Below are 57671 nucleotides of genomic sequence, written 5' to 3'. Positions count from 1 at the left end.
ACAACGCGCAGGTGATCCAGCTTCCGGGGGTCGAAGGTGAGCCGCCGATTGCTGCGGCCCCGCCGGACGAACACGCTGTCGCAACCGCAGAAAGCGCGTTGCAGGCAATCCTCAAGGGATTGCGGGTCCATACCGGACACGACTTCCGTCACTACAAGCGCGCAACGGTACTGCGGCGCATCGAACGCCGCCTGCAGGTCAATGCACTCCCTGATCTGCCTTCGTACCTGCTGTTTCTGGAGCGTCATCCCGACGAACACACCGCATTGCTTCGGGACATGCTGATTGGCGTTACGAATTTCTTCCGCGATCGCGAAGCATTCGAAGCGCTGGAGCGCGAAGTCATACCCGCGATTCTGGAAGGCAAAGATGACGAAGAGCAGGTTCGTGCGTGGGTTGCAGGCTGCTCAACGGGTGAAGAGGCCTATTCGTTGGCCATGCTGCTGTGCGAACGGCTAACAGAACAGAACCGCCAACCCGGCATTCAGGTATTTGCCACCGACATTGATGAACGCGCCATTGAAGCGGCGCGATCCGGCCGGTACCTCGAGTCCATCCTGACCGATGTTCCGCCGACGCGGCTGCGGCAGTTCTTCACCCACGCGCGGGGTTTTTACTTTGTCAGCAAGGCGCTCAGGGAAAAGGTCCTGTTTGCCGCGCACAACATCCTGCGCGACCCGCCCTTTTCCCAGCTCGACCTCGTGACATGCCGCAATCTGCTCATCTATCTCGACCGCGATGTCCAGCGGCAGGTTCTGCAGACATTCCATTTCGCGCTGCGGCCAGGGGGATACCTTTTCCTCGGGAGCTCCGAATCAGCCGAAATAGCTCAGGATCTGTTTGCTCCCGTCGACAAGAAGAGCCGTATTTATCGCGCCAAACCTGCCAGCAACAGAGCGCGAATAACACCCCCGCTGGCCGCGACCGCGAAGACACCGAACACATCCCACACTGACGCCCCGCGGCCTCTGCCAAGGCCTGCAAGCTTCTCGTTTGCGCCGTTGCATCAGCGCGTGATCGAACACTTTTCGCCGCCGAGCATCCTGATTGACCGGCACGCGGAAATCCTGCACATGTCCGAACACGTCGGACGCTTCCTGCGTTACGTTGGCGGCGAGCCCTCGCACAATCTGCTCACCGTCGTAAATCCGGACCTGCGGGTCGAACTGAGGACGGCGCTCTATCAGGCACTGCAGCATGGCAGGGGCGTCGAGGTCAAACGGGTTCGATTCTCGCGGGGAGACGCATTTTCCTATGTCAATCTCTCCGTGCATCCGTTTAACGACGAAGCAGCCGGCGGCGACGTCGTCGCCATCTTCTTTGATGAATTCGAGGAGACAGAAGCAAGCGCTTCCCCCGCTCCTGCGCACGCACTGGGTCAGGACCGGATCGTCACTCACCTTGAAAGTGAGTTGATCCGGACGAAAGAACTTCTGGAGTCCAACGTCGAACAGTCGAACCTGTCGACCCAGGAACTGAAAGCGTCAAACGAGGAGTTGCAGGCAATCAACGAAGAATTGCGCTCAGCGACTGAAGAGCTGGAGACCAGCAAGGAGGAACTCCAGTCGGTCAATGAGGAACTGGTCACCGTGAATGCCGAGCTTCAGATGAAAGTGGAAGACGAAGCCAAGGCAAACGACGACCTTCAGAACCTCATCGCCTCCAGCGGTATTGCAACGATCTTTATCGATCGTGCGATGCGCATCAAGCGCTTTACCGCGCCTGCGGTGAATATCTTCAAGCTGATCGAGACGGATATTGGGCGGCCCCTATTGGATCTCCGACATCGTCTGAACTATCCGGAACTGGCTCAGGACGCCACCGCTGCATTCGAAGCACTCAAAGTCACCGAGCGGGAAGTCAGCACGGACGAGGGAGACTGGTTTATTGCGCGGTTGCTGCCATACCGGACACTCGACGACCGCATCGACGGTGCTGTGCTGACCCTGATCGATATTACCGCGCGACGACGTGCCGAAGACTCAGCGCTTGCCAGCGAAGAGCGACTGAAGTTCGCCGCACTCACCACAAACGATTACGCGATTATCGTGCAGGACCTCGACGGCGTCATAGTCAGCTGGAACCGGGGCGCGCAGAGCGTATTCGGTTACGAGGAAGCGGAAGCGATCGGCAAACCCATCGATCTGATCTTTTCCACGGAAGACCTTGAACAGGGCGTGCCGCTGCATGAGCGACAGAAGGCCAGCAGTTCAGGCCGTATCAATGATGAACGTTGGCATGTCCGCAAGGATGGCCGGCAAATCTACTGCAGCGGTGTCACCACTGCGATCGATACAGATGGCTTCCGCGGCTATGCGAAGATCTCGCGGGATCTCACGGACAGGAAAAGCGCCGAAAGCCGCCAGGCTAACCAGCTCGCGCTCGAACGGCGGGTTCGAACCCGCGCCGTCTCGGCGAACCGGCAAAAAGATGAATTCTTTGCGGTGCTTTCGCATGAACTCAAAAATCCTCTGAACCTGATACACGTCAAGGCGGAGATGCTGACGCGCGCACCGGAGCTGCGCGACGTCCCGCTGGTTAGGGATGCGGCCAGCGTGATTCTTCGCACAGTAGTGGGCCAGGCAAAGATCATCGATGACCTGCTGGATCTGTCACGGGCGCGCACCGGCAAACTTGCGCTGCAGCTATCCCAAGTGGACATTTCGGCGATCCTGCGCACAGTGGTCGACGCGAGCGCCTCAAGTGCGGCGGAGAACGGCATTACCCTATCGGCTTCGGGCGTAGACCAATCGGTTCAGCTGAAGGCCGATCCAGTCCGTCTGGAACAGGTGTTCTGGAACATCATTCGCAACGCGCTGAAGTTCACGCCGTCCGGCGGCCGGGTGGACGTGAGCCTCTTCTTCGAAAACGGGTTCGTGTGCGTGAAGGTTGAAGATACAGGGGAAGGAATTGAGCCTGATTTTCTGCCTCGCGTCTTTGATATGTTTAGCCAGAGCCAGACCGGGGTCGCCCGGCAACACAGTGGCCTCGGCATTGGGCTCTCGCTTGCGAAGCAACTGGTGGAAATGCACGGCGGAAAAATCCACTCGGCTTCGGATGGCGTCGGGCAAGGTGCGACGTTCTCCGTCACACTGCCTGCCGTCGCAACCTTGTTGCCTGCGGATTATGTCCACCTTCACGTTGATGGCAGCATCCTGAAGGATTTGCGCGTATTGCTAGTCGACGATTCCGCCGACGCGCTGGACGCCTTCCGGGCGCTACTGGAAATGGAAGGCGCGAAAGTCCGTACCGAACCTGGCGGCAAGGCGGCACTCAATGCAGTTGCTGAAGCCGAATTTGATCTGATCCTTTCGGATATAGGCATGCCGGGAATGAGTGGTTACGAACTGATTGCGGAACTCAGGAAGTTACCTCAGACCGCAACCGTACCGGCAATCGCTTTAACAGGATTCGGACGCGATAAGGATGTGATGGACACCCTGCAGGCCGGCTTCGATGCACATGTCGGCAAACCTGTGTCGCTGGCTGCGTTACTTGCTGCAATCGGCCAGGTACATCTTGATCGCCGTGCGAAATAGCGGCTCGGGTCAAGCTATTGCAACGGATTCGAACCATGGCGGGCGGCCGACATGTTCTGGTAAAGAGGAAGCAACGGAAATTGCCTGTGCGAGTTGCGAATTGGAGAAATCGACACTCACTCTGCATCAGCAGTTGTGGGGCAAGCGTTGGCGCGCTGCTTTGAGACACTGGAAGTAGCGGTTGATTTGTTATTCGGTGATGTGATGGCCGCAGCGAGCGCTGCGGCCATTTTTTTTGCTTTCTGTTTGCTGTTGTCCGTGGCTTGTCGCCTGTTGTGTCGTGCCTGATTGGATCGCTCAGTGCGGCGCAGTGGATAGTTGCTGCACGGGGGTGGAGGGCAGCTTCACCGCACGTTTCGGCGATGGCCTTTTGCGGGGCGAAGCGTTTGCCTCTTCGAGGGGCGCTTTGGCCATCTTCGATGCATCGGCCAGCAATTTCGTCGCTTGCTGCGCCGTGAGACGACTGCGCGGGATGCCCTTCGCGTCGAGTGCAATCACCTGGAACAACTCGCGGTCGCATTCGAGATCCTGCTGATACTGCTCGGCCGTGTCCACCAGCAATTCGAGCAACGTCTGACGACGCTTTCTCTCGTCGTGTGTGAAAACAGGATTTCTAACTATTGATGTCGCAAGTGTGATCAACGTGTCCAGTTGACTCAATTGCCGGTCGCATAAATCGAATGCGGACAGGGCAAGCTTTTCGTACTGGATTGCGCCGACTGATGGGCGTGAAGCGGTTGATTTTTGACGGACCTAGGCAGGGTGCGATCTCCCTGTTGCTTCGAAGGGTCGCCCGGACACTGGCCTTGCTTTGGGGAAGGGCTGAGCGGGCACGAAGTAGGGTTAATGGAATGGACGCCCCCGCCCCTGCAGTACAGATGTGCCAAAGTAAGGATCTCAAGCGTTAGCTCGAAGGAGAGCAGACCGGCGTTGAAACCAAAACTGGCGAGCCTTGCGGCTCCCCCACCACAGCCCGCCCATAGAAATATAGACGTGCAGAGGCAGACGCACACCTGCCTGGGCAGGCGTGCGGGTTTCAACTTCAGGCTGCTAAACCTGGTCGCAGGGCGTTTCCCGACGACTTCGTAATTAGAAGGGAGGGAAGCTATCTCGGATTGAGTCTCGGGGCTAGATGTTGGGCTAGACCGAATGGATAAGGTCGAGTGAGGCGGTAGGCTCGCGAAGCAGATCAATGGAAGCGAAATCGACAGTGCCCGCGCAAACCGCAGCGACGCGCAATCTACACGCCAGCCAGCGCTGGCAACTCCAATTCATACGATGCACGCTCGCGCCAGCGGTTCACTTGCGCTAAAGGCATCGCGTGAGTCGGACTCGGCGCACTATCGACGCGCCCCTGGAAGCGCGATGGATAGCGGGATTTTTTCTTGTCGAGAATTGCCAGACTCAAAAACTCAGCGCTATACGCCTTCAGCAAGTGCGCATGATGCGCCTCGATGTAAGCGGCAATCTGCTCATGTTCGTCGTGAATCGTGGCCAGCGACGTCAGCGTGCGCTCATCCCAACGGAAGCGCAGGCCGAGTTCTTCGAAAGCGGCGTTGTAGGCACAAAGTTGCGCCTCGACTTCCGCATCATGAGCGCTGTCGCGCGTATGAAATTGAGGGATGTTCATCGTCGTCTCCTTCCGGCAAATGGCACGACCAAGCATAGAAGGGCGATTGGATAAACAATAATTAAAGTTTTTTCAAAAACGATAAGGCTTTATTTATATGTGCAATTTTCTGCGTCGCGATTTCGACTCGAAAACTCTCGCTTTCGCGGTGCGCTACCACCAGCTGAGTACCAGGGAAAGTCCCGCTACGTCCCAGGGATTCGACAACACGGGCGCAGAGGCGCGTCGCCGGAAGCGTTGCCTGTCGTATTACCGATACCTAATGCAAACCATAAAATATTTTAACTTTCGTTTATCGTCTTTCTCGCGCAGCATCCCCTCACACCCGCTGCACGTCCAATAGCTTTCACCCCGCTTGTTGTGCGTTCAACGAGTAAGAGCTTTCGTTAGTGAGCTTTTCTCTGGCCGACCATTGGCGCTTCTTTGCTCGCAGACAATCGAGCGACGAAGCGATTCGATCACGTAAGTCCAACGCGCCGCTCGAGCGCGACGGAAAGTACAGGAGACGGAGACATGGGACATTCCAACGTAGCGGAGACCGGCCGACCAGCGTTCTGGCATCAACGGTGGGTGCAACTCGCGATCGGCGTGATGTGCATGGGACTGGTCGCGAACCTGCAATACGCGTGGACGTTGTTCGTCGTACCAATAGACAACGCTCACCACTGGGGACAAGCGGCGATCCAGACCGCATTCACCATCTTCGTCGTCACCGAAACCTGGCTAGTTCCCATCGAAGGCTGGCTCGTCGACAGATTCGGACCGCGCCCGGTGGTGATCGGCGGCGCGCTCTGCGCAGCTATAGGCTGGATGATCAACGCTCATGCAGGCAGTCTCACCGAACTCTATATCGCGGCAGTCATCGCCGGTATCGGCGCGGGCTGCGTGTACGGCACCTGCGTCGGGATGGCACTCAAATGGTTCCCGGACAAACGCGGTCTCGCAGCCGGGTTGACAGCGGCGGGCTTCGGCGCCGGCGCGGCGATCACGGTGATTCCAATTGCCAACATGATTGCGCGTTCGGGCTACGAGCACACGTTCATGTTCTTCGGCATTTTCCAGGGCGTCTGCATCCTGCTGCTCGCCACCTTGCTGGTACGGCCTAAACCGCCTGCCTACGCGATCGCGCCTAAACGCATAGTTGCAAGCAAGATCGACTACACGTCCCGCGAGATGATCCGTTCGCCGCTGTTCTGGGTGCTCTATCTGATGTTCGTATTCGTCGCGGCCGGCGGCATCATTGCAACCGCTCAGCTAGGACCGATCGCGAAGGAATACGGCTTCGCCAGAATGCCGGTCAACCTGCTGGGCATCACGCTACCGCTCCTCACGATGACGCTGTCCATCGACAATCTGTGCAACGGCTTCACTCGCCCTCTGTGCGGCTTTCTATCGGACCGCATTGGCCGTGAAAACACCATGTTCATGATCTTTCTCGGCGAAGGCGTCGCGCTGCTCGGACTGATGCAGTTCGGCCATAACCCGTACGCGTTCATGTTCTTCGCCGCCGCCATCTTCCTTTGTTGGGGCGAAATCTTCTCGATCTTCCCGGCGACCTGTGCGGACACGTTCGGCAGCAAATACGCCGCGGCGAATGCGGGGACGCTCTACACCGCGAAAGGGACTGCCGCGATGCTGGTGCCGGTTGCATCGGTGCTGTCCGCGAATGGTGGCTGGAGCACCGTGTTTATCTCAGCGGCCGTCATATCGATCGCGGCCGCCGTATCCGCGAAATTCATTCTCGCCCCTATGAGAAAGCGCTGGATCGAAAACTCAGGCGCGCCAGCCGGCGTGGCCATCGCCGAGGCACGGTTGCAACCGTCGTCGTCCGGCGGCTCGTCTGAATGAATGACCCCGTGAGCTCGCCGCTCACGATCCCACTCATCACGCCCCGCTACCCAGGAGAGATGTCATGGCAGAAGCCGACCAGCCCACAACAGACACTACGTCACAACAACAGGCGAGCGAAACGACCGATGGATTCCATCTCGTCATCGACGCGCTGAAACTGAACGACATCAATACCATCTTCGGATTGGTCGGCATCCCGATCACCGACCTCGCGCGGCTTGCACAAGCGGAAGGGATGCGCTTCATCGGCTTCCGTCATGAACAGCACGCAGGCAACGCGGCGGCGATTTCCGGCTACATCACGCAGAAGCCGGGCATCTGCCTGACCGTGTCGGCACCGGGCTTTCTCAACGGCTTGACAGCCCTCGCCAACGCGACCACGAACTGTTTCCCGATGATCCTGATCAGCGGGTCGAGCGAACGCGAAATCGTCGATCTGCAGCAGGGAGATTACGAAGAAATGGATCAATTGAACGCGGCGAGGCCTTACGCCAAGGCAGCGTACCGCGTGCTCCATGCGGAGGATATCGGCATCGGCGTGGCGCGTGCGATCCGTGCTGCGGTGTCTGGCCGCCCGGGTGGCGTCTATCTGGACTTGCCCGCCAAGCTGCTCGCTCAAACGCTAGATACCGTCAAGGCGCAGCAGTCGCTGGTGAAAGTGGTCGACGCCGCGCCGCGTCAGTTGCCGGCGCCGGAATCGGTCAAGCGTGCGCTTGACGTGCTGAAAAGCGCAAAACGTCCGCTGATCCTGCTAGGCAAGGGGGCGGCGTATGCCCAGGCTGACGCGGAAATCCGCGCTTTCGTCGAGCAAAGCGGTATTCCGTATCTGCCGATGTCGATGGCCAAGGGCTTGTTGCCCGACACCCACGAGCAATCCGCGTCGGCGGCGCGTTCGTTCGTGCTGCAGGAAGCCGACGTTGTCGTGCTGATTGGCGCGCGTCTGAACTGGCTGCTGTCGCATGGCAAGGGCAACACGTGGGGCGCGGCGCCGAAAAAGTTCGTGCAGGTCGATATTTCGCCGACTGAAATCGACAGCAATGTCGCGATCGCCGCGCCGGTGATCGGCGATATCGGCTCGTGCGTGGCGGCGCTTCGCGCCGGCCTCGATGAGAACTTCGCCAGGCCGGCGGTCGAATGGACCGGTGCAATCGCCGAGCGCAAGAGCCGGAATCTCGCAAAGATGGCCGCGATGCTCGACAAGAACCCGTCGCCAATGAATTTCCACAGTGCTTTGCGTGCGATCCGTGACGTGCTGAAGACGCGCCCGGACATCAACGTCGTCAACGAAGGCGCGAACACGCTCGACTACGCGCGCAGCATTATCGACATGGCCGAGCCGCGCAAGCGCTTTGATTCCGGCACGTGGGGAATCATGGGTATCGGGATGGGCTTCGCCATCGGTGCGGCGGTCACGACCGGCAAACCGGTGGTCGCGATCGAAGGCGACAGCGCGTTCGGATTCAGCGGCATGGAACTCGAAACCATCTGCCGCTACGAGTTGCCGGTTTGCACGGTCGTATTCAACAACAACGGTGTGTATCGCGGCACCGACGTGAACCCGACGGGCGGCAAGGACGTTGCGCCGACTGTGTTCGTGAAGGGTGCGCGCTACGACAGGATGATCGAGGCATTCGGCGGGATCGGCTACCACGCGAGCACGCCGGAAGAACTGACGAAGGCACTCGTTGAGGCAATTGCATCCGGCAAGCCTAGCTTGATCAATGCCGTTATCGACGAAGCCGCCGGCACCGAAAGCGGCCGCCTGACGAATCTGAATCCGCAAAGCGCGGCAATGAAAAAGTAACCGGATCAACCACGGAGATACCAACATGACCAAACCTCTCGAAGGCATCAAGATCATCGACTTCACGCATGTTCAGGCCGGTCCCGCGTGCACCCAGTTGCTCGCCTGGTTCGGTGCCGACGTGATCAAGGTCGAAAGGCCGGGTTCGGGCGACGTCACGCGCAACCAGTTGCGCGACATCCCGGATGCCGACGCGCTGTACTTCACGATGCTCAACAGCAACAAAAAGTCGCTGACACTCGACACGAAGAAGCCGGAAGGCAAGGAAGTGCTCGAAAAACTGATCCGCGAATCCGATGTTCTGGTCGAGAACTTCGGGCCGGGCGCGTTGGACCGGATGGGCTTTTCGTGGGAACGTCTGAACGAACTCAACCCCAAGATGATCGTCGCCTCGGTGAAGGGCTTCAGCGATGGCCACCACTACGACGACCTGAAGGTCTACGAAAACGTTGCGCAATGCGCGGGCGGAGCGGCCTCCACCACCGGCTTCTGGGACGGTCCGCCGACCATCAGCGCAGCAGCGCTCGGCGACAGCAACACGGGCATGCATCTCGCGATCGGCATTCTGACTGCACTGCTCGGGCGCGACAAAACCGGCAAGGGCCAGAAGGTCGCTGTGTCGATGCAGGACAGCGTGCTGAACCTGTGCCGCGTGAAGCTTCGCGATCAGCAGCGACTGGAGCGAGTGGGATATCTCGAAGAATATCCGCAGTATCCGCACGGCGAATTCGGCGATGTGGTGCCGCGCGGCGGTAATGCGGGAGGCGGCGGGCAGCCTGGCTGGGTGCTCAAATGCAAGGGCTGGGAAACGGATTCGAATGCCTATATCTACTTCACGATCCAGGGCCATGCATGGGAGCCGATCTGCAAAGCACTCGGCAAGCCCGAGTGGATCGATGACCCAGCCTATAAAACCGCCGAAGCGCGTCAACCGCATATCTTTGAAATCTTCAAAACGATCGAAGCCTGGCTCGCCGACAAGACCAAGTTCGAAGCGGTCGACATCTTGCGTAAGTTCGACATTCCGTGTGCGCCAGTGCTGACGATGAAGGAACTGGCCAATGATCCTTCATTGCGGGCGAGCGGGACGATCGTCGAAGTACCGCACAAGAAACGCGGCTCGTATCTGACCGTCGGCAGCCCGATCAAATTCTCGGACATGAAGCCGGAGGTCACTGCCTCACCGCTGCTCGGAGAGCATACGGACGAAGTGCTGGCGAGCCTTGGCTACAGCAAGCAGGAGATTTTCAATCTACGCGAAGTCAAAGCGGTTTGACGGCGTCACGCAGGCCGGGGGAATCCGGCTCTGATGTGCAGATAAGGCGCCTCTGACGGCGCCGAATTCGATTCAAATCCGCTTTTTCCCCTGGAGGAGCGCCGTGCAAACTGCCATCGATTTCCAGCAACTTGCCAATGCCATCGGCGACGCGATCATCATCTCCGATGCCGGCGGCGGCATCACCTTCTGGAACCCCGCAGCCGAACGCATGTTCGGCTTTACGCAAAGCGAGGCGCTCGGCAATTCGCTGGACCTGATCATTCCGGAACGCTTGCGCGGTCGACACTGGGACGGCTATCACAAGACCATGGCAACGGGCGAAACCCGTTACGGCAATGATGTGCTGCGTGTCCCCGCCGTGCATAAGGACGGACGGTCAATGTCGATCGCCTTTACAGTTGCATTGCTGTATTCGCCGCAAAATGAACTCAACGGCATCGTCGCAGTGATTCGCGACGAATCCGCCCGTTTCAAGGAGGATCGCTTGCTGCGCCAGCGTCTTGCGGAGCTGGAAGCGTCCGCGCGCGTGTGAGCGGCGGGATGAAAGCGCAGTCCTCGTTCCGCCGTCTGCGGCCAGGGCGCCAGAATTGGGCTATGTTCCTGCATTTTTGCGGATCGTCGACGATCGTGGTGAGGTCGTCGAAGGTCCGTTCATGGCCGGCACCGGTCCAATGCGAAACGAGTTGTCACACCGTGCACATCGCCCGGCGTTAAGCTGCGCGCGAGCCACTTAACTCCGTCGGCCCATTGTACTGGTGCGTGCATAGGCATGGCCAGTATGGCCCCACCCCATGCGACGCTCCCAATTGCCAAGTGACGCCCGGAGTAACAGCTCCACCCGCCGAGGGCTCGACCGAGCACACGCATCCTGAGGCTGAATCGCGCGCACCGCCGACCACCGCGGCAAATTCCGCCGGCGCGTATCTTTCTTCGCTACCAGTTGGTTCCCAGCCGCATCGGCAATGCTTGAGGGTTAGTGGTAACCGGATTGCACCGGTGATCCTAATGGCCGAATCACTGCGGCTGCTCGCGCCTCGTTTCTCTGCGCGTACGAAGTGGTTCCAAGTGGATTGCTTGCGCGATCGTACCCGTTCAGTTCTTCATCAATGACAAAATCGGCGACTCTCATCGCGTTCAACCCATTGCCGTCCACGTCGCTCCACTCACGAATCGCACGATTGACTTTGGTTAGTGCGGTCACAGCCAGTAGTACAGCGTCCGTCTCTGTGATCTTGCCTTCAAGTTCATCTGCCAGATAGTCCGCGACCCGTAAAGCCGCCGCGATCAAATTGGTGTCATCAAGCAAATTCGTCAATACTGCCTGAACCACTGCGAGGCAGGCACCTTTTCGTGCAAGTGCAATATCTGTCATCAGGTTCTCCAGATTCGAGGCGACTGGATAGCAAACTTTTGCGGCCACGACGCATTGATGGCCATTAGAACGACGACGACTGAACCGCTGATTCAGCCACAATCACAATTTACTCCGGTTCTCGCGCACGTTTTATCGAAGTGCACCGTCGCAAGACGTCGGGCAGCATTCAGGGCGGCAGCCAAAGTAGATATTCTCCTATGCACCTTCCTTTCATGAATTGCATCAGAGGACGTCATAGCGTGTCGCTACACTGCCTAGACAAGACGATTCTGCCTCTGACATCAAGGGGGAGACATGTATGCGTAGCAACGAGCACCAAGTAGCCACGCAGGCGACGATGCCAGGCCTGATGCAACGCTTTCGTGTGGCACTTTTTCTCACAGTGCTGATGCTCCCCCGGGTAGTTCAAGGGATGGATTTCAACATCTACTACCAACCCCAGCTTGCGCTGAAATTGGTTGTCGGCAAAGGAAGCATTCGGGACGGTGACGCCGACAGGTTCCTGGCGTCCGCCAAAATGGCCGATCGTGATAGAGAAGGACTCGTTGTCCTTGTATTAAACAGTCCCGGAGGAAATGTCGAGGCGGCCTTTCGTGTCGTCGATGCAATGGACAAGGTGCGCGTCTATACCACCGTTCCAAATGATGCGAAGTGCGCGTCCGCTTGCGCTTCCATTCTGTTCGCTTCGGGCCAGCGCCGAAGCGTTCTCGGTACCGGGCTGCTTGGCTTTCATAGCTGCTACCGGCGCGATGAGCGAACCTACGTCCAGGATTCTTTGTGCAACGAAATAATCGCGGCAAATGCAATGCAAAGAGGAGTCAGTCACGCCGGCATTAATCGCTTCGTCAAACAATATGGTGCACGAGACATGGCATGGGTTGGCCGCGAGGTTGCCTGCCAATCGTTGGAAGGGCTATGCAAGCCCGGATTGCTGGAAACCCAACGTGGATCGAAGGCAGCGCTGATGCAGAGCTTTGATTGCGGGAAACTCATATCGGTTCAAGCTCAGCTCATATGCGGGGATGCGGACCTCGCCCGGCTCGATGAAACGTTGTCAAACGTCTACGATCAAGCGATGAAAGTGTCTGCCAACAAAAAGCGACTCAAGGCGGATCAACGCACATGGCTTCTCACTTCTCGCAACGCGTGTGGCGACAAAGCGTGTCTACTCCAAAGCTTCCGTCTCCGCATCGATCAACTAAAGCGGCAGCGCTCGGGGTGAGGTTCCGGCTAACGTTGTCCGTATTCGATGATCCCCGTCAGGCGGCCCCGATGTTCAAGTCGTAGTCGAAAATGCCCTACGCCGTCTGAGCACGGTTTCTGCGGGCATTCCAGACCATCAACTTTTTTGCCTCTCGACAGCCACGAGACAACAGCGTCGCACAGGTGATTGTGCTGCCCGAAATAGGCCCAAGGGGCAATTGCGCGCGCCTCGATCGTCGGCTACGGTTACCACGCCACCATCACAGGAGTGATTCCGATGAACAAACATGAACTCGTAGAAGCAGTCGTGGCCACGACCGGCGCAAGCAAGACGGCCACGGGAGGAACGATCGACGCGTTCATCTCCACAATCACGGATGCAGTCACTAAGGGCGACGCCGTCCACTTGATGGGCTTCGGATCTTTTTCAATAGGTGCCCGTGCCGCGCGAGCCGGTCGTATTCCCTCGACTGGCGTCGAGATTCAGATCGCCGCTGCGAAGACCGTGAAGTTCACGGCCGGCAAGGCATTCAAGGAGGCTGTGAACGCCTGAAACATAAAAGTCGGCGTATGGAAACGTGCCGGACTCACCGCCGCTGGCCGCCAGGATACTTCGCCTGAGATCTGCGTGATGCAGCGATCCAGCAAAGTATTTTTCTGCTACTGGCACGATGAGTGGGCGGATGTCACGGCAGTGCTTGAACTCGATCAATCCATGGAGAACCTATCATGCTCAAACGTCTGATATTGATGCTCGCAGTCCTGTTGATGTTGCCCATTGGTGCTGCTCGGGCCGACGAATATACGGACACCCTCAACCTGTTCAGGAACGCGGGAGAAAGCGGCAGTCTTCTGCATAGTGCTTATGGTTACGCCGTGTTTCCGAAGATTGGCAAAGGGGGAGTTGGTATAGGCGGTGCCCATGGGAAGGGTCGCGTCTATGCGCAAGGGAAACATATCGGCGATACATCGATGACTCAGATCACCGTGGGCTTGCAGCTTGGGGGGCAAGTGTACAGTGAGCTCATCTTGTTCAAGGATGAACGAGCCCTCAAAGAATTCACCCATGGTAACTTTGAATTTGGCGCAGATGCCAACGCGATCGCGATCACCGCGGCGGCTGGCGCACAGGCAGGCACGACGGGCGGCACCTCTACTAACGTAAGTGGCGGCAAGAAAGATGCCAAAACGACCGGCGCCTTTCGAAAAGGCATGGCTGTCTTTACCGTGGCCAAGGGCGGGCTGATGTACGAGGCAAGCGTTGGCGGCCAGAAGTTCTCTTACACCCCTCGTTGATTTTCGCGGAGTCTTAACGAGCCGGCGTTTAAACGTCTGCGTCGGCCTGAATCAACAGCGGGCATTGGTGGATCTGAGCCCGACAGCGGCCGGCGTGGGTCTACCCGAGCGTTCGGGCTTCATTGCGCAGTGTCTGGTCACTAGAGTTACAGTTCGTCCCAGTAAGGGAGGCGCCCTGGTCCGGCTGGGGCACTTCACTAATCAGAAATTTTCCTGCGGCGCCATGCGCTTTGCCGCCGCATCGCGCAGTTTCACGTTGAATTCAGCGGACATGCAGATACAGTCGACTACTTCAGCAACGACAGCAGGACTTGGAACAAGCGACACGATCTCGTCTATGTCGGCGAGCACGACCATGTCGAGTTCGAATACCAGCAAGACCGCATCGACGACCAACGCCGCGCCTGGCGGCAAGGCTACGGTTTGGTCGCAAATCGACACTAGACCGAGATCGCTTTCAGTTCATCGGCAAGATACGCAACGATGGCTCGGGCGGCCGCTCGGGCGGCCCGGGCAGCGGGATAAACGGCATTGACCTCAAGTGGCTCGACCGCCCAATCGGGCAACAAAGGGATGAGCCGGCCATCGGACAGCTCGGCGCGGCACCCCCATGACCCTGTGGCCAGAATCCCAAGGCCCGCAACGGCCGCAGCTGTGGTTCCTTCGTTCAGGGAGATAGTCAGACGTCCCTCTCCCCGGACCATGAGCCGGCGTCCACCCTTTTCAAAGGTCCAGCCGCGCACTCCGGCACCCGATGGGCCCTTGACGAAGGTATGTCTGGCCAGGTCGCCCGGCTCGAGCGGCATTCCCGCGCTGGCCAGATAGTCCGGAGAGGCGACCAGCATCCGGGGGCACCGCCCAAGCATCGTTGAAGTGGCATTTGAGTCCTTCAGCTGTCCAAAGCGGAACGCCACATCCACACCTTCAGCGATCAGATCCTGCCGGTCGTCTGCCATTCGCAGTTCAACGTGCAACGCCGGGTGCGCGCTCATGAACCGTCCTATCCGCGGGATAACCTCGCGCACCCCGAAACTGGTCGACAAAGCGACGCGTAGATGGCCCCGCAGCTCCGCCGTTCCTCGCGCAGCGTGGTCTGCTTCATTTAGTGCGGAGAGAATCGCTTCAACGCGGGCGAGGTAATCGGTACCCGCCTCCGTCAACGTGACGGCTCGCGTGCTTCTTATGAATAGCGCAGCGCCGACTTCTTCCTCGAGCTCCGAGATGCGCCGCGATGCCGACGGTTGGCTTAAGCCCAATTCCCGGCCGGCTTTGGTGAAACTCGATGTGTGGGCAACCCGTACAAATAGCTGAAGGGTCGACAGCTTGTCATTCATTTGCAGGGAGAATAACTGAAAGTCATGTCGGCATTCTACCGCTGTCAGCGTAAATGAATCACCATTCGAATCAAGCAAGCATGAATGTCACTACGCAGAGCGGTGTGGCAACTCTCTCCGTCGATTTTCCATTCGTTGCCGCTACGCAAGACTGTTTGTCCGGCGCGTGTACTCGAAAGCCAGCGCAATGCCTCCGCATTGACGTTGATCAGCTCATTCGTCGTCACGCCACACAACTACGTTTTCTGGAGTAAAGCATGAGCACGCATCAAAAGGTTGTCGTCGTTACCGGTGCATCGCAAGGCATTGGTGCCGACGTCGTCAAGGCATTTCGCAAGCTCGACTACCGCGTCGTTGCGACGGCACGTTCGATCAAGCCGTCGGACGATCCGAATGTTCTGGCCGTCGCCGGTGATATCGGCAATCCAGAAACCGCGCAACGTGTGATTTCCGAAGCCGTCGCAAAGTTTGGCCGGATAGACACTCTGGTAAACAACGCCGGTATCTACATTGGCAAGCCTTTCACGGAAAACACGAGGGAAGACTACGCCGCTGTAATGAACGTGAATATGGCGGGCTTCTATCACATCACGCAACTTGCCATCGCCGAAATGGAAAAGCAGGCGGGCGGCCACGTCGTCAGTGTGACCGCCAGCGTCGTGGACCAGGCGATCAGCGGCATCTATTCGGTACTGGCAGCGCTGACAAAGGGCGGTCTGAACGCCGCAACGAAGTCATTGGCGATTGAGTACGCCAGAAAAGGCATTCGTGTGAATGCTGTTGCACCGGGAATCATTAAGACTCCCATGCACCCGGCGCAATATCACGACATGCTCGACGCGCTCCATCCGCTCGGCCGCATGGGCGAGACCAGCGATATCACCAACGCTATTCTGTTCCTCGAGTCGGCACCCTTCATTACGGGAGAAATCCTGCACGTGGATGGCGGCCAAAGCGCTGGGCGGTAAGTACCAGGACTATCGGCGACCACCGCAATATCTTCGTTGCTCCGTGGCCGGTCGCAGCTCGAACCAATACAGATAAGACAAGTTCAGCCTGCAATTCGTCGGCAGCGCGCTTGAGGACATCCATGTGGTCGTGGCAGCGATCGAGCGCTATACAACCGACGTCCCCGCTGGGGTCGAAGGCCTGGCGCATCCGTACACGGCAAACCGCTTTGCGCGCAGACCTGGCTCGCCGGCCTCGGCGATTGCCAGACTGGCGTACGTGAGCTGCTTGCCGCACGGCAATTCAATAACCTTTATAAAGGTGACTAAAATGACATCTAGTGATATTCAGGAAATCAAGGCATTAAACGCAAAATACAACTTCTCGCTCGACGAGGGCAATGCTGATGCATGGGCAACGTGTTTCACAGCCGACGGAGTCTTCAATGCGGCATTGGGCGGATCGAAACTAAAAGGTACCGAGCAGTTGAAGGCTTTCGTTCCTACGTGCAGCGCGACGTTTGGGACTATGTATCACCTCACAACCAACGAAATTATTTCGGTCGACGGTGAAAATGCTCGTCAAAAGTGCTATCTGCAATTCTTCGCAAAAAAGGACGGTGCTCTGGACGGCTACATTTGTGTCTATGACGATTGGCTTAAGCGGGAGAACGGCGCCTGGAAATACAGCCGTCGAGACGTAGCAACAAAAGACAAATTCACTCATTTGAAAGATTGATACACCACTGAACAAGCCAAGCGAGCATTGACCAACGTGTCCCGCCAGATTCCTGGCGTGTCGCAGTCTCATGGAATCGGGCCGGCCGTTTACTGGTGCCGAGCAGTCGCTTCATCGTCCTATAGCGGAGCCTGCTAAACGGCGCTTGTTGGCCGAACTGAGCCACGATGGCGAGCCTCCCCGTGCGACCCGCACCGGCCAATCAATACGTCAGAGCCAGACTGACTGTCCATCCTTTGACGTGGGGCCCAAATAGATAGGCTGCTCCCGCCCGCACGCGTTTCGACTGTGGGTTGTCTTTTGAAAGGGGAAGTTCGAATCCGGCCCCGACGTTCGCCAACGTTGAAAATCCAAGAGCGTCGTGATTGGGCCCGAAGAATCCGCCGTAGCCCGCGTCGATAACGTAGTTCAACGGGCGCGCAAAGAGCTGAGCACCGGTAGGCGCCGAGTAAGTCGACTGGACCGACCATGAACCGGCCGTTTGTCTGAACCGCAGTAACGGATCAGACTCGTCGAAGCTTGAGATCCACGACCACGCAACATGTCCACGAACAGTCAGCTGCTGCCCCGGCGCCAGGCTCGTCGACCATTCGAGCGCGGCATTCGGTGTAATCAGCCATGCGTTTTCGTGCCAGTTGAATAGCGGTCCATCAAGCACAGGTTTCAAGCCGGTGGCCGCGCCTGCATACGAGGCGTCATTGAGCAACCTCGCTACGCTAAAATCCACACCCGGCTCGAATGTGAACCCATAGCCGAGCCTGCTTTTCAGGAACAGGCCGCCTGTCGCGCTAAAGGCCGACCATTTGCTTGCGATGCTGCCTGCCGCGCCGTTCGGCGCGTCGACCGCGAATTCGTCCTTTTCGCGAAAATAACCGCCGGAAACGCGCCAGCCAACGCTATTTCGATCCGAAAACGTGACCAGACTGCCCTCGTAGGGAATCCGGGTGATGGTCAGTGAGTGCGGGACGGCATCATCTGAGATGTCGAGATGTGAAGAGCTGATGTCCGGCGTCGCGGTCAAGTTGAGAATGTGCGCATAGCCTGAACCAAGACGCGCAGCGCCGATGATGTCCCTGCTGGACTGCGCCATAAGAGATGCAGAGCTTGTAACTGCGAGACAAGCGACAAGAAACCGGGCCGATAGGACCCGCGCAACACTGCGGAAGCTTCCAGTGGAAAATCGCATGCGAGTTTCACTCCGTTTGGCGGCCGGACACGCGCTGGGGAGCACTATACCGTGTGCAGTTGGAGTTGATTTTTTTGAACTCTCTCCTCTCGATTGGGAGCCATCTGCTCAACGCCGAGTTTACATTGGCCGCGCCAACCTAGCCGTCGATGTATTTTCAACGCAAGCGTGTCGAAACCCGGTGAGCCTGGTCCCACGCTCGCGCGCGAAGTAGCTTTCGTCGACGAACAGATCCAAGCCCTTCGACATACGTTCTTGATATCTCGAACCGCTATGAGGACATGCCGCGCGAAGGCCTGGCAAACGCGTGAACCACCGCTGCGGCCCGGAAACGAGAACCGCCTCCGTCATAACTACGGAGTTTGCTTCGCGGTGGAAATAAAACATCCGGTCCGCACACATCAAGCGCGTGGGCGACGGAATCTGGGAGCACTGCTTCAGTGCAGAAAAAGGTCGCAACCGCTTCACCTCAGGCGAACGGTTGCGACCTGGCGAGACAACCCTATTTCATGGATCGCGAGACAGGGCTAGTGTCCATTTCTCGGCAGCCCAACGACCGAATTCGCCGCCGTCACACCCATCGCCTGATAACCCGCGCGATTAGGGTGCAGATAATCCCCTGCACTTCCCTCACTATTCGGAACGAACTGCGGATACAAGGTCCCCGTGCTCGGATCGGTCGTTACGGCTGCGAAGTCGGCGGTTGCGTCAAACAGTCTGCTCGTCAGAATGAAGTTATCGAGCGTCTTGCGGTAACCATCCACCTGAGCGCTGCCGTAAGAGGCCGCGAACGCTGCGCCCGCCGCTGCGGCCAGCGGGCTATTGGCGGGCACCTGTCCGTTCGGAACAAAGCTCGGCGTGAGCGTCGCGCCGATCACCGCGATGTTCGCCTTGCGCAGCGCCGCGACCACTTGCCGGTAGCCCGCGATGATCGGCGGCGGCGTCAACTGTGCGTTGCCGAGATCGTTGATGCCTTCCATCCACACCACGAGGTTCACGCCCGACAGCGAAATGACATCGCGATTCACACGCTGCGTGGCGGGTTGTCCGGCGAGTTGCGCGACCACACCGTTGCCGCCAATCCCTTCATCGACCACGCTGACGTGATCGCCCAGCCGGTTGTGAAGTTGCCGCGACATCACATTGGCCCAGCGGTCGCTGCCATTGAGCGTGGAGAACGTACCGTCGGTGATCGAGTCGCCGAACGCGACCACCACCAGCGTATCGCGCGGCGCAAGCACGTCGAGTTCGCTGACGAAGAAATACGATGTGGTGGAATACGGATAGGCCGTGTCGTCCTCGGCCAGAACCTGATCACCCGAATTGGGCGCGCTGATGTAGGAAGTCGTGAACGCTGTCGCGTGATAGCTCGCCGGACCCGACGCGCCATCTACGGCGAAACTCACCGCGAGGTTGCGTCCCGCCAACGCGTGAGGATCGCCTTGCGACACGAACGGCAACTCGACAGGATCGCTGAATATCTGTTGCCCGGCTGGAATCGTCACGCTTTGATTGCCGTTGAAACTCAGCGACACACTGGTGCCGGGCACGAGGTTCGCTTGATAACTTTGCAGTGCAACCGCGGCATGACTGAACGTGACCGGCTTGGTGCCGAACACATTCGAAAAGCGCACCCGTATCTTGCCGCCCCATAGATCGGGCTTGATGATCATCCTGAAAGTCTGATTGACCGCGCCGTTCGTTGTCGCACCCGGTAATGGAAAACTCAGATCGGGTTGCGGATCGTAACCGGGAACGGAGGCAGCTTGTGGCGTGGTGGGCAGTACATAGGCTGCCTGAATCGAGGTTGCCCAGGACGCGGCCCATTTACCGCCTCCGCCACCGCCATTTCGATCGTTGTCATCGGCACTGACTGAGCCTGACGCAAGAACGCACGCTGCCAGTGCCGCGGCAGCGAGTAATTTGCTGCGCCGCACGCTGACATATAGCGACATTCCGACCGACGTGATCCACGACGATAGCCGGTTCGTCCTTTGTATCGCTTGCATTTTGTCTCCTCCGTTGCGAGCGAGCTCGCATCCTGCTTCATGGCACACAGCCGTGAAAAGCCAACTGTGTGGCTACGACTTCATGCAAGAGGAAACATAGTACAAAAGCACAGACAGTATCGACGCCATGACTTCGAATGACGTGAATTGGCGGGATACGCCTTACAAAAAAGCCATACGTATTTAGTTATTTCGTTACCGCAATGCGACCGGTGACTGTTGACGATCTATAGGGCAACACCGACAGATCCTGCCCCTGCCACCAAAAACTGCTGTACGACCTCTAGCTGGAAGTGCTAACTGCACCTCGCCATGGCAACACCTCAAGGGTTGATTGATGTTCAGCTCTTGGGGTGCAGTTCAGATTGCAGGAGACAACAAGCGGACCACTGCATCTCACGGCGCTGCGCCGCATCGGCGGCAGACAACGCGCACTTTGTTTGTCCTGAGCTGCCTGTCGTTTCGCTACACTGCGCATTTTCGCTGACAACCCTGCCAGGAGGATGCACATGGACCGCATGGTGACGATGGAGACTTTCGTAACAGTTGTCGATGCGGGTTCGTTTTCTGCCGCCGCACGTCGGTTGAAGTTAGGTCAACCCGCTGTCTCCAAGGCGGTTGCCCAGCTGGAGGAACGTCTGGGGGCCCGCTTGCTATTACGATCGACACGGGGTCTGGCGCCGACCGCTGCCGGGCAACGGTTTTATGAGCACGCGCTCAGAGCTATCTATGAGGCAGAGCAGGCCGAACAGGCAGTGCGCGAGTCGTCCGATGGCTTGTCGGGGCAACTACGCATAGGTGCGGCCGTCACCTTCGCCCGGCTGCACGTGTTGCCTGCACTAAAGCCTTTCCTCGATCAACACCCCAATCTGAACATCGACATCGTGCTTGATGACCGGTCCGTTGATTTGCTCGAAGAGGGTGTCGATGTCGCATTGCGTATGGGCACGCTAGACGACTCGACCATGACTGCGCGTCGCATCGCGAACGGGCGGCGACTCGTCGTCGGCACGCCATCGTATTTCGCAGAGGCCGGACTTCCGCAAACACCTGTCGACCTCAGCCGGCATCAGGCGATCGTCTACTCGCTGCGTGGCGGCGGTGAATCGTGGCTGTTCAGCCGCAATGATGGATCTGATTCAACCGTGACCTTGTCCGGCCGAATCAGCGTGAACGCAGCTGAAGGCATGCGCACGGCAGTCCTCGCTCACATGGGCGTTGCTGTCGCATCGGAATGGATGTTCGCCCCTGAGCTCGCGAACGGCACAGTACAGGCCGTGCTGACTGACTGGACCTTGCCGACCATCGACCTGTGGGCAGTTTTCCCTGCCGGACGCATGGCAACAGCGAAAGCACGGGCCTTCGTCGCGTATGTCGAGCACCTTCTCAATGAGCATCAATCCAGCGACGACCCAGTTGCCTAGCCGCTTTGCAGCTGGGCTCCAATTGCCCCAATCTGCCCCCTCGCAGCAGGAATAGCAGCTATTCCTCGGCCACGACTACCGCGAGACACCGCCCGAGCGGAGGATGCGCATCAACCAATGCATCAAAACATTGGCTCTGATGCAGCAGTCTCTTGCGGCTGTTCAAACCGAAGGACCGATTCGAAACCTACCTGTTGAGGAAAACCATGACTCAAGCCCTGAAAGGCAAACTCGCTCTCGTTACTGGCGCTTCGCGCGGAATTGGTGCAGCTATTGCGGCACGTCTTGCGCGCGACGGTGCATCGGTCATCGTCCACTATGCGTCGAGTTCCGAGCGCGCCGAAGCAGTCGTCAAGGAGATCCGTGATGCTGGCGGCGAGGCTGAAGCGGTCGGCTCCAACCTGTCGACGCTGGAAGGCGTCAGGAGTCTCATCGATTCGCTGAACGCTGCGTTCGGCGGCCGCTTCGAGGGGCGGCTCGACATTCTTGTCAACAACGCGGGCACCGTCGAATATGGGCCATTCCTCGATTCTTCGGAGACCTCATACGACACGCACTTCAACTTGAACGTTCGTGCGCCGATCGAACTGGCAAAGGACGCGGCAGCGCGAATGGTCGCGGCCGGCTGGGGACGCATCATCAACGTGGGCTCGGCCTTCGGCGAAGCCGCGCCACTGCCTGGCGTGACGCTCTACATCGCATCGAAGTTTGCACTTAGAGGCTTCACTCGCGGGCTATCGCGTGAACTCGGCAAGTACGGCGTGACCGTGAATGCCGTTCAGCCCGGCCCGATCGATACAGAACTTGCTCCGCAGCCAGGCACCGAAGATCACGCAACGATGATCAAGCTCGCAAGCGTTGGCCGTTTCGGCAAACCTGCGGAAATCGCGGCGGCCGTTGCGTATCTCGCCAGCCCCGAAGCGGGCTACACGACCGGCGAAAGCCTGACGGTCGACGGCGGATGGATCGCCTGAGCCGGGCTGCCCTGCTGAGCGCTGTCCGAATATCTCGTGGATGTCGGATAGCGCCAACTCAACGTAGCGACAAAAGCACTGACGTGTAATTGGTATCTATCTCAACCCGTCGATACTGAAACGGCTAAAGGGACCGCGCGGTGCTCGTCGAAGGGCGAGCACCGGGGGGCGGAAATAACTTGAAGTCAGGCTGCAATGACTGGGATCGCCCGTGTGACTGTTTGCTTCAACTCTCGCCATCCTATGTCAGTGCCGACAGACGACCGCTGAGGATCGGGAAGGCGCATTCGCCAATAGGGAAAGCTGACTCTCGCCGACACCCGGTCGCGAATGTCTGCAATGAAATCAGGAACGGTCGCACGTTCCTGATCGGCCACCGTCGGCAAAAGCCAGCTTGCCGTTCGATTCAACGCGATGAATGCCGCTTACCTACATGTCCACAATCAAGACGGCACCGCCTTGACTGGCCGAGTCGGGTTGGCGATATCTCCAACACCTCGGTGACCGTAAGCAAATACCTGTCAGGCCGGTTTGCACTCGATATTGATCACAACTTCCTCTGGCTTGCCAGCGCCTCATCAATGCGGCTCAGCATCTCCAACGCTGAGCCGAAAAGCGCAACACCGACACCTTGTCCAATCTCGGCGTCACGAGGATTAATGCGAATCAGAGGCGTCCTGAGGCTCTCGGCGAACATCCGTACACTCGGTACCGCGAGACCGGCACCTATCTCCACAACGACGGGATTTCGAACCTGCCCGCGCCAAACTTCTTGCCGCAATTGCTGTGCGAAGGTACGCGCACCCAGCCATGCACTATCGGAGAACATCAGGAAATTAGGACGCGAGAAACTGCCGCAGCAGGCGCAACGCGGCAATCCGGCGTTGGTCAGGCGGTCGGCATCGCCCAGTGATCCCGCAAGATCGTTCGACGACCAGATCGCAGACGAGCATGGTCGACTGCACTGCATGAAGTTGATCGATCCGTGACACTCGACCACACGATCTTCGGCGAATCCTGCGCGCTGGAAATGCCCGTCGACATTGCTCGTATAGACAAACGCGCCGTGGCGAGTGTATTGAGCCCAACGAAGCAGCATCTGATACCCCGCGTGCGGAACGGTTCGGGTGCACGCCTGCAACGCGCGACTGTAAAAGCGCCATGCGGCGAGCGGGTCGCGTCTGAAGATGTCACCTTGGGTCAATGCGCCGATATCGCGCGCGTTCATTCCTTCCGGGAGCATGCTGGTCCAGAGCCCATGCGATCCGCGAAAGTCCGGCAGACCTGAGTCGACACTCATTCCAGCTCCCGCAGCGATGATCAGGGCATCTGCATGCCGCAACAGCCGGGCTGCTTCTTGCACGGACCGAGTCGTATCCATCTCACACCCTCCTTGTTAAGCGATCAAGAGGGAGTGAGCGTAAGGATCAATCAGGCCAAGTTGTGTCCGTTTTGGTCGCCGGACTATGGTGATCGAATGCCGCGCATCCGGTACGTGCCATTACATGCGGAAGGCTCGTTTCCTAAGGCCATTCTCGCCGTAAGAGCCGATGCGTTGCTCGCCGCCGATTCAAGTCATCCTCGATATTTGCCGATATCGTCCAGAAGGACGTATATGACTCGCGCTGGCCAAATGCGATTCGGGGCGAGATTTCATGAGGAGAAGAAGATTTGATTTTGCTTCCGCATGCAGGAAACTGCGAGATCCCCGACCAACGTTTCCTCGCTGCATGGGACTTCTGGTTCAAGCGGTTTGGAGGGGGGCGTGATCCAGCGAGCGGCGCGATGCCGCGGCTGAGTTCCATAAAACCGCTTGCGGTGTTGTGGGACAAGGGTGCCCAATTCTCGCTGGAAGTTCTGTGTCGTACGCTCACAAAAGCCACATACTGGAACACCGGTCAGGCCACCGGGCCTATGCTGCAAGCGAACGCGCGTCTTCTCCAAACCACGACGACGATCAATCCCCGCACCCTTCGGGAGGTCCATGGCGTATGCCTGACCGAGTATGGCCGCGAGCGCCTCGCTGGTGCCATCAGCGACCCTGATCTGGAAGCACGGATCGCTGTCTTCGAGCAATCCGACTTCGACATCCCCGATGGCAAAGCCAAAGCTCCGCCGCTAAAAGATTGGTCGCCGGAGCCAGCACCCCTATCTGTGCCGCCGCGAGATCTCCCGGCGGATCTGATCAAGGCACTGGTTGCCGACATCGAAACAGATCCGTTCCGACCGGTCTATCGAAAAGCGTCCCTCGGCGCCCCGATAAGCGGCTGGCGTACACGTCTCGCTCACTACTTCTGGCCGCGGCCGGAAGTTGACTACCACGCCACCATGCGTGACCTCGCGCCACTGTTGGCGTTGGCAAACGAGTTGGCGACGGCGGTTGGTCGCTGGACGAGCGTGCAGCGCGCACAAGCGATCAGCTTCGCCGAACAGGTCTTCGCCTGGGGCGGCGTGCCACAGCGCACGTTCGACGATAAAACGGTCGAAGCAGTGATCATGTCGGCAATCAAACACGAAGCGTTGCCAGGCGCATTGATGAACAGCGGTTGGACCAAGGTCGCCGCCTTCGCCACCGCGCACCTGGAGCCGGAAGGCGTACTGGTGATCTGGGACAGCCGCGTCGCTCATTCATTGATCACGCGCATCGATCGACTTCTCGTTGCTCGGAGTATTCAGACTGTCCCGAGTTACCTCAAGGCCATTGGTCGAGTGCCCGGCCGCGGCGGTAGTCGTACACCGCCGCCCGAATACGGCGTGAAAGGCTGGGGCATCGGGTACAAAAGTTGGGCTAGCGTATTTGCCGGCAGCGCTCTCGTTCGCGCCATCCGCGATGAACTGAATGCGCGCGAAGAAATGACAACGGCCCTGGGCGTTCGGCCTGAACCATGGACGCTTCGACAGGTGGAAATGGTGTTGTTCATGGATGGCTACTGAGACTGTCCGCCGGGTACTACCGTTAACGCACCGGCACCAGCACCAGCGCCCGGATCACTCCCGGACGCCTCGTGCAGCGCGCAACTAGAGTCCGTCCGCGACGCTGTCCCAGAAGCCCGGCTCGTCGTGGTGCCGGTTACGCATTGCATGTTCTAGCGACAGCACGAAGAACCGAGCGCCGCCGAATCGCATGGTGCCGTCCGGATATTCGAGGAAGGCTTTGAGTTGCCGGTACCGCAGATCGTCGTCGTCGAACAGAACGTCAAGATAGAGTTGACCGGCATAGGCACGGAATGTTGTTTCCGACGCCCAATCGCCACACGGTTCCCACGAAAACGAATTCTCGTCCAGCCAGCGAATGATTTCTCTACGGCTCAACGACGACTCATAATGCGACGACGCGGCGTCGGGCAACGGGAAAAACTCCAGGTACAGCACGTCACGTCCTCTTTTTCGAGCGATCGCGTCGATGTGTTCGATCATCAGAGGCATGCAGGCATCTCCATTTCGATTGCGGTTTCCCAAGGCCCAACGCTCACGTCTGCGGATCGCCAGCCGCTGAGTTGCACAATTGCTCGTCCAGTAACTCGAGCACCTCCAGTGCGGCACCGGCTATACCGATGCCCGTTGCAGATTCGAGTTGAAATTCTCGCGGGTTTATCCGGATCAGTCGTCCCGCGTGATATTCGCCCACACGACGGACCGTGGGAATGGAGCGCCCCGCGCCTAGCTCCAGCACCGTCAGCGGGTGCGGGCTACTCGCCAGCCACGCGGAGAATTGGCGCTCCGGCAGAAGGGTGCGATCTTCGATCCATTCGGAGTCGTTGAACATCAGGATGTTCGGCCGCGCAATGCCGCCGCACGACGGACATCGAGGCAGCGGCGAAAGCAACCGGCAACTGTGGGGGTCCACTTGCGGAGCAAAACTTCCGGAAGGCCACAGCCGGGTTGAGCAGACGTCGAGACACTGCAGCCAATGAATCGAGCCATGACACTCCATAACGTCGCTTTCCGGAAAGCCAGCTGCCTGAAAATGTCCATCGACGTTACTCGTGAAGACAAATGCGCGGCCGGGTCGCTTCGCAGCCCAGTCACGCAAGATGCGATAACCGCGATGCGGTTGCGTGCGGCGATACAGTTCAAGCCGATGACCATAAAAGCCCCACGCCTGGGCAGGGTCGCGCCTGAAAGCATCCGGAGAGGCGATATCCTCGAATCGCAACCCCGAGGCCTGCAGCGCCGGGTAAGCCCGCCAGAATCCCTGCGTACCGCGAAAGTCCGGCAAGCCGGAGTCGACGCCCATGCCAGCGCCGGCGGTGATCAATAGTCTGTTCGTGCCCCTGAGCCACTCCGCGGCGCGTAGAACTTCACGGTTCGTTGACATCGTCGATTACCCCCTGATTCCAGCCGCGTTTGCGCGCGGCGCCCGCAAGTTCAGTTGCGTTCGTTCCATGCGTGACTGATCAGTGCAGCAAGAAAGTTGCCCCTGCCTATCGGGCGACCCGACGGGGTATGCGTGACATCGGTTGCGGGATCGTATCGGCCGAGGATCCGCCCGGTGTTATCGCTTGCCGTCTGCCGACCTTCGTCGTCAGAACTGATGGAGCCCATCGGAAATCCATGCGTAGTTTTCAGGTATTCGCGTCGCAATTTTGCTCCTTCGGACTTTCGTTCGCGTGGAGGCCGCACGAGCGATGGCGGCCGAACCGTTACCTTAAGGAACGATTCGGCCACACGGAGTCCGAATGTCGTCGCGGCGAGCTCGGAGAGACGGGCTCGGCTTATCGGGCCGCGCTGGCGTCGTCATAGCGTTTCAGGAGATTGCGTGCTCGTTGGGCGAACTCATCGCGCAGGCTCTGTGGCGCGAGAATTTCGATGGAGTCGCTATGACTATGCAGAAACTGACGAAGCATGACGGACGGCTTGACCCGCGCCGTCAGGACAAACGAGTGGTTCTCGCCCTCCTCCACGGGTTCCTGATCGCTCGACAGCCGGAACTCCCGAAGCATGTGGGAAGAGCGCCTGCCTTGCCCGTCGTTCGCACTTTCGTATACGCGCAGCTTCAACTCGACCTCAGGCTCCGGCATGAAGTGGAACTTGCTCTCCGTCTCAACGTACTTCGTCAGGTCGAATGCGGGGTCCTGATCGGCGGGTTCGTCCAATACGCGTACGTCAGACAGTCGATCCATCCGGAACATGAATTGATTGCCCGGGGAGTCCGGTCCCCAGGCAATCAGGTAGAGCACGCCGGCCCGATCTACGAGTGCGAGTGGACTCATCCGATAGACCCGTTCGCCCGGTTCAATTTGACCTGCGGGCCGATTGCGAAACGACAGTTTCAGGTCGTAAAGCAGACCTTGAGTCACCGCCTGATAAACGCCTGCGTCGACAGGCGGCGCAAGCACAGGCTGAGTGCTGTCGATTCTGAGCGTTTTTCTTGCCCAGGTTCGTCCGCGCTTCGCTCGCTCATTGTTACGTTCAAGGGCGAGCGTCGCTGTCGCCCGCTCGAAATAAGGCTGCAGTTCGGCTAGAACCACAGCCGGAAGCTGCCGGGCGGCGACCCGATTGAGTGCGCATAGCGCAATCGCCAGATTTGCACTCATGGTTCTTTCGTCCCGAAGCAACGGGCTTGCGCTGGTCTTGAACCAACGCGCTCCACGGGTGTGGCCGACATGGCTGACCAGTTCGCTCATGCCGGCTAGCGCGCGGCGTACCGTTCGCTCATTGGGCTTCGGGTCGAACTCGGCCGCGAGACGGGCCAGCAGATCGGACATGGAAATCCCAACGCCTACGGCCTTGGGCACGTCATCTTCGTCCTCGACGTACGGCAATAGGCGGAACAGGGCTTCGACGAGTCTGGAATTGGAAGGCATTCGGTCGCGCGAGATAGATGATTGGAAGCCCGATGCCGGGCGTCGTGGTTCCTCGGCTTTCGAGTGTAGCGAGAATCAGGACATGCCGTGTCCTGAAGCACAGCTAGACTGCCGATTCAATTCGACGCTATGGAGGGGCTTATGCCAACGGCTTATACACTGGGTAGACGCAAACAATTCGAGTATGAGGGTTCTGTCAAGGCGGGATTGACGTTGATCGTTGGCGTTAAAAGAACGCGGCATCGCATTGATGCGGAAACGCTGTCCAGGCTGCTCGCACATTTTCGGCATCGGAAAGCTTCTGCCCCTGTCGGCTCCTCTCACGACAAACCGCCGCCCGGTTCGCTGGGCGAGTGGCTGATCGCGAATCATTCGAAGAGGCAGATTTCGCGGTATGTCGCACCGATTCTCGTGTCGGAAGGGTACGCAGCAATCTCGGGCGAAGGGCTAGCCTTCCCATAAGCTGCTCGTTAAGCAGCGAGCGCGACTCATGCGGCGCCCGCCATCTCATGCGGTTCGCCGTGCTTCTCTTTTCACCTTCTCGATGTACTTTTGCATACCAATCATGGATATGACACCCACGACAAACACGATTGCGAATGCGGCAAGACTTCACGCGGTGAGTTGTTGGTAATCACTTGTACTCCGTTCGACATGCCGTCATCCACACGCTACAAATAGAACGGCACCCTCTCCCCTCAGCGGCCGCTGATCACCTACAGATCCGCGAACCTGTCGAATTGCGCGAAAGGCGTCATGCAATCCGGGCATGGCTGGCATCAAATTTCCATGTGTCTGGCTGCGCAACTTGACTTACATTCTTTCCGACGCGAGCCCAGCACGCCCTTGATTCGTCACGATAATTCCGCGATCCGTTGCACTGTTCCATCGGCGCTTCGGTCGCACGTCGGACTTACGCGAACCCAATCGCGCGTTCGGCTTATCGCGATGCGATGAAGGAAGTCCTCGCACGCCGGCCGGTTGGTCGGACAGAGGGTCCGGCGCTCTGTCCGGTGATCTCAACGAGACGAATCCTCACAGGGCAGGCGCAGGCAATCTGAATCCGCGGGATCAGCGCCGTGCGGTACTGACCGGCAGCGCGCGATCCCGGTCAGTCATGTGGCCTCCCGATAAAAAGCTGCCCGAGCCTCCGGCGCAAGTCAGATGTCACGTGTGGCCTAAAAGACTATAAAACTTATGTAGGAGACAAAATGAAGTTGAAGATTGCAAGCTCAGCTGCGCTTCTCGCATTCGCAGCGGCATCCGCCCATGCGCAGTCGTCGGTCACGCTTTATGGAGTGCTCGACACCGGCGTGATCTGGCAAAGTACCAATGTCGCGACCTTCGTGCCCAACGCGGCGCAAAACCGGAATCTGGGTTCCCGTGTGGGCCTCAACGAAGGCGGAAGTATGTTCGGCCTGACAGGCTCCGAGGACCTCGGCGGCGGATACCGGGCCAACTTCAAGCTTCAAGGATCATTCTCTCTGACCAACGGCAGGTCGGGTCTGCCTGATGCGCCAGGCGCGTCGTCGCTGTTCACCCAGGTCTCGACAGTCGGCCTCCAGGGCTGGTTTGGCCGCATCGACTTCGGCCGCCAATACGCGCCGATGGCATACGCTCTGTCCGATACGGACACGCGCAGTGCACAGTACTTCGGCAGTATTCTGACCGCCTGGGTGGCCATGAACACCGTGGCCGGATGGCCGGGCAACAGCACGAACGTCGCATTCGGCGGCCTGTATGAAGACAATGCGATCGTCTACAACTCGCCGTCCTTTCATGGCGTGTCGGTCGCACTCGAGTATGCGCCCGGCGGCGTGACTGGACAGCTCCAGGGAGGCACACGCGAATCGGCCGTTCTCAAGTATTCGAACTACGGGCTGAATGCCGCCGCTATCTACTACAACGGGCACGACACGAACCCGTACCAATATCCGAAGGTGACGGCGGCAGTGCCGGCCACCGGTCTGAACAACAACCGCTTCGTGTATTTCGGTGCGAAATACACGTGGAGAAGCCTCTCCGTGTCCGGTTCGTTCAGCAACGGGCATAACCCCGCGAACGAGAATACTGGCGCGCCGGGCGGCGCCTCGGGAGATGTGGACATGTGGACCGGTGGCCTCGGCTATCGCTTTACACCGGCCTTGAACGTCACGTCGGGTCTCTACTACCTGAAGGACCAAAAACATAATCAGAACCAGTCGACCCTCTACGTGATCGGCGTGAACTACAGTCTGTCGAAGACCACCCTGACGTATGCCGATATCGGCTACGTGTCCAACCGCGGAGCCATGAACCAGGAACTCCAATACGGAGCGCCGTTGGCTCCCGGAAGAAACACGACGGCTGCAACGGTTGGACTGCGTCACACATTCTGATAGCCACGGCCGGGAAAGCGGAAGACGCCGGGGTGGGGGCGTCTTCCTATATGTGACGACGGTACGAGAAGCGAGCGCCCGCCGACAGCCCTGACGCATCTGCAGTTGAACTCGGGGCGGCGCCGTAACCCGCAAACCACACCCCCGAACCGAGACCCGATCGCGCCTATGAATGTGGCCGCCGCGCAAATCGTCCATTGGCAGCGCGAATGGCGCGGCAACGATCCTGTCAGACACCGTTCGCGTTATCCTCGTCAGCCGCCGCCGTTATTGAATCCGATCACGCCCACCTCAAACATACCGGCCAACCGGCGCGGCCTGTCTTCTCTCTTTTACCTGCGGGCTTTCTCAACCCGCATGTCACCGACTCCCTGTCTCTGACAGTACCGGCGTATCATCGCAATCCACTGCGCCGCCACGCGCCATGGAACAAACCTTATCTCCATCATGCAGGAACCACTTGAAGCCACCGTCTCCATGTCCGTCGTGCATGGATTTCTCTCAGGTGTCGATCGCGCGACGATGACGCAGTTCGCCGAGCGCTCGGGTATCGCCTCCGAGTTGTTATCGCAGCCCGGTGCCCGCGTCACTCAGGAGCAGTTTTCGACGCTATACCGCTTGCTCGCGATGGAACTCGATGACGAGATGCCTGGCATCTTCAGCCGGCCGCTGCGCAACGGCTTGCTGAAATATCTGTGTCTTAGCCTGCTCGACGCCGGCAAGCTCGAAGTTGCACTCAACCGCTTCGGCCAGTTTTTCCACCTCATCCTCGACGATTTCCGGCTGCAGATCCGGCGCGATGAGCAATTCGGCTACGTCGAAATGGTGGTCGATCCGCACGGGCCACCCGTGAGTCCTCTGGGCCGGGAATTGATGCTGAAGCTCGTGCACGGCGTGGCATCCTGGTTGATCTGGCAAAAGATTTCCCTGGCCGAAGTGTCGTTCGATTTCCCTCGCCCGGCCCAGGCTGGGGACTATCTCTATCTGTTTCCTGGCCCGATCCGCTTCGGCGCAGCTGGGACCCGCATCGCGTTCGACGCCGCGCTGCTCGAACTGCCTATCCGGCAACGCAAATCCGACCTGAACACCTTCCTTGCCCGCGCGCCTGAAGACTGGATCTTCGTCTCTTTCGGCGCGCAGATGATGTGCCACCGCGTCCGCCAGCATGTCGCTAATTCTTTGCCCGAGATTCCGACCATTGAGAACGTCGCGCTCGAACTGCACCATTCCGTGCGCACGCTGTGCCGGCGGTTGGTTGCAGAGGGCACCAATTTCCAGTCGATCAAGGACGAAGTACGGCGCGACGTCTCCATTCAGAAACTTACGCGCTCTCAGGACACCATTGCGTCGATTGCCTTCGATGTCGGTTTCGATAGCGCGTCCGCATTTCATCGCGCGTTCCGGCACTGGACAGGTAGTACGCCCAACGCTTATCGAACGACAGTTTCAACCGGCCAGTCCGAGCCGCCCGAGCATCCCGGCGCGACCACAACCTGAATCTAATCGTACTGATAGACGCCGCGACGCGTTTTTCGTCCCAGTTGCCCAGCGGCCACGTATTCCCGCAATAACGGCGACGCGCGATATTTCGAGTCGCGGAAATCGTTGAAGAGCACGTCGAGCACCGAAAGACAGACGTCCAGTCCGATCAGATCGGCGAGGGCCAGCGGACCAATCGGATGATTCGCACCGAGGCGCATGCCGGTATCGATCTCTTCTGCCGCGGCCACGCCCTCGGCGAGTACGAAAAACGCCTCGTTGATCATCGGCACGAGAATCCGGTTGACCACGAAGCCCGGCGAGTTCTTCACGCCGATGGGCGACTTGTCGAGCCTCACGGTCAACTCGCGAACGGCTTCCGCTGTTTGCGCGCTAGTCTGCAAACCACGAATGATTTCCACGAGCGCGAGGAGCGGCACCGGATTGAAAAAATGCATGCCGATGAAGCGCGACGGGTCCGCCAGCGTCGCGCCGAGCGTCGTGATCGAAATCGACGACGTGTTCGATGCAATGATCGCGTCGGGCCGCACCACGGCTTCGATCTGCCGGAGGATGCGGGTTTTCAGTTCGCCATTCTCCGTGGCGGCTTCAATCACGATATCGACACCGGCGAGGCGCTGATAGTCGGTCGATATTTCGATGCGGGCGAGCGCATTGTCACGCGCGGTTGCATCGATTTTGCCTTTGGATACGAGTCGCTCGAGACTCCCCTTCAATGTCGCCATACCCGCTTCCAGCGCGGTGTCGTGCAGGTCGACCATGATCACCTGCATGCCGGCCATCGCAATCGTCTGGGCGATTCCGTTGCCCATCGTGCCCGCGCCGACAATCCCTACCGTTTCGATCTTCATCACCATTGTCTTACTCCCGTGCGTTGCATCACGCTTACTGAAGGTTTTCGAACACCGCGGCAATGCCCTGCCCGCCACCGATGCACATCGTCACCAGCGCGTAACGGCCGTTGATCCGCTGCAATTCGTAGAGCGCCTTCACGGTAATCAATGCACCGGTCGCGCCGATCGGATGCCCGAGAGAAATCCCCGAGCCGTTCGGATTGACCTTGGCCGGGTCGAACTGCAACTCCTGACTGACTGCACAGGCTTGCGCAGCGAAAGCTTCGTTCGCTTCGATCACGTCGAGATCGTCGATGCGCAGACCGGCACGTTGCAGCGCGATGCGCGTCGCCGGAACCGGACCGATCCCCATGTAGCGCGGATCCACGCCAGCATGCGCATACGACACCAGACGCGCCAGCGGTTTGAGGCCACGTTGCTCCGCCGTCTCGCGCGCCATCATGAGGACGGCGGCAGCGGCATCATTGATGCTCGACGCGTTTCCGGCCGTGACCGTGCCAGAGGTCTTCTGGAACGCCGGACGAAGCTGTGCAAGCTCGTTCGGATCAAGTTGGTGACGCACGTTCTCGTCCGTATCGAACACGATGTCTTTGCCTTTGACCTTGCGCGTTATCGGAAGAATTTGCCCCTTGAAGCGCCCTTCCGTGATCGCGTGAGCGGCCCGGCGATGGGATTCCACCGCCAGCGCGTCCTGTTGCTCGCGGGTGATGCCGTACCTCACCGCGACGTTTTCGGCCGTGTTACCCATGTGCATCGCGTAGAACGGATCGTTCAATGCGCCGAGCATCATGTCGATCAGGCGCGTGTCGCCCATCCTCGCGCCGAAGCGCACATCGGGCGTGATGTATGGCGCGCGGCTCATGTTCTCCGCGCCGCCGCCAATCGCAATGTCTGCATCGCCGAGCAGGATGGTTTGCGCGGCGGAGATAATCGCCTGCAAGCCCGAGCCGCAGAGACGGTTCACGGTAAAAGCCGGCGTTGCCTCCGAAACACCGCCGTTGAGCGCAGCAACACGCGCCAGATACAGATCCTTCGGTTCGGTTGCAATGACATTGCCGAACACGACATGGCCGACCTGATCTCCTTCGACGCCGGCACGCGCCAGCACGTCCCGCACCACCAGCGAGCCAAGCTCGGTCGGCGGCAGGTCTTTCAGGCTTCCACCGAACTTGCCAATGGCGGTACGAACTCCGCTGACAACGACGACTTCTCTTTGCATTTCACACTCCTCGAATTGCATCGTGCGAGCGGTGCGCTTTGCGCGAGTCCGCATCGCGATTCAACATTCACATGTTCGGATAGTTCGGACCACCGCCGCCCTCAGGCGTGACCCACACGATGTTCTGTGTCGGGTCCTTGATATCGCACGTTTTGCAATGCACGCAGTTCTGCGCATTGATCACCAGGCGCTCGGTGTTGTCGTCGTTCTTCACGAATTCATACACGGCAGCCGGGCAGTAACGCGCTTCGGGACCGGCATAGGTCTGCCAGTTCACGTTCACCGGCACCGACGGGTCTTTCAGCGTCAGGTGAGCCGGCTGGTTTTCTTCGTGATTCGTGTTCGAGATGAACACCGAAGAGAGCCGGTCGAACGTCAGCTTGCCATCGGGCTTCGGATACGTAATCGGCTTGCATTGCGAAGCCGGTTTCAGCATCTCGTGATCCGAATGCTGATGATGCAGCGTCCACGGCACATTGCCGCCCAGCAGCTTCTGCTCGATGCCGACCATCAGTGTGCCGAGATACAGGCCCTTGCTCATCCACTGCTTGAAGTTGCGCGCGCGGTGCAATTCAGTGTGCAGCCACGACGCCTTGAAGCTCTCCGGATAGGCCGTGAGTTCGTCGCTGGTGCGTCCACTCTGGACAGCATCAAAAGCAGCTTCAGCGGCCAGCATGCCGGTCTTGATCGCCGCGTGCGAACCCTTGATCCGCGATGCGTTCAGGAAGCCCGCATCGTCGCCGACCAGCGCGCCACCCGGGAACACCAGCTTCGGCAGCGACATCAGCCCGCCTGCGGTAATCGCCCGCGCGCCGTACGACACGCGCTTGCCGCCTTCCAGAATCGCGCGGATCGCCGGATGGGTCTTGTAGCGCTGGAATTCCTCGAACGGCGACAGATATGGATTCGAGTAACCGAGACCCACCACGAAGCCCACCATCACCTGGTTGTTGTCCATGTGATAGAGGAACGAGCCGCCGTAGGTGTCGTTCTCCAGCGGCCAGCCGGCGGTGTGCATCACCAGACCCGGCTTGTGCTTTGCCGGATCGATTTCCCACAGTTCCTTGATGCCGATGCCGTAGACCTGCGGATCGGCGTCTTCGCGCAGCTTGAACTTATCGTTTAGTTGACGGCCGAGGTGCCCACGCGCGCCTTCGCAGAACAGCGTGTACTTCGCGTGCAGTTCCATTCCGAGCTGGAAGTTCTCGGTCGGCTCACCGTCCTTGCCGATGCCGAGATTGCCGGTCGCGACGCCTTTGACCGAGCCGTCGTCGTTGTACAGAATTTCAGCCGCCGGGAAGCCCGGGAAAATCTCGACGCCCAGCGCCTCGGCCTGCTGACCGAGCCAGCGCGTGACATTGGCCAGCGAAATGACGTAGTTGCCGTGGTTCTTGAAGTTGTCCGGCAACGCCCACACCGGCACGCTCTTCGAGCCGGTTTCGGTCAGGAACAGGAACTTGTCTTCGGTCACGTCGACCGTCAACGGTGCGCCTTTTTCTTTCCAGTCCGGGATCAGTTCGGTGATCGCGCGCGGATCCATCACCGCGCCCGAGAGGATATGAGCCCCAATCTCCGAGCCTTTTTCCAGCACGCACACGCCCAGCTCGACGCCTTTGTCAGCCGCCAGCTGCTTCAGGCGGATCGCGGCGGACAGGCCAGCCGGGCCGCCGCCTACGATCACGACGTCGTATTCCATCGACTCGCGTGGACCGTATTCGTCGAGCCATCGCGAGGACGGATCGATCTGCCAATTTGCAATAGTCATGACGTCCTGCTCGTTAGAACTGATCCGCCGACAACGCCAGCACGCTCTCGCCACCCTTCGCGCTGACAATCGACGCTTCCAGCGCCGACGCCTGCGGCAACACATGCTCGGCGTAGAACTGAGCGGTCGCGATCTTCGCGCCATAGAACGAAGGATCTTCGTCACGCTTCTGAGCGGCTACGAGCAGCGAACGCGCCATCTGCCAACCGCCCAGCACGACGCCCGCCAGCTTCAGATACGGCACGCTGCCCGCAAACACCGCATTTGGATCGCTTTTCGTATTGGCCACGACGAAATCGACCACCGCGCTCAACGAATCATGGCCTTGCGCCAGGTACTTCTTCATCGAAGCGAACGCGGCGCCCTGTTGCGAACCCAGCGCCTCGACCGTTTCAGACACGCCCGCAAGCAGCGCCTTCGCCACCTTGCCGCCATCGCGCAAAGTCTTCCGGCCAATCAGGTCATTCGCCTGAATCGCCGTCGTGCCTTCGTAGATCGGCAGAATGCGCGCATCGCGGTAGTACTGCGCGGCGCCCGTTTCTTCGATGAAGCCCATGCCGCCATGCACCTGCACGCCCAGGCTCGTGACATCGATCGACAACTCCGTGCTCCAGCCCTTCACGATCGGCACGAGATATTCGTAGATCGCCTGATGTTCGGCGCGCGTCGCTTCGTCGGCATGTCGATGCGCGATGTCGCAATGCGCGGCCGCGACGTACGCCAGCGCACGCGACGCCTCGGTCAGCGAGCGCATGGTTGCCAGCATGCGACGCACGTCCGGATGCTGGATGATGGCGACCGACTGTTTCGCAGAGCCATCCACGGGACGGCTTTGCACGCGATCCTTCGCGTACGCCACTGCGTGCTGGTAAGCGCGGTCCGACACGCCGACACCCTGCATGCCAACCGCGAAGCGCGCCGCGTTCATCATGATGAACATATACTCGAGGCCGCGATTTTCTTCGCCAATCAGATGACCGATCGCGCCGCCATGGTCGCCGAACTGCAGCACGGCCGTCGGGCTCGCCTTGATACCGAGCTTGTGTTCAATCGACACGCAATGCACGTCGTTACGCTCACCGAGCGAACCGTCTTCGTTGACGAGAAACTTCGGCACGATGAACAGCGAAATGCCCTTCACGCCTTCCGGCGCATCGGGCGTGCGCGCCAGCACGAGATGGGCGATGTTCTTCGCCATATCGTGCTCGCCCCACGTAATGAAAATCTTCGTGCCGAACAGCCTGAACGAACCATCGCCCTGCGGCTCGGCGCGCGTGCGCACCAGCGCGAGATCGGAGCCGGCTTGCGGCTCGGTCAGGTTCATCGTGCCGGTCCATTCGCCGGAAATCAGCTTGGGCACATAGGTTTGTTTTTGCGCTTCTGTGCCGGCGGTGAGCAGCGCTTCGATCGCGCCGTCGGTCAGCAGCGGACACAACGCGAACGACAGGTTCGACGCGTTGAGCATCTCGACGCAAGGCGTCCCGATCAGCTTCGGCAGCCCCTGGCCTTCGTAGTCGAGCGGATGCTGCACGCCTTGCCAGCCGCCTTCGGCAAATTGCCGGAACGCTTCCTTGAAGCCGGGCGTTGCCGTGACCACGCCATCTTTCCAGCTACTCGGATTGCGATCGCCTTCGACGTTCAACGGCGCCAGCACCTCCCCGCACAATTTCGCCGATTCTTCGAGCACAGCCTGCGCCGTGTCCAGGTTCGCATCTTCGAAGCCGGGCAGCGTCGCGATATTGTCGAGACCGGCCAGCTCCTTCATCACGAACAGCATGTCTTTAATGGGCGCGGAATAACTCATCGCGTGTCTCCTTTTAATGGGTTTGACCAGTCAGGTGCGCTGCACGACGGACCAACTACCGCGCCTGACGCTTCAGATGTCGCATCCTAGCGCTCCAAAGCGCGTCGCCCAGTACCCAAAGCTGCCGATCGATTGACAAAACCTGCCGCTTTCCGGCTTTCGTCGACTTTGGGAGACAGGCGATGACTCGCACGTCGACTGGCAGATTCTGTCAATCGATCGGCCGGCCTTGCCAATGGCAAAGCGCGTCATCCGCCTATAATGGCATGCACAAACGTGCACGTTCCCAGCGCTATGACTGACGATCCAAGCTGATTTTTTAGTGACCGGATTGGCCAGCGCATCGTCGTGACGGCGAACGGAACGACCGCCGGGCGGCGAGTGGGCAAGCGACTGGATAGACCGCGCCTGCCACAGGATGGATGTGCGCAGCCCGATGTCGTTTTTATTGTTTTGAGCAACGCGACGCGCTCTCACCGCGTCAAAAGTCACGCTTTCTGATGTCGAGGCGCGCGGCGCCACGCGCGTCCCGCACCCCACTACAGTCGCGTTTGCCCCGGTCCTGCAGACGCAGCATCTGGCGCACTTGCGCCAGTGTGGCGATCTTGAAGCCGAGCCGCGTGAGTACGCCACGAATCATCGATATCTGTCCGGCAATGGAAGTCGCCTGCGTCCCCGAACCGATCGTGAGCGAATCCTCGCGGCCCACACCAACGTTGCCGCCAACGCACATCATGGGGCTCTGCGATGGGCGTGAAGACAGTGGTTCGTTTGAATTTGACCATCATGGCTACAGCACAGGCGGCACGGCGAAATTCGCGTAAAGCCTCATGGCGGAAAGCAGCCGGAGTCGAACCGACCTGAGAGCGTCTGACGCCCTCAACTGGGTTTGAAGCCCAGCCGTACCACCGGATACGAATGCCTTCCTACGGTGATTGAACTACATGAACTAAAAATCAAAGCAGATCCAGCCAACGACTATCCGTGCGCATCAAATGCAGTCCACGGTGAAAGCGAGTATACCCAACGCGATCGAAGAACTCCAAAAGCTGAATCGCGCGCTTTCGCCCCAATCCTGTGGCATCGCGAAACGGTGCCGCAGCCACGTTGCCCGCGTTCTTTTCTGCTTCGGCAGCCGCAATCAAAGCCAGTTCGCGAATCACATCCTGATGATAAAAAAGATCGCGCACGACCTGAAAAAGCTCGCCCTGCCGCGCGAGTGTGCGCATTAACTGGCGCATGCGATCTTCAGACACACCGTTTGCACTCGCCAGATCGCGCACCCACGGCGGATCGAAACGCCCCGCCTTCACCGCGGGCAGCAGCGCCGCCGCGAGCGTCTGATCAGCGGTGTCGAGCGTCACAGCGTGACTTGGCAAATGCAGCCACGGTCCGCGTTTCACAATCTCGCCGCGCGCGGCGGCATCGTCGACTAGTGCGCGCCAGAGCGCATCGTTCGCGAGCGGCGCAGCAATCCGCCGCAAACGCGATACGTCTGGCCCTAACTCATCCGGCGAGCGTTCGTGATATTGCGCGAGTGTTGCGATCAACCGCTCACCCAACGCTTGCCATAACGCATCGGCGACTAGCAGTGCATCGTGGCCAGGGAGTTCGACCACGCGCGTGCCCGACGGCAGCGCCAGAGCACTCGCCGGCCTACCCGTCAGCCGTTCCAGTAACTCACGCGACAAACCGTACGGCGCTCTCGCAAACATTGCGTCGAGCGTGCCGGTGTCGTGCATCGTCTGAATGGCATCGAGCCACGCGAGCCGCTCCGCCGAGCGGCGCTTGCGCGAAGGCGCGAACGGATCGAGCACCTGTCCGCCGCCGACCGTGCGGCTAGCCTGCGCATTGCGCACGACAAACCGGTCGCCCGGCAGCGCGCCAACCGGCCGTTCGAACACCAGTTGAACGCGCGCGCGCTGACCGGCACCGAGCGTTTCGCTCTCAAGCAAGGCGACATGCGCGACCTGATGCTGCGTACCGAGATGCACATGCAGCGGCGCCCAATGGTCTAGCGTCAGCGACGCGTCGGCTAGCAGGGCCAGCGTGACGTCGATCCGCTCCGATGCTTGCGACAGGCGTGGATCGACGATCCAGTCGCCGCGATCAATCGCGCTCTTCTCAATGCCTGCGAGGTTCAACGCGCAGCGCTCGCCAGCGTATCCAATCTCCGCGGGACGATTCTGCGCATGAATGCTGCGCACGCGCACCGGTTCATTTTTCGGCGCGAGCAACATCGTATCGCCGACCTTGACACTGCCGGCGACCACCGTGCCCGTCACGATCGTGCCCTGCCCCGCAAGCGTGAAAACCCGGTCGACGGCAAGACGGAACAATCCGTCAGCACGCCGCCTATGCCACGCCGTAGCCGCGTCATGCAGATACGATTTCAGCGCGGCCACGCCAGGATCGCCGGCTTGCGTCGCGCAGGTTTCGAACACGGGCGCGGCCTGCAGCACGCTGCCGCTCAGAAACGCGGTCACTTCGTTGTGCACGTCACGCACGCGCTGCGCGTCCACGCGATCCACCTTGGTCAACGCGACTGCGCCGCGTTGAATGCCAAGCAGTTCGACAATCGCCAGATGCTCGCGCGTTTGCGGCATCACGCCGTCGTCGGCGGCAATCACGAGGAGCGCGAAGTCGATTCCGCTCGCACCCGCCGCCATGGTGTGCACGAGCCTCTCGTGACCTGGCACGTCGATGAAACCGAGCACGTCGCCATTGTCGAGCGGCACATAGGCGTACCCCAGCTCGATCGAAATGCCGCGCGCCTTTTCTTCTTTCAAACGATCGGTGTCGACGCCCGACAGCGCCTTCACCAGACTCGTTTTGCCGTGGTCGATATGCCCGGCCGTACCGACGATCATGCGGATTCGCTCTTCAGTTGCCCGATCAGTTGCGCTTCGTCAGCCGCTTCGAGGCAGCGCAGATCGAGGCGCAATGCGTCGTCCGCGATCCGGCCGATCACGGGACGCGCCATCTCGCGCAGTTGTTTTTCCAGCGCGAGCAACTGCCGCCCACCGCGCTTGCCATCCGCCATTCTGACGACGAGGCCGTAGCTTGGCAGCACGTCGACCGGCAACGCGCCGCTGCCGATCTGACTGAACATTGGTTCCGACACCACCGCATAGCGTTCGCCAACCGCGCGCTGCAATGCCGGTTGTACGCGCTCTGCGGCAAGACGAATGTCTTCGGTGGCGCGCGTCAGCAGACGCAGCGTGGTGAGCCGCTCCACCAGTTTTTCCGGCGCGCGATAAAGCTGCAACACCGGTTCGAGCGCTGCGAGCGTCAACTTGCCGACGCGCAGCGCGCGCTTCAGCGGATGCTTCTTGATCTTCGCGATCAGATCGCGCCGTCCGACGATCAAGCCCGCCTGCGGACCGCCAAGCAACTTGTCGCCGCTGAACGTGACGAGGTCCGCGCCTGCCTCGATGGTTTCGCGCACGGTCGGTTCGCGCGGCAAACCCCACTGACTCAGATCGACGAGCGTGCCGCTGCCGAGGTCTACGGCAACCGCGAGGCCGCGCGCATGCGCGAGCGGCGCGATTTCGTTCAGGCTGACTTCTTTGGTGAATCCGCTGATCGCGTAATTGCTCGCGTGGACTTTCATCAGCAGCGCGGTGTGCGGACCGATGGCCTCGTCATAATCCTTCAGATGCGTGCGATTGGTCGTGCCGACCTCGCGCAGCTTCGCCCCCGCGCGGCTCATGATGTCGGGAATGCGAAACGCACCGCCAATTTCAACCAGCTCGCCACGCGACACGATCACTTCTTTCTTCGACGCCAACGCGGACAGCGTCAGCAGCACCGCCGCCGCGTTGTTGTTGACGACCGTCGCGGCTTCAGCGCCGGTCAATTCGCCAATGAGTTCGTCGATCAGATCGTCGCGGTCGCCACGTTTGCCGGTGTCGAGATCGAACTCGAGATTGGCGGGTTGCGTGAGCACCTTCATGACGGACTGCACGGCTTCGTCGGGCAACAGCGCTCGCCCGAGATTGGTGTGCAACACAGTACCGGTCAGATTGAAGACGCTGCGCAAACGTGACTCGTTGCGCTGGCGCAACGCACGCTCAACGGATACGCGAAGCTGCGCGACGTCGAGCGCGCTGATGGACGCTTCGCCCGCTTGCGCGTTGAGCGCACTGACGCGCCATTGGTCGAGCGCATCGCGTAACGCGCCGAGTACCTGCGTGCGGCCAAACTCATTCACCAAAGCCGCAAATTCGTCGGACGCGATCACCTTTTCTACCGACGGCACGCGTGCCATCAGCGCGCGCAATTCAGAGCCGCTTACGTCGCTCACGAAGCCATCCTTTTAGTCGTGCCCAGTCGCTGCTTAATCGGGATCACCCGCGGGATCACCCGCGGACTCACCAGCGGAATCGTCGGCGGAGTCACCGTCCGCCTGCTCCGGCCACAGCCACGGATGCGGTGACGCACGCCGGTAACCCTCCGCCCCCATCAGCAAATCCAGCGTGAGACTGGCGAGATCGTCCGCGAACGGCTCGAAATCGTAATCTTTCGACTGAATGCCGATTTTCCGGTAAGTATGGCATTCGTCGCACGATTCCGCCTTCAATGCGGCATTCTTCGATTCGGCTTCGCGAGTCGCCTCGTCCGCTTCCGGCGAGCCAACCACGTGGTAAGCAATGCCCTTGGTCGAATCGCAATTCGAGCATTTCGAGCGAACCATGTGCCATTCGGTCGAGCACAACCCGCATTGCAGATAACGGTAATTGTCATACGAGCCGCCCACGCGCAGGATGCTTGCCACCGGATGCGAACCGCACACGGGACACAAGCCGAGCGTTTCGAGATACGGCACCGCGCGCTTGTCGATGTCGGCGGCGAGGTCGGTCCACACCACCTGCAGCGCGGCCATGATGAGCGGCGCGCTTGCCGGGTCGACTTCGTCGAAACGCTGCGCGAAAATCGCGTCGGCCTGCGCTTCGAGCGTGGCGATGCCGGCGGTGCGCAAGCGGTCAAGCAGCGCTTCGAGCGGGGGCGTCAGCGGCCCCGCCGCCTGCAACCTGTCGAGCAACTGACGCAGCACGTCATGCCACGCTGGATCGCGCACGCCGGACAGCGCCGGGATCAGCGGCATCGAATGCTCCTGCGCACTCGCGATCAACTCGGGGCTCGGCGGTTGCGCCTTGAAGCCCACCATCACCGCCTGCTGCGCGTCGGCCAGCACCGCCATTAGCCGCAAGTAACCGGCGATCGGATTGTTGAGCGCCGCCAGTTGACGCAAACGCGCGGCGCGCGGCGCAAACACCGCGAGCCGTTCGGGCGTGCGGATGCGAGGAATCGACGTGTGATCGAGCGACTCGATATCGCCGGCTTCAAGAATGCGTTGAACCAAAGTATCGACCTCTGAAAACTGAAGAGCCGCCGCGGTTCTTCGACGAACGAGGGCGGCGGCTCATGGTGCCGTGCGCTCGACGACCCGCACGGCGTGACTTGCCTGAGACTGATCAGCTATTTGCCGATGATTTCCTTGAACCAGTTCGGATGATGCTTCCTCGCCCAGCCATATGTGACCGTACCGCGTGTCATCGCGCCGATCGATCCTTTGATCCACAACGCCGCGTAGATATGCACGACGATGCCGACGATCAGCACGAACGCAGCAGCCGCATGAACCAGCGCTGCGAAACGGATGACCTCGATCGGAAAATAGAACGAGAAATAGCGCCGCCAGATCACGATGCCGCTGGCGAGCAATGCCAGCAGGCACAGCACCATCGTAAAAAATAGCAGCTTTTGACCGGCATTGTACTTTCCGATGGCGGGCAGTTTTTCCTCGCGATTGTTCAAGACATCGCCGATCTGCTTCATCCATTGAATGTCATTGCGGTCGAGATAATTGTGATGCCAGAAGCGCAGCGCAAGAATCAGGAACGACAGGAACATCACGCAGCCGACGAACGGATGCAGAATCCGCGTCCATTGTCCGCCTCCGAAGATCGCGTAAAGCCATGACATGGCCGGATGAAACATTGCGAGGCCGGACAGCGCCAGCAACACAAACGTGATGGCGGTAATCCAGTGATTCGTGCGCTCGTTCGGCGTGTAGCGCTGGATCAGGCTATGGCCCTTCACGTCCTTCAGGTCAGTCTGCTCGGGGTGCTTCATTGGATGCCTCCCTTGAACGGCGTACTTCATCGGCTTCATGCTGGGCCTCGGCTTCATCGGCCTCCGACACCTCGTTCGGACCCACCCGCGTGTAATGGAAGAACCCGGCCACCGCCGCGAACGCGATACCCGCTAACGCCAACGGCTTTGCCAACCCCTTCCACACCGACACCATGATGCTGATCTTCGGATTGTCGGGCAAGCCGTGATACAGCGACGGCCGGTCAGCGTGATGCAGCACGTACATCACATGCGTGCCACCCACACCGGCCGGATCGTACAAGCCGGCGTTCTGAAAACCGCGTTCCTTCAGATCGACGATCCGGTCGGCCGCCTGCTGATGCATGTCCTCCTTGGTGCCGAACATGATCGCGCCGGTCGGACAGGTCTTCACGCAAGCCGGTTCTTGTCCCACCGCCACGCGATCCGAACACAGCGTGCACTTGTACGCGCGGTTGTCCTTCTTTGAAATGCGCGGCACGTTGAACGGGCAACCGGTCACGCAATAACCGCAGCCAATGCAGTTTTCCTCGTGAAAATCCACGATGCCGTTCGTGTACTGCACGATCGCACCCGGCGACGGACATGCCTTCAGGCAGCCCGGATCTTCGCAATGCATGCAGCCGTCTTTACGGATCAGCCACGACAGATCGCCTTCGGTGTTTTCGTATTCGGAGAACCGCATGACGGTCCACGAATGCTCGGTCAGATCGGCCGGGTTATCGTACACACCGACGTTCTCGCCGATCTCGTCGCGCAGGTCGTTCCACTCCATGCAGGCGGTCTGACATGCCTTGCAGCCAATGCACTTCGATACGTCGATGAGCTTGGCCACCGTGCCGGTGACCGGCTCCCGCACTTGCGGCGGGGGCGTGGTCGTTGCCGACAAACGTCTGATATCCAGTGATTGCAGTGCCATCTCTTTTCCTTATGCCTTTTCGACCTTGACGAGGAACGACTTGAATTCCGGAGTTTGCGAATTCCCATCGCCCACCGAGGGCGTTAGCGTATTGACGAGATAGCCCGGCTTCGTGAGTCCCTTGAAGCCCCAATGCAACGGCAACCCGACTGTCTGTACTTTCTTGCCTTCGATCATCAGCGTTTTGATCCGCTTGGTGACGAGCGCAACCGCAAAAATATGCCCGCGGTTGGACGACACCTTGACGCGGTCTCCCGCCACCACACCCACCTCTTTGGCCAGCTCCTCACCAATTTCCACGAACTGTTGCGGCTGGATGATCGCGTTCAGATGCGCGTGCTTGGTCCAGTAGTGAAAATGCTCGGTCAGACGGTAAGTGGTGGCCGTATGCGGGAAATTCTCGTGCGTGCCGAATGCTGCCTTGTCGTCCGGGAACACGCGGGCGGCCGGATTGCTGACCACCAGCTTGTTATCCGGATGCATCGGGTTGTAGCCGAGCGGCGTTTCGAACGGTTCGTAATGCTCGGGGAACGGCCCTTCTACCATCTGGTCACGCGAGAAGAAACGCGCCACGCCTTCCGGATTCATGATGAACGGGTTCATGCCGTTTTCAGGCGGCTCGTCGACCTTGAAGTCCGGAACGTCTGCGCCGGTCCACGCCGAGCCGTTCCACGCGATCAGCTTACGGGTTGGATCGAACGGTTTGCCGCTGACATCGCACGACGCGCGGTTATACAGAATGCGACGGTTCACCGGCCAGGCCCACGCCCAGTTCAGCGTATTGCCGATACCGGTTGGATCCGAGTTGTCGCGCCGGCCCATCTGGTTGCCCGCCTGGGTCCAGGCGCCGCAGAAGATCCAGCAACCGCTCGCCGTGCTGCCGTCGTCGCGCAGCAGCGCAAAGCTCGCCAGTTGTTCGCCTTTTTTGGCGAGCACTTTGGTTTTGTCGGCCGGGTCGGTGACGTCGGCCAGCGCCTTGCCGTTGAACTCCATCGCGAGTTCTTCAGGGGTCGGGCTTTCCGGGTCGACGTATGGCCAGCTCATGTTCAGGATCGGATCGGGATACTTGCCGCCGTCCTTTCGATAAGCGTCACGCATGCGCAACCACAACCCCGACATAATCTCAAGATCGCTCTTCGACTCGCCAGGGCCGTCCGCGCCTTGCCAGTGCCATTGCAACACCCGGCTCGAACTGACCAGCGAACCGCGCTCCTCCGCGAAACAGGTGGTGGGCAAACGGAATACTTCAGTCTGGATCGACGCTGTGTCGACGTCGTTGAACTCGCCGAAGTTTTTCCAGAACTCCGACGTTTCCGTGGCGAGCGGGTCCATGATGACGAGCCACTTCAGCTTGGCCAGACTCGCGCCGATTTTCGCCTTGTTCGGCGCCGCGGCGAGCGGGTTGAAGCCCTGCGCGATGTAGCCGTTCATCTTGCCTTGATTCATCAGCTCAAAGACTTGCAGCAGGTCATACGACTTATCGAGCTTCGGCAGATAGTCGTAGCCGAAGTTGTTTTGCGCAGTCGCGTTATCGCCCCACCACGATTTCATAAAACTGACATGGAACGCGCGGTAGTTGCGCCAGTAACTCAACTGGTTCGGTCGCAACGGCTGGGTCGCGCGTTGTGCGATGAAGGCGTCGAAATCCTGTTCGGCTTCCATCGGCAGGGTCATGTAGCCCGGCAGCAGATTCGACATCAGGCCGAGGTCAGTCAAGCCTTGAATGTTCGAGTGACCGCGCAACGCATTCATGCCGCCGCCTGCGATGCCGATATTGCCGAGCAGCAACTGCACCATCGCGCCCGTGCGGATGATCTGCGCGCCGACCGAGTGATGCGTCCAGCCGAGCGCGTACAGCACCGTGCCGGCACGGCCGGGCACCGCCGTCGACGCCAGCATCTCGCACACGTGAAGGAACTTGTCCTTCGGCGTACCGCAGATGCGCTCGACGTGCTCGGGCGTATAGCGCGAGTAATGCTGTTTCAGCAGTTGATAGACGCAACGCGGATGCTGCAACGTCGGGTCGACTTTGGCAAAGCCGTCGTCACCACGTTCGTAGTCCCACGAGCTTTGATCATATTTGCGCTTGTCAGCGTCGTAACCGGAATACAGACCGTCAGCAAACGTAAAGTCGTCGCGGACGATGAACGACATGTCCGTGTAGTTCTTCACGTACTCGTGCTGGATCTTGTCGTTGGTGATCAGATAGTTGATCACCCCGCCCAGGAACACGATGTCTGAGCCGGTGCGAATCTGCGCGTAATAGTCCGCTACCGACGCCGTGCGCGTAAAGCGCGGGTCGACCACGATCAGTCGCGCCTTGCGGTGCGCTTTTGCTTCCGTCACCCACTTGAAGCCGCACGGGTGCGCCTCGGCCGCATTGCCGCCCATCACGAGAATCACATCCGCGTTCTTGATGTCGACCCAATGGTTCGTCATCGCTCCACGGCCAAACGTCGGGGCAAGACCTGCCACCGTCGGGCCGTGTCAGACACGTGCTTGATTGTCGAATGCGAGCATGCCAAGACTGCGGACAGTCTTGTGCGTCAAATACCCTACTTCATTGCTACCGGCCGATGCTGCAAGCATGCCGGTGGTCAGCCAGCGGTTGACCTTCTTGCCGTCTTCGGTCGTTTCGACGAAGTTGGCGTCGCGGTCTTCCTTCATCAGCTTCGCGATGCGGTCGAGTGCGTCTTGCCACGAAATACGCGTCCACTCATTCGATCCGGCCGCGCGATATTCGGGATACTTCAGACGGCTCGGACTATGAATGAAGTCGATCAGGCTCGCGCCCTTCGGGCAAAGCGTGCCGCGATTGACCGGATGGTCGGGATCGCCCTCGATGTGAATGATGCTGGACTTCGCGTTCTTCGCGTTGTCGCCCAGTCCGTACATCAGGATGCCGCAGCCCACGGAACAGTACGGGCAAGTGTTGCGGGTTTCGGTTGTGCGCGACAATTTGTATTGACGGACTTCCGCTAACGCGGGTGTCGGCGAGAAGCCCATGAGGGCGAGACTCGATCCGGCGAGCGTGGTTGCGGAGACCTTTAGAAATTGTCGCCGGGACATATGGGTCATTGAATGGCCTCGGCTCTTTCGGGATACTGATGATGATTATAGATGCCGAGATGGAGTCGTGCAGCGTCGAATGGCTCGCCGACAACACCGACAAATATGAAATGAAACAGCCGGTTGAGGGCCGGGCATTATTTCTGCTGCATAAGTGAGCGCCCAATCAAATCTCTACATGGACGATTGCTCTCACTATGGCCCGTCTGAATGTCCTCTTCGATTTCAAACGCTCTTTTTATCTCCGGGCGAAACTCCGCGCATCCGCAGCTTGCGCTTCATTCTTGCTCGGCGGTGCAATGATCGTTGCAAGCGACGCAAGCTTCGCGCAGATCACGCAAGGGAACGGCTCGTCGCAACAGGAGAATCGCACCTCGGCAATGGGCTCCACGCCTGATCCGGCGGCGTCGATGGTGCATGAATCGAAGAAGCCCCAGACGAAAGACGGCGGATCGGCTAACGCTCGCGGCAAGACGGCGGGACCGGATCAGAAGCCGCACGGTGCTGGTAGTTTCGACAATGGCTTGTATGGCACAGGCGCGGGCAGTAACAAGTAGCAAGCAGCACGCCGTGACAAACACGCGTATCAAACGCTTGAGTTGAGCCGGCCTGTCGATTTGTCGTACGGTTACGGAGGGCGGTGCGCTGGGGTCCGGGGCGCCGCGAAGAAAATGTTAAATATTGTCGCGCCATAGCCTATTTGGCAGACGATGCAGAAACGCGATAAATTTTTTCGATGTCGTCGGCGGATTTCGATCAAGCGCGTGTGAGCCACGCGCCCGGTTCCTGCGCCATGCACGAACAACCATCATAATGCGGTCATTCGAAGCCCGACATTCGCGCCATCATGACCGACACCATCGCCCAAACCAACCAGTCGCCCCGCCTCACCAGCCTCTCGCACGGCGGCGGGTGCGGGTGCAAGATCGCCCCCGGACTACTCGCCGATCTGCTTAAGCGCAGCGCGCCGTTGCCTTTCTTTCCCGACCTGCTGGTTGGCAACGATACCGCCGACGACGCCGCCGTCTATAAGCTCAACGACGACCAGGCGATCGTCGCCACCACCGATTTCTTCATGCCAATCGTCGACGACCCGTTCGACTTCGGCCGGATCGCCGCGACCAACGCGTTATCCGATGTGTATGCGATGGGCGGCAAGCCGATCATGGCGCTCGCGATCGTCGGCATGCCGATCAACGTACTGCCGCATGACGTGATTGCGGCGGTGCTGAAGGGCGGCGAGTCAGTGTGCGCCGAAGCAGGCATTCCGCTCGCGGGCGGTCATTCGATCGATTCAGTCGAGCCGATCTACGGGCTCGTGGCCATCGGCGTGGTCGATCCGAAGCGCATCAAACGCAACGCAGGCGCGCAGGCCGGCGATGTGCTGATTCTCGGCAAGCCGCTCGGCGTCGGCATTCTGTCGGCGGCACTGAAGAAAGACCAGCTCGACGCCGCGGGCTACGCCGCGATGATCGGCGCAACGACCAAGCTGAACCGGCCGGGCGCGGACCTGGCCCGACTGGACGGCGTGCATGCGCTCACGGACATCACCGGGTTCGGGCTGCTCGGCCACACGCTTGAACTGGCGCGCGGGTCGAACCTGACTGCACGCGTGCGTTATGCGGATCTACCGTGGTTGCCGCAGGTGGTCGATCTGGCGGAGGCCGGTATTTTTACCGGCGCTTCGGGGCGCAACTGGGACGCGTACGGTAAGAATGTCGGCTTGACATCGAGCCTACCGTCGACGGCCCGCGCGTTGCTCACCGACCCGCAAACGTCAGGCGGCCTGCTGGTTTCATGTGCGCCGGAGTCGGTCGACGAAGTGCTCGCGCTGTTCCACGCCGATGGATTCGGCAACGCGTGCGTGATCGGCGAGATGGTGAACGGCGAAGCGCGCGTCGAAGTGGCGTGAAATACAAGCCGGCGATATAACACTAGGCCGACGCTGCGGTGTGCGAAACGCCGTAGCGTGTCGGACCATCAGCAGCATCTAACCGGCCGCCGCTACCGCGCATGCGATAATTTCGACTTCCCGCCGTAGACCGCTTCGTCCCTATCTCTTGAAAAATCTTCTCGTCAGCCTGGAAAAAGCAGGTGATTTCGATGAAATCATCGATGTCCGCACGCCGCTTGAGTTTGCGGAGGACCACATACCAGGCGCAATCAACGCGCCCGTGCTGAGCAACGAGGAACGTGTTTTAGTCGGCACGACCTACAAACAGGTGTCGCCGTTCGAAGGTACGCGGATCGGCGCGGCGTTGGTCGCGCGCAATATTGCGCATCATCTGGAAACGACTTTTGCCGACCGCCCGCGCAGCTGGCGGCCGCTCATTTATTGCTGGCGTGGCGGCAAGCGCTCGGGTTCGGTCACGACGCTGTTCAATATGATCGGCTGGCCGGCCCGTCAACTGGACGGCGGCTACAAGAGTTATCGGCGCGCGACGCTCGACACGCTCCACGCGTTGCCCGCCACCTTCAGCTACATCGTGCTGGTCGGCCCAACCGGCAGCGGCAAGACGCGCTTACTCACGGCGTTGAGCCAGGCGGGCGCACAGACGCTCGACCTCGAAGCGCTCGCGTCGCATCGTGGTTCGCTGCTCGGCGCATGGACGGGCGTGCCGCAGCCGTCGCAGAAACGTTTCGACACATTGCTCGTGAGCGCACTGCGCAGTCTCGATTCCGCGCGCCCGGTGTTCGTGGAAGCGGAGAGCCGGCGCATCGGTTCGGTCACGCTGCCGCTTGCACTACTCGAGACGTTTCATCGAGGCGCGTGCATCGAGGTGCTGTCGAGCCGCGAAGATCGCGCGACATTTCTGCAGCACGACTATGCGCATCTGTTCGACGATCCCGAATCGCTGAAAGGCCAACTGCAACGCATGATCGGTCTGCACAGCCGGGAGCGCGTGCTGGGATGGCAACAACTCGTCGACGAAAACCGGCGTGCCGAGCTCGCCCACGAGTTGATCGGGCGGCACTATGATCCGGCCTACGCACGCAGCAGTCACGCGCATTTCGTCGAACTACCGCGTGCAGTGCAATGGAATTTCCGCCCTAACGACGCGAACGTCGTCGACCAGGCAAAAGCACTGCTTGCGCAGCTGGACCGCAGCGCGCTCGTGGTGATCTGATTAAAAACCCACGCTAGAGACCATCATGCAAACAACCGTTAGACAACCCCGTGCCGCGCTTGGCTGGATCGTCTTTCTGCTGATCGCCGTCGTCGGCCTCTTCTATGTGAAGTGGTTCCCGTACTACAACCGTGCGTTCGTCGCGGCAAACCAGCACTCGATCGGCAAATCGATTCTGATGGGCACCTCGGCTAGCGCGCCCGTACCGTCGTTGCAAGCCGCGTTCGATTACGCCCTCGCCTACGGCAAGGCAATCTGGCAAGCAATGGTGCTCGGACTTCTGCTGGGTTCGGCGGTGCAGGCGTTGATTCCACCGCAATGGGTCGCGCGTGCGCTCGGACGCAGCGATTTCAGCAGCGTCGTGAAGGGCGGCTTGATGTCGTTGCCGGGCATGATGTGCACCTGCTGCGCGGCACCGGTCGTCGCCGGGTTGCGCGCGCGTCAGGCCGCGCCGGGCGCGGCGATCGCATTCTGGCTCGGCAACACCGCGCTGAATCCGGCCACACTGATCTTCATGGGCTTCGTGCTCGGCTGGCAATGGATGGGCCTGCGGCTCGCGCTGGGCATCGTCATGGTGTTCGGCCTCGGCTATCTGGTGAACCGCATGGTCACGCCGAAAGAGGCCGAAGCATCGCGTGACGAAATGGCCCGGCTGATCACCATTGACGAATCCGGTACGGCGTTTTCACGCTGGGTGAAAATCCTCGGCGCGATGACGCTGCGGCTCGTGCCCGAATACATCGTGCTGGTGCTGATTCTCGGCGCGGCACGTGCGTGGCTGTTTCCGCACATTGGGCCCAACATCGATAACAGCTTGCTGTGGATCGTCGCGTTGTCGATCGCCGGCACGCTGTTCGTCATTCCAACCGCGGGTGAAGTGCCGATCATTCAGGCGATGCTGTCGTTTGGCATGGCCGCCGGTCCTGCCGGCGCGTTACTGATGACGCTGCCGCTGATTAGCGTGCCGTCAATGGCCATGCTGGGACGTTCGTTCCCACGACGCGTGCTGACGGTCGTGGCAGTGGCCGTGCTGGTGTGCGGCGTGGTGAGCGGGTTATTGGCGGTGGCTTTGGGCTTTTGACTCTGGGCTTTTCAAGTATGAAACGTATCGCCGCATTCGCTGTGACGAGTTGGTCGGCGGCAGGACTGCTTTATTTCGGGCAGCATTCTGTCGCGCTGATTGTCGTGAGTGGAGTCGTCGCGCTGGCCGGGTTTGATCTGCTTCGCCCCTGACCGAAATAATGTCGGAACGCCGGGTGTCTGCTACTGACCCGCCGCTCCTTCATTACAGGTTCAACTGTCTGGGCGCGGACCTGTTCTGGATGAATGGCGTGCGCGCGCCCACTGACATCTTTAGCTTGGGCCTGTCTGGCCAGTTCGCGGGCACCTCATAACGCTCGCGTTTTCCAGAAGCAGCGAGCGCGCCGCTCCATTCAATTGGCGAGTGCCTCGCGAATCGCGGCCAGCCACAAAGCCACCGCATGCGCGCCCGGGTCCGCGTGACCCAGCGCGCGATCGCCGACATAACTCGACCGCCCCCGCCGTGGATGCATCGACGCGGTTTGCGAGGTGCCTTCGGTGGCTGCCTCGACTGCGGTCTTTAGGGCAGCGTCAACGGTTTCCTGATGGGCGAGCGCTGACTGCAATGCATCGGCGGCGGGCTTCAGCGCGTCGACCATCGTGCGATCACTGGGACGCGCACCGCCGAGTTCCATCAGTCCTTCGACACCTGCGCTAAATGCAGCAGCCCATTCGTTCGCCGTCGAGCCGCCCGATTGCTCGAGCGCCACCGCTGCGCGCAACAGCATCACCGCGTAGAGCGGCCCCGAGGTTCCGCCGACAACCCGCCTTAGCGTCGCGGAAACGCGGCGCAGCACGGCGCCTGGCGTCGTCGCAGCGGGATATCCATCGATCTCCTGCAACACCGCACGCGCGCCGCGAGACAGGCTGATACCCAGATCGCCATCGCCGACGCGTTGATCCATCTCCGTCAAGGTCGGCTCCGCTTTCAGCAGACACGCGCAAACAGCCTCGATCGCGTGACGCAACGTCGCTTCACGCGCGAGTGTCGGACCACTTGCGTGATCCGGCGTAATGGGTGCGGGCCGCACCGAGACCTGCGCGACGCGCCCGCTCAACGCGGGCCACGCGCTGGTATGCGCGGCGGCGTCGAGCCAGCCGAGCCGCTCGTCGTCCACACGCAGTAGAGACAACGAAATACCCGCCATTTCCAGCGCGCTCAGAAACGTGCCGGCCCATGCGCGCTCGATCTTGATACCGTGTTCGGCCAGATAGCGCAGCGCGGACCCCGCCACTATGCTCATTTCGCTCGATGGCGTGCCGCCCAGATTATTCACGAGCAACACCGCGCGCTCACCATGGTGCAGCGACAGGTCGTCGATAATCTTCGCCAGCAGCTTGCCGACGATCGCATCCGCCGATTCCATCGCGCCACGTTCTACGCCAGGCTCGCCATGAATGCCGAGCCCCCATTCGATTTCGTTATCGGCGAGTTCGAACCCTGGCTTGCCAGCGGCGGGCACCGTGCACGGCGTGAGCGCGACACCCATCGTGCCGAGCGATGCCGCGACATCGCGCGCGATTCGCGCAACTTCCGTCAACGGACGCCCCGCTGCGGCCGCCGCTCCTGCGATCTTATGGACCAGCACGGTCCCCGCCAGCCCACGACGGCCTGCGTGATCGCCGCTCGCGGTCAGTGCGACGTCATCGGCCACGATCACCATTTCCGTCGGAATGCCCTCGGCGCGCGCGATCTCGGCGGCGAGGCCAAAGTTGAAGCGGTCGCCCGTGTAGTTCTTCACGATCAGCAACGTGCCTGCACGGCCGGCCACTGCGCGTATCGCGTCGAGCACGGCGTCAGTGGAAGGTGAGGTAAAAACTTCGCCCGCTACCGCCGCACTCAGCATGCCATGACCCACATAGCCGCCGTGAGCGGGTTCGTGGCCCGAGCCGCCGCCGGAGATCAACGTGACCTCGCCGCGGGCCGCTACGACCTCAGCATCGGCCCGTACGACGATTGTGCCGCCTTGCAGCAGCGAGAGGTTGGGATTGAGCGCCGCGAGTCCATCGAGCATGTCGGGGACGACTGCGGAGACGTCGTTGATGAGCTTCTTCATTGCATCAGCGTCCTTTGAAAACTGCCGGCGCTGCGTTACGCGCTCACGGCAGGTTGTTCAGTGGCGAAGCAGTGGCGAATCGGTGTCTATTCGGTGGGAAGCGGAAAGGCTTAACTGTACCGCGCATTGGAAAACAGCGAAGTAATACGGCAGACGTGGACGCGCAAAAGCATCCGCGAAAGAAAGGGACTTTTATAAAACGGAGTGGCGATACTGAAGAGAGAAACTTAGATATGGCAGTGGGCGAAAGCGGAACCGCTTTCGCCCACGTCACATATTCGTTGGTAGGCTCGATTGGATTCGAACCAACGACCCCCACCATGTCAAGGTGGTGCTCTAACCAACTGAGCTACGAGCCTTTAGAGAGCGCGAATTATAGAGAGTCCTCGCGCTCAGCACAACCCCTGAGTGCGATTTTATGTGGATGTGGATGCGTCGTTTCGGTTTGCTGGTGGGGCTGTGCGCCCGCGGAGCCTCCGTATTTCAGCGGATAAGCCAGCGGCGTTAGGTGCTTGAATGTGAATAGATTGAAGGCGGAACTGGTTTCGCCATGGTTATCGCGCTCCGTTGGCCAGGTCTTCCATTTACTTTCGTGCGCTGCGTCGTCTCGTCGATTGCCAACGGTGGCCGAGTGCGCGTTGCAGTACTTCAATAGTCGCAGCGTGAATTTGAAGCGCGGGTTCTGCTTGATATCGGCTTCGAAATATGGGGGATTTGTGTGGGGCGTCGGGGACTCACTACTCAGTCGAATAACGTGGCGCTAGCTTTGCGAACGCTTGATTCATGTTTGAACGCACTTGCGCAGTCATCTGGGTTCTTCATCATTGGTACGACTCGCGAATCCTTGTGGTTGATGCATAGGGTGAATTTTTGTGGCTCTTTATCTGGGTGTTGGTGTTGGTGTTGGTGTTGGTGTTGGTGTTGGTGTTGGTGTTGGTGTTGGTGTTGGCGGCCAATATGCATAACACTTCGAGACCCGATAACACTCGATAACGGCTGTCGGACTCACCGCAGGCGAGTGGTATATCAGTGCCTGGGCGACACACGGATCATGCCCCGAGTCGCGGCACTCGACGAAGATACTGGCGATTACATCGTGTCGCCGCTCTTCTGCATCCAGTCGAGAAAGCAATCTCGCACATACCAATCTACTTACGCCAGTACGCGCCGACACTCGCGGATTTTTCGCGTCAGTCTGCGCGAGTCGCATGAGGCTATTTCAGAGCCGTATGCCCCGTCGATGTAAGTCGGCATACGCGACTGCGGTTGTGGCCATCAACTTGCATCGATGCTTTCTCGCGATAAAAGCGACATCAGCGCTTACGACGCGTATGTCGAGAGAGCGGTCTTTGATCGGATGGTTTACGGAGGGTGCCTGTGTCATTGTCCGGATAAACGACTACGTCCTCTTTGATGAGGTAGTGAACAGGTCGGCTCTGCAAAATGCGCAACGCGAGGGGCAGCATGTGTGTCGACGGAGAGCGTACCACCACGAGTGCCGACAGAAAGTTGCTCCACGCCTGACTGAAGCGGATCAGGCCGAGCGTGCCCAACGCCAAACCGAGCAGTGGCAGAACGGTGTGCACGTTGCGTCCAACTTCAAAGTTCGGCTCGACGTGCAGAATCGTCTCGAGTTTTGGTAGATCAACGTGAGTTACGCCACGACCTCTTCGACAATCATGGACGTGAGCCAGCTAAGTGGACTTCCGACAGACGAGGGAGTTTGCTGTTCGTTGCCGAATAACTGCACACCCGCACGCCTGCACCGTTCGTTCATACGCGAAGAAATGCGGTGGATATCGCGCCATCGCCGCTGGCGAATCTTTACGAACGAGGATCAGCGAGTTTTTCGACTGTGAACAAACAAGAAACGACTCGATGCTCAGATGCGACGCATGCATGGTAGGAAGTGATCTTGTGCGCCGGCGTCCGGTAACGTTCGAATGTTCGAATTAACCGCTTCAAAATTGTGCATCTGGAGGATGCGATTTCGTTGCCTTCAGAGCGCACATCGGGCTTGCGATCGTTACCCGGTGTCGCACGGACGCGCCCTACGCGAACGAACGCATAGCGGTTTGAAGGGTGGTCGAAGTCCATTGCTTGGGTCAACTGAAAAGATGCGCGCACCATCTCAGGTGCCGGCAAATCTGGTGGGATTCGAGTTACCCGCCGAAGTCGGGGCCCATACCGTGAAGTATGCGCAGCGAGGGCTCAATCTTTTACGGAGCGCGCCGTTATTGCATCTGCACAGGCATAACATTGGATCCTCATGGCACAACCTATCCCTTTATCCCGGAGTGGCGGCGCGGCACGCGCACGGCATGCCAAAGCCATGCTGCTACCCCTCCCGCGGCAAGTCGCCGACGACCTGGCGCTACGCGTGCACCTCTCACTCGATATATTGCGTCGGGGTCTCGGCGGCATAACCGACGCACAAACGCTCACGCAGATCATGCTGCTCACGGGATTTCTGGCCGAATCTGACTTTGGTACGGTGACCGGCGAGGAACTCAGTGCAGCAGACCGCGCTGTAGCAGCGGTGTTCGATGTCGGCAGATTGACTGACAAATGGCATTTGGACGACGCCGGATTTATGCTTTTTGCGAGGATCGCAACAAGTTACGACCGACAACTGCGTAGCGCGCCACTTTGGGTCGTCACGGACGCTAGCGAACGACTCGACCGCTTTATTGCTGGCGTGCCAGATCAAACACCGATGCGCAAGCAGGCTTAGTCAATTTGACAGTCGCGGTAGCGTGACGGGGACGCTTAATTGATCACTTCGTCTTGTAGAAGCAGTGGCGAGGCTGGCTCTCGGTGTGCCGGTGTCGACGGTTGCGGTTGCGGTTGCGGTTGCGGTTACGGTTACGGTTACGGTTACGGTTACGGTTACGGTTGCGGTTGCGGTTGCGGTTACGGTTGCGGTTGCGGTTGCGGTTGCGGTTGCGGTTGCGGTTGCGGTTGCGGTTGCGGTTGCGGTTGCGGTTGCGGTTGCGGTTGCGGTTGCGGTTGCGGTTGCGGTTGCGGTTGAACCGGATTATCAGGCTTTGAGCGCGTTTATTTCGATGGTCAGGAAGACGCTGGGGCCTATGCCGCAGCGGTATCTGCGGCGGGAGGGGTGCCGGAAGTGTTCCCGGGCGGGGGTGGTCGCACGCGTAGTGGTTACGCGTTGGCCTGAGATCCGGCCGTGGATGCGCCCGCCAATGGTCTGCTGACAGCAATGACTGCCCCGGTCGGGCGCGTGTACAGGAGTGCACCGCCGGACTGAAGGCGGCCCCCGCGGGCGCGACCACATCGACCGATGCGACGGCCAGAAACGCAAAAACCCCACCTTGTTGGGGTGGGGTTTCTGGACATGCTGGG

The 57671-nt window shown here is 59.7% G+C and carries 45 protein-coding genes and 2 tRNA genes (1 of these 47 running past the window's edge); 21 read left to right on the top strand and 26 right to left on the bottom strand.

All coding sequences use genetic code 11. The annotated features are described in order from the left end of the window. Window positions 1-3539 carry the 3' portion of a CheR family methyltransferase gene (locus LMG28727_RS11500; protein WP_201642452.1) on the top strand. The gene continues 625 nt to the left of window position 1, outside the view, so 3539 of the gene's 4164 nt are visible here — the last part of the coding sequence; its start codon lies off the left edge, out of view; its stop codon occupies window positions 3537-3539. A gap of 297 nt (window positions 3540-3836) precedes the next feature. On the opposite strand, the gene LMG28727_RS11495 is transcribed toward LMG28727_RS11500, so the two are convergent. Both LMG28727_RS11495 and LMG28727_RS11490 read right to left on the bottom strand, forming a co-directional pair. Further along, complete coding sequence (locus LMG28727_RS11495) at window positions 3837-4199, bottom strand: hypothetical protein (protein ID WP_328810596.1); 363 nt, start codon at window positions 4197-4199, stop codon at window positions 3837-3839. Window positions 4200-4779: 580 nt separating this feature from the next. Continuing rightward, window positions 4780-5169 (bottom strand): hypothetical protein, encoded by a 390-nt coding sequence (locus LMG28727_RS11490; protein WP_201642451.1) that lies wholly within the window; start codon window positions 5167-5169, stop codon window positions 4780-4782. A 513-nt stretch (window positions 5170-5682) separates the two neighbouring features. Here LMG28727_RS11490 and oxlT point away from each other — a divergent pair. The 4 genes from oxlT (at window position 5683) to LMG28727_RS11470 (ending at window position 10635) form a co-directional block, all read left to right on the top strand. Further along, complete coding sequence (oxlT, locus tag LMG28727_RS11485) at window positions 5683-7017, top strand: oxalate/formate MFS antiporter (RefSeq protein ID WP_201642450.1); 1335 nt, start codon at window positions 5683-5685, stop codon at window positions 7015-7017. Window positions 7018-7081: 64 nt separating this feature from the next. Then, window positions 7082-8824, top strand: a complete 1743-nt coding sequence (oxc, locus tag LMG28727_RS11480; protein WP_201642449.1) for an oxalyl-CoA decarboxylase — start codon at window positions 7082-7084, stop codon at window positions 8822-8824. A gap of 25 nt (window positions 8825-8849) precedes the next feature. Continuing rightward, window positions 8850-10100, top strand: a complete 1251-nt coding sequence (gene frc, locus LMG28727_RS11475) for a formyl-CoA transferase (protein WP_201642448.1) — start codon at window positions 8850-8852, stop codon at window positions 10098-10100. A gap of 103 nt (window positions 10101-10203) precedes the next feature. Next, window positions 10204-10635 (top strand): PAS domain-containing protein, encoded by a 432-nt coding sequence (locus tag LMG28727_RS11470; protein WP_201642447.1) that lies wholly within the window; start codon window positions 10204-10206, stop codon window positions 10633-10635. A 441-nt stretch (window positions 10636-11076) separates the two neighbouring features. On the opposite strand, the gene LMG28727_RS11465 is transcribed toward LMG28727_RS11470, so the two are convergent. Further along, entirely contained in the window at window positions 11077-11475 is a 399-nt protein-coding gene (locus tag LMG28727_RS11465) for a hypothetical protein (RefSeq protein WP_201642446.1), read from the bottom strand. A 301-nt stretch (window positions 11476-11776) separates the two neighbouring features. On the opposite strand from LMG28727_RS11465, the gene LMG28727_RS11460 reads away from it, so the two are divergent. The 3 genes from LMG28727_RS11460 (at window position 11777) to LMG28727_RS11450 (ending at window position 13977) form a co-directional block, all read left to right on the top strand. Next, window positions 11777-12700 (top strand): ATP-dependent Clp protease proteolytic subunit, encoded by a 924-nt coding sequence (locus LMG28727_RS11460; RefSeq protein WP_201642445.1) that lies wholly within the window; start codon window positions 11777-11779, stop codon window positions 12698-12700. Between the two features lie 240 nt (window positions 12701-12940). Beyond that, window positions 12941-13234 (top strand): HU family DNA-binding protein, encoded by a 294-nt coding sequence (locus LMG28727_RS11455; protein ID WP_268960478.1) that lies wholly within the window; start codon window positions 12941-12943, stop codon window positions 13232-13234. 176 nt (window positions 13235-13410) lie between these two features. Beyond that, window positions 13411-13977: a YSC84-related protein gene (locus LMG28727_RS11450; RefSeq protein ID WP_201642443.1), complete on the top strand. Its 567-nt coding sequence runs from the start codon at window positions 13411-13413 to the stop codon at window positions 13975-13977. Window positions 13978-14178: 201 nt separating this feature from the next. On the opposite strand, the gene LMG28727_RS11445 is transcribed toward LMG28727_RS11450, so the two are convergent. Together LMG28727_RS11445 and LMG28727_RS11440 are read right to left on the bottom strand one after the other, a co-directional pair. Beyond that, on the bottom strand, window positions 14179-14418 hold the full coding sequence (locus LMG28727_RS11445; RefSeq protein ID WP_201642442.1) for a hypothetical protein: 240 nt from the start codon (window positions 14416-14418) through the stop codon (window positions 14179-14181). After that, window positions 14418-15389: a LysR family transcriptional regulator gene (locus tag LMG28727_RS11440; protein ID WP_236591740.1), complete on the bottom strand. Its 972-nt coding sequence runs from the start codon at window positions 15387-15389 to the stop codon at window positions 14418-14420. Before LMG28727_RS11440 ends, LMG28727_RS11445 begins: the two co-directional genes overlap by 1 nt. 6 nt (window positions 15390-15395) lie before the next feature. On the opposite strand from LMG28727_RS11440, the gene LMG28727_RS11435 reads away from it, so the two are divergent. The 3 genes from LMG28727_RS11435 to LMG28727_RS11425 all read left to right on the top strand — a co-directional run bounded on the left by LMG28727_RS11435 (window position 15396) and on the right by LMG28727_RS11425 (window position 16997). Continuing rightward, entirely contained in the window at window positions 15396-15572 is a 177-nt protein-coding gene (locus LMG28727_RS11435; protein WP_201642441.1) for a hypothetical protein, read from the top strand. Then, entirely contained in the window at window positions 15569-16279 is a 711-nt protein-coding gene (locus LMG28727_RS11430; protein ID WP_201642440.1) for an SDR family NAD(P)-dependent oxidoreductase, read from the top strand. Before LMG28727_RS11435 ends, LMG28727_RS11430 begins: the two co-directional genes overlap by 4 nt. A gap of 130 nt (window positions 16280-16409) precedes the next feature. Next, a complete protein-coding gene (locus LMG28727_RS11425) occupies window positions 16410-16997 on the top strand; it encodes a nuclear transport factor 2 family protein (RefSeq protein WP_236591737.1) in 588 nt (195 codons plus the stop codon). A gap of 202 nt (window positions 16998-17199) precedes the next feature. Here the strand turns inward: LMG28727_RS11425 and LMG28727_RS11420 are convergent, their stop codons facing one another. Together LMG28727_RS11420 and LMG28727_RS11415 are read right to left on the bottom strand one after the other, a co-directional pair. After that, window positions 17200-18087: a hypothetical protein gene (locus LMG28727_RS11420; protein ID WP_201642439.1), complete on the bottom strand. Its 888-nt coding sequence runs from the start codon at window positions 18085-18087 to the stop codon at window positions 17200-17202. A gap of 623 nt (window positions 18088-18710) precedes the next feature. Further along, a complete protein-coding gene (locus LMG28727_RS11415) occupies window positions 18711-20192 on the bottom strand; it encodes a GDSL-type esterase/lipase family protein (RefSeq protein WP_201642438.1) in 1482 nt (493 codons plus the stop codon). Window positions 20193-20701: 509 nt separating this feature from the next. On the opposite strand from LMG28727_RS11415, the gene LMG28727_RS11410 reads away from it, so the two are divergent. Both LMG28727_RS11410 and LMG28727_RS11405 read left to right on the top strand, forming a co-directional pair. After that, complete coding sequence (locus tag LMG28727_RS11410) at window positions 20702-21616, top strand: LysR family transcriptional regulator (protein ID WP_201642437.1); 915 nt, start codon at window positions 20702-20704, stop codon at window positions 21614-21616. Between the two features lie 206 nt (window positions 21617-21822). Next, window positions 21823-22590: an SDR family NAD(P)-dependent oxidoreductase gene (locus LMG28727_RS11405; protein WP_201642436.1), complete on the top strand. Its 768-nt coding sequence runs from the start codon at window positions 21823-21825 to the stop codon at window positions 22588-22590. A 547-nt stretch (window positions 22591-23137) separates the two neighbouring features. Here the strand turns inward: LMG28727_RS11405 and LMG28727_RS11400 are convergent. After that, window positions 23138-23890 (bottom strand): SIR2 family NAD-dependent protein deacylase, encoded by a 753-nt coding sequence (locus tag LMG28727_RS11400; RefSeq protein ID WP_236591735.1) that lies wholly within the window; start codon window positions 23888-23890, stop codon window positions 23138-23140. Window positions 23891-24261: 371 nt separating this feature from the next. Between LMG28727_RS11400 and LMG28727_RS11395 the strand changes: the two genes are divergently transcribed. Then, window positions 24262-25524 carry a hypothetical protein gene (locus tag LMG28727_RS11395; protein ID WP_201642434.1) on the top strand — a complete coding sequence of 421 codons (1263 nt, stop codon included), beginning with the start codon at window positions 24262-24264 and terminating at the stop codon, window positions 25522-25524. Between the two features lie 84 nt (window positions 25525-25608). Here the strand turns inward: LMG28727_RS11395 and LMG28727_RS11390 are convergent, their stop codons facing one another. The 3 genes from LMG28727_RS11390 to LMG28727_RS11380 form a co-directional block, all read right to left on the bottom strand. Continuing rightward, window positions 25609-26016, bottom strand: a complete 408-nt coding sequence (locus LMG28727_RS11390) for a hypothetical protein (protein WP_201642433.1) — start codon at window positions 26014-26016, stop codon at window positions 25609-25611. 43 nt (window positions 26017-26059) lie between these two features. Next, window positions 26060-26827 (bottom strand): SIR2 family NAD-dependent protein deacylase, encoded by a 768-nt coding sequence (locus LMG28727_RS11385; RefSeq protein ID WP_328810586.1) that lies wholly within the window; start codon window positions 26825-26827, stop codon window positions 26060-26062. 478 nt (window positions 26828-27305) lie between these two features. Then, window positions 27306-28298 (bottom strand): helix-turn-helix transcriptional regulator, encoded by a 993-nt coding sequence (locus LMG28727_RS11380; RefSeq protein WP_236591733.1) that lies wholly within the window; start codon window positions 28296-28298, stop codon window positions 27306-27308. A 1310-nt stretch (window positions 28299-29608) separates the two neighbouring features. Here LMG28727_RS11380 and LMG28727_RS11375 point away from each other — a divergent pair. Next, the gene (locus LMG28727_RS11375; protein WP_201642430.1) at window positions 29609-30775 is read left to right on the top strand and encodes a porin; all 1167 of its coding nucleotides are present in this window, start codon (window positions 29609-29611) and stop codon (window positions 30773-30775) included. A 447-nt stretch (window positions 30776-31222) separates the two neighbouring features. Beyond that, entirely contained in the window at window positions 31223-32272 is a 1050-nt protein-coding gene (locus LMG28727_RS11370; RefSeq protein WP_201642429.1) for an AraC family transcriptional regulator, read from the top strand. Between the two features lie 2 nt (window positions 32273-32274). Here LMG28727_RS11370 and LMG28727_RS11365 read toward each other — a convergent pair whose 3' ends face one another. From LMG28727_RS11365 to fdnG, 12 genes are all read right to left on the bottom strand, one after another. Continuing rightward, window positions 32275-33126 carry a 3-hydroxybutyryl-CoA dehydrogenase gene (locus LMG28727_RS11365; protein ID WP_201642860.1) on the bottom strand — a complete coding sequence of 284 codons (852 nt, stop codon included), beginning with the start codon at window positions 33124-33126 and terminating at the stop codon, window positions 32275-32277. Window positions 33127-33160: 34 nt separating this feature from the next. Further along, window positions 33161-34348: a beta-ketothiolase BktB gene (bktB, locus tag LMG28727_RS11360; protein WP_201642428.1), complete on the bottom strand. Its 1188-nt coding sequence runs from the start codon at window positions 34346-34348 to the stop codon at window positions 33161-33163. 67 nt (window positions 34349-34415) lie between these two features. Next, on the bottom strand, window positions 34416-36113 hold the full coding sequence (locus LMG28727_RS11355) for an electron transfer flavoprotein-ubiquinone oxidoreductase (protein ID WP_407945840.1): 1698 nt from the start codon (window positions 36111-36113) through the stop codon (window positions 34416-34418). Window positions 36114-36126: 13 nt separating this feature from the next. After that, the gene (locus LMG28727_RS11350; RefSeq protein ID WP_201642427.1) at window positions 36127-37917 is read right to left on the bottom strand and encodes an acyl-CoA dehydrogenase; all 1791 of its coding nucleotides are present in this window, start codon (window positions 37915-37917) and stop codon (window positions 36127-36129) included. A 481-nt stretch (window positions 37918-38398) separates the two neighbouring features. After that, window positions 38399-38653 (bottom strand): 3-keto-5-aminohexanoate cleavage protein, encoded by a 255-nt coding sequence (locus LMG28727_RS11345; RefSeq protein ID WP_201642426.1) that lies wholly within the window; start codon window positions 38651-38653, stop codon window positions 38399-38401. A 95-nt stretch (window positions 38654-38748) separates the two neighbouring features. Next, window positions 38749-38844, bottom strand: a tRNA-Sec gene (locus tag LMG28727_RS11340). Between the two features lie 29 nt (window positions 38845-38873). Then, complete coding sequence (selB, locus tag LMG28727_RS11335) at window positions 38874-40787, bottom strand: selenocysteine-specific translation elongation factor (RefSeq protein ID WP_201642425.1); 1914 nt, start codon at window positions 40785-40787, stop codon at window positions 38874-38876. Further along, window positions 40784-42223 (bottom strand): L-seryl-tRNA(Sec) selenium transferase, encoded by a 1440-nt coding sequence (gene selA, locus LMG28727_RS11330; protein ID WP_201642424.1) that lies wholly within the window; start codon window positions 42221-42223, stop codon window positions 40784-40786. The genes selB and selA overlap by 4 nt, the downstream gene beginning before the upstream one ends. A 33-nt stretch (window positions 42224-42256) precedes the next feature. Further along, window positions 42257-43282 (bottom strand): formate dehydrogenase accessory protein FdhE, encoded by a 1026-nt coding sequence (gene fdhE, locus LMG28727_RS11325; protein WP_201642423.1) that lies wholly within the window; start codon window positions 43280-43282, stop codon window positions 42257-42259. A gap of 116 nt (window positions 43283-43398) precedes the next feature. Beyond that, entirely contained in the window at window positions 43399-44055 is a 657-nt protein-coding gene (locus tag LMG28727_RS11320) for a formate dehydrogenase subunit gamma (protein ID WP_201642422.1), read from the bottom strand. Further along, a complete protein-coding gene (gene fdxH, locus LMG28727_RS11315; protein ID WP_201642421.1) occupies window positions 44033-44974 on the bottom strand; it encodes a formate dehydrogenase subunit beta in 942 nt (313 codons plus the stop codon). Before fdxH ends, LMG28727_RS11320 begins: the two co-directional genes overlap by 23 nt. 9 nt (window positions 44975-44983) lie before the next feature. Further along, a complete protein-coding gene (fdnG, locus tag LMG28727_RS11310) occupies window positions 44984-48052 on the bottom strand; it encodes a formate dehydrogenase-N subunit alpha (RefSeq protein ID WP_201642420.1) in 3069 nt (1022 codons plus the stop codon). A gap of 290 nt (window positions 48053-48342) precedes the next feature. On the opposite strand from fdnG, the gene LMG28727_RS11305 reads away from it, so the two are divergent. The 4 genes from LMG28727_RS11305 to LMG28727_RS11290 all read left to right on the top strand — a co-directional run bounded on the left by LMG28727_RS11305 (window position 48343) and on the right by LMG28727_RS11290 (window position 52252). Further along, window positions 48343-48600 carry a beta-xylosidase gene (locus LMG28727_RS11305; protein WP_201642419.1) on the top strand — a complete coding sequence of 86 codons (258 nt, stop codon included), beginning with the start codon at window positions 48343-48345 and terminating at the stop codon, window positions 48598-48600. Between the two features lie 290 nt (window positions 48601-48890). After that, window positions 48891-49955: a selenide, water dikinase SelD gene (selD, locus tag LMG28727_RS11300; RefSeq protein ID WP_201642418.1), complete on the top strand. Its 1065-nt coding sequence runs from the start codon at window positions 48891-48893 to the stop codon at window positions 49953-49955. Window positions 49956-50103: 148 nt separating this feature from the next. Then, entirely contained in the window at window positions 50104-51171 is a 1068-nt protein-coding gene (mnmH, locus tag LMG28727_RS11295; RefSeq protein ID WP_201642417.1) for a tRNA 2-selenouridine(34) synthase MnmH, read from the top strand. A gap of 25 nt (window positions 51172-51196) precedes the next feature. Further along, window positions 51197-52252, top strand: a complete 1056-nt coding sequence (locus LMG28727_RS11290; RefSeq protein WP_201642416.1) for a permease — start codon at window positions 51197-51199, stop codon at window positions 52250-52252. Between the two features lie 352 nt (window positions 52253-52604). Here LMG28727_RS11290 and dhaL read toward each other — a convergent pair whose 3' ends face one another. Both dhaL and LMG28727_RS11280 read right to left on the bottom strand, forming a co-directional pair. Further along, a complete protein-coding gene (gene dhaL / locus LMG28727_RS11285; RefSeq protein ID WP_201642415.1) occupies window positions 52605-54308 on the bottom strand; it encodes a dihydroxyacetone kinase subunit DhaL in 1704 nt (567 codons plus the stop codon). 282 nt (window positions 54309-54590) lie between these two features. Beyond that, a tRNA-Val gene (locus tag LMG28727_RS11280) sits at window positions 54591-54667 on the bottom strand. A 1910-nt stretch (window positions 54668-56577) separates the two neighbouring features. Between LMG28727_RS11280 and LMG28727_RS11275 the strand changes: the two genes are divergently transcribed. Continuing rightward, window positions 56578-57042: a hypothetical protein gene (locus tag LMG28727_RS11275; RefSeq protein ID WP_201642414.1), complete on the top strand. Its 465-nt coding sequence runs from the start codon at window positions 56578-56580 to the stop codon at window positions 57040-57042. Between the two features lie 43 nt (window positions 57043-57085). On the opposite strand, the gene LMG28727_RS11270 is transcribed toward LMG28727_RS11275, so the two are convergent. After that, a partial coding sequence (locus tag LMG28727_RS11270) for a hypothetical protein (RefSeq protein WP_236591730.1) occupies window positions 57086-57671 on the bottom strand: 586 nt, incomplete at its 5' end.

Origin of the sequence: Paraburkholderia metrosideri, assembly GCF_904848625.1 — a bacterium.
GTDB lineage: Bacteria > Pseudomonadota > Gammaproteobacteria > Burkholderiales > Burkholderiaceae > Paraburkholderia > Paraburkholderia metrosideri.
This window is presented reverse-complemented; position numbering and strand designations above follow the sequence as displayed.

Bases quoted from the DNA above. Each gene is read 5' to 3' on its own strand.
- LMG28727_RS11460 (WP_201642445.1), top strand. From the start codon at position 11,777: ATGCGTAGCAACGAGCACCAAGTAGCCACGCAGGCGACGATGCCAGGC.
- LMG28727_RS11290 (WP_201642416.1), top strand. From the start codon at position 51,197: ATGCAAACAACCGTTAGACAACCCCGTGCCGCGCTTGGCTGGATCGTC.
- LMG28727_RS11410 (WP_201642437.1), top strand. From the start codon at position 20,702: ATGGACCGCATGGTGACGATGGAGACTTTCGTAACAGTTGTCGATGCG.
- LMG28727_RS11490 (WP_201642451.1), bottom strand. From the start codon at position 5,169: ATGAACATCCCTCAATTTCATACGCGCGACAGCGCTCATGATGCGGAA.
- LMG28727_RS11320 (WP_201642422.1), bottom strand. From the start codon at position 44,055: ATGAAGCACCCCGAGCAGACTGACCTGAAGGACGTGAAGGGCCATAGC.
- LMG28727_RS11385 (WP_328810586.1), bottom strand. From the start codon at position 26,827: ATGGGCGTCGACTCCGGCTTGCCGGACTTTCGCGGTACGCAGGGATTC.
- LMG28727_RS11375 (WP_201642430.1), top strand. From the start codon at position 29,609: ATGAAGTTGAAGATTGCAAGCTCAGCTGCGCTTCTCGCATTCGCAGCG.
- dhaL (WP_201642415.1), bottom strand. From the start codon at position 54,308: ATGAAGAAGCTCATCAACGACGTCTCCGCAGTCGTCCCCGACATGCTC.
- selD (WP_201642418.1), top strand. From the start codon at position 48,891: ATGACCGACACCATCGCCCAAACCAACCAGTCGCCCCGCCTCACCAGC.
- LMG28727_RS11420 (WP_201642439.1), bottom strand. From the start codon at position 18,087: ATGGCGCAGTCCAGCAGGGACATCATCGGCGCTGCGCGTCTTGGTTCA.
- oxlT (WP_201642450.1), top strand. From the start codon at position 5,683: ATGGGACATTCCAACGTAGCGGAGACCGGCCGACCAGCGTTCTGGCAT.
- LMG28727_RS11355 (WP_407945840.1), bottom strand. From the start codon at position 36,113: ATGACTATTGCAAATTGGCAGATCGATCCGTCCTCGCGATGGCTCGAC.
- LMG28727_RS11465 (WP_201642446.1), bottom strand. From the start codon at position 11,475: ATGACAGATATTGCACTTGCACGAAAAGGTGCCTGCCTCGCAGTGGTT.
- bktB (WP_201642428.1), bottom strand. From the start codon at position 34,348: ATGCAAAGAGAAGTCGTCGTTGTCAGCGGAGTTCGTACCGCCATTGGC.
- selB (WP_201642425.1), bottom strand. From the start codon at position 40,787: ATGATCGTCGGTACGGCCGGGCATATCGACCACGGCAAAACGAGTCTG.
- LMG28727_RS11350 (WP_201642427.1), bottom strand. From the start codon at position 37,917: ATGAGTTATTCCGCGCCCATTAAAGACATGCTGTTCGTGATGAAGGAG.
- LMG28727_RS11435 (WP_201642441.1), top strand. From the start codon at position 15,396: ATGTCACTACGCAGAGCGGTGTGGCAACTCTCTCCGTCGATTTTCCAT.
- fdxH (WP_201642421.1), bottom strand. From the start codon at position 44,974: ATGGCACTGCAATCACTGGATATCAGACGTTTGTCGGCAACGACCACG.
- LMG28727_RS11370 (WP_201642429.1), top strand. From the start codon at position 31,223: ATGCAGGAACCACTTGAAGCCACCGTCTCCATGTCCGTCGTGCATGGA.
- LMG28727_RS11415 (WP_201642438.1), bottom strand. From the start codon at position 20,192: ATGCAAGCGATACAAAGGACGAACCGGCTATCGTCGTGGATCACGTCG.
- LMG28727_RS11305 (WP_201642419.1), top strand. From the start codon at position 48,343: ATGATCGTTGCAAGCGACGCAAGCTTCGCGCAGATCACGCAAGGGAAC.
- oxc (WP_201642449.1), top strand. From the start codon at position 7,082: ATGGCAGAAGCCGACCAGCCCACAACAGACACTACGTCACAACAACAG.
- LMG28727_RS11450 (WP_201642443.1), top strand. From the start codon at position 13,411: ATGCTCAAACGTCTGATATTGATGCTCGCAGTCCTGTTGATGTTGCCC.
- LMG28727_RS11380 (WP_236591733.1), bottom strand. From the start codon at position 28,298: ATGTCCGATCTGCTGGCCCGTCTCGCGGCCGAGTTCGACCCGAAGCCC.
- LMG28727_RS11390 (WP_201642433.1), bottom strand. From the start codon at position 26,016: ATGCCTCTGATGATCGAACACATCGACGCGATCGCTCGAAAAAGAGGA.
- LMG28727_RS11365 (WP_201642860.1), bottom strand. From the start codon at position 33,126: ATGAAGATCGAAACGGTAGGGATTGTCGGCGCGGGCACGATGGGCAAC.
- LMG28727_RS11275 (WP_201642414.1), top strand. From the start codon at position 56,578: ATGGCACAACCTATCCCTTTATCCCGGAGTGGCGGCGCGGCACGCGCA.
- LMG28727_RS11400 (WP_236591735.1), bottom strand. From the start codon at position 23,890: ATGAGTGTCGACTCAGGTCTGCCGGACTTTCGCGGATCGCATGGGCTC.
- LMG28727_RS11345 (WP_201642426.1), bottom strand. From the start codon at position 38,653: ATGATGTGCGTTGGCGGCAACGTTGGTGTGGGCCGCGAGGATTCGCTC.
- LMG28727_RS11405 (WP_201642436.1), top strand. From the start codon at position 21,823: ATGACTCAAGCCCTGAAAGGCAAACTCGCTCTCGTTACTGGCGCTTCG.
- LMG28727_RS11430 (WP_201642440.1), top strand. From the start codon at position 15,569: ATGAGCACGCATCAAAAGGTTGTCGTCGTTACCGGTGCATCGCAAGGC.
- frc (WP_201642448.1), top strand. From the start codon at position 8,850: ATGACCAAACCTCTCGAAGGCATCAAGATCATCGACTTCACGCATGTT.